Annotated in this window: 53 protein-coding genes (2 of these 53 only partly in view); 29 read left to right on the top strand and 24 right to left on the bottom strand. The window is 70.6% G+C overall.

The features are described 5' to 3' along the window. Positions 1-1,058, bottom strand: partial view of a rhamnogalacturonan lyase gene (locus ABD658_RS06085; protein WP_344744082.1) — the 5' portion only. The gene continues 1,234 nt to the left of window position 1, outside the view; 1,058 of the gene's 2,292 nt are visible here — the first part of the coding sequence; the start codon lies at positions 1,056-1,058; its stop codon lies beyond the left edge, outside the window. Positions 1,059-1,273: 215 nt separating this feature from the next. Between ABD658_RS06085 and ABD658_RS06080 the strand changes: the two genes are divergently transcribed. Then, positions 1,274-2,770 carry an alanine/glycine:cation symporter family protein gene (locus ABD658_RS06080; protein WP_344681989.1) on the top strand — a complete coding sequence of 499 codons (1,497 nt, stop codon included), beginning with the start codon at positions 1,274-1,276 and terminating at the stop codon, positions 2,768-2,770. Here the strand turns inward: ABD658_RS06080 and ABD658_RS06075 are convergent. Continuing rightward, positions 2,718-3,410 carry an alpha/beta fold hydrolase gene (locus ABD658_RS06075; RefSeq protein ID WP_344681991.1) on the bottom strand — a complete coding sequence of 231 codons (693 nt, stop codon included), beginning with the start codon at positions 3,408-3,410 and terminating at the stop codon, positions 2,718-2,720. The genes ABD658_RS06080 and ABD658_RS06075 overlap by 53 nt on opposite strands. A 127-nt stretch (positions 3,411-3,537) precedes the next feature. Here ABD658_RS06075 and ABD658_RS06070 point away from each other — a divergent pair, with 127 nt between their 5' ends. After that, positions 3,538-4,656, top strand: a complete 1,119-nt coding sequence (locus ABD658_RS06070) for a fatty acid desaturase family protein (protein WP_344681993.1) — start codon at positions 3,538-3,540, stop codon at positions 4,654-4,656. A 142-nt stretch (positions 4,657-4,798) separates the two neighbouring features. Here ABD658_RS06070 and ABD658_RS06065 read toward each other — a convergent pair whose 3' ends face one another. After that, entirely contained in the window at positions 4,799-5,752 is a 954-nt protein-coding gene (locus ABD658_RS06065; protein WP_344681995.1) for a hypothetical protein, read from the bottom strand. A 210-nt stretch (positions 5,753-5,962) separates the two neighbouring features. After that, positions 5,963-7,807 carry a sensor histidine kinase gene (locus ABD658_RS06060; protein WP_344681997.1) on the bottom strand — a complete coding sequence of 615 codons (1,845 nt, stop codon included), beginning with the start codon at positions 7,805-7,807 and terminating at the stop codon, positions 5,963-5,965. Between the two features lie 86 nt (positions 7,808-7,893). On the opposite strand from ABD658_RS06060, the gene ABD658_RS06055 reads away from it, so the two are divergent. Next, positions 7,894-8,571 carry a response regulator gene (locus ABD658_RS06055; RefSeq protein ID WP_344681999.1) on the top strand — a complete coding sequence of 226 codons (678 nt, stop codon included), beginning with the start codon at positions 7,894-7,896 and terminating at the stop codon, positions 8,569-8,571. A 102-nt stretch (positions 8,572-8,673) separates the two neighbouring features. Here ABD658_RS06055 and ABD658_RS06050 read toward each other — a convergent pair whose 3' ends face one another. Further along, positions 8,674-9,597: a hypothetical protein gene (locus ABD658_RS06050; protein WP_344682000.1), complete on the bottom strand. Its 924-nt coding sequence runs from the start codon at positions 9,595-9,597 to the stop codon at positions 8,674-8,676. A gap of 177 nt (positions 9,598-9,774) precedes the next feature. Between ABD658_RS06050 and ABD658_RS06045 the strand changes: the two genes are divergently transcribed. The 4 genes from ABD658_RS06045 to ABD658_RS06030 are packed head-to-tail and all read left to right on the top strand — an operon-like array spanning position 9,775 to position 14,867. Then, positions 9,775-11,031, top strand: a complete 1,257-nt coding sequence (locus ABD658_RS06045) for a sensor histidine kinase (RefSeq protein ID WP_344682001.1) — start codon at positions 9,775-9,777, stop codon at positions 11,029-11,031. 50 nt (positions 11,032-11,081) lie between these two features. Beyond that, complete coding sequence (locus ABD658_RS06040; RefSeq protein WP_344682184.1) at positions 11,082-11,750, top strand: response regulator transcription factor; 669 nt, start codon at positions 11,082-11,084, stop codon at positions 11,748-11,750. Between the two features lie 40 nt (positions 11,751-11,790). Beyond that, a complete protein-coding gene (locus tag ABD658_RS06035; RefSeq protein WP_344682002.1) occupies positions 11,791-14,049 on the top strand; it encodes a S9 family peptidase in 2,259 nt (752 codons plus the stop codon). Beyond that, complete coding sequence (locus ABD658_RS06030) at positions 14,049-14,867, top strand: class I SAM-dependent methyltransferase (RefSeq protein ID WP_344682003.1); 819 nt, start codon at positions 14,049-14,051, stop codon at positions 14,865-14,867. Before ABD658_RS06035 ends, ABD658_RS06030 begins: the two co-directional genes overlap by 1 nt. Here ABD658_RS06030 and ABD658_RS06025 read toward each other — a convergent pair. The 4 genes from ABD658_RS06025 to ABD658_RS06010 are packed head-to-tail and all read right to left on the bottom strand — an operon-like array spanning position 14,809 to position 18,573. After that, entirely contained in the window at positions 14,809-16,296 is a 1,488-nt protein-coding gene (locus ABD658_RS06025) for a sensor histidine kinase (RefSeq protein WP_344682004.1), read from the bottom strand. The two genes, ABD658_RS06030 and ABD658_RS06025, sit on opposite strands and share 59 nt — an antisense overlap. Further along, the gene (locus ABD658_RS06020; RefSeq protein ID WP_344682005.1) at positions 16,289-17,017 is read right to left on the bottom strand and encodes a response regulator transcription factor; all 729 of its coding nucleotides are present in this window, start codon (positions 17,015-17,017) and stop codon (positions 16,289-16,291) included. The genes ABD658_RS06025 and ABD658_RS06020 overlap by 8 nt, the downstream gene beginning before the upstream one ends. Positions 17,018-17,026: 9 nt before the next feature. Next, complete coding sequence (locus ABD658_RS06015; protein ID WP_344682006.1) at positions 17,027-17,902, bottom strand: polyphosphate polymerase domain-containing protein; 876 nt, start codon at positions 17,900-17,902, stop codon at positions 17,027-17,029. Further along, the gene (locus ABD658_RS06010) at positions 17,899-18,573 is read right to left on the bottom strand and encodes a DUF4956 domain-containing protein (protein WP_344682007.1); all 675 of its coding nucleotides are present in this window, start codon (positions 18,571-18,573) and stop codon (positions 17,899-17,901) included. The genes ABD658_RS06015 and ABD658_RS06010 overlap by 4 nt, the downstream gene beginning before the upstream one ends. A 135-nt stretch (positions 18,574-18,708) precedes the next feature. Between ABD658_RS06010 and ABD658_RS06005 the strand changes: the two genes are divergently transcribed. After that, positions 18,709-19,095 (top strand): hypothetical protein, encoded by a 387-nt coding sequence (locus tag ABD658_RS06005; RefSeq protein WP_311024592.1) that lies wholly within the window; start codon positions 18,709-18,711, stop codon positions 19,093-19,095. Here ABD658_RS06005 and ABD658_RS06000 read toward each other — a convergent pair. Next, the gene (locus ABD658_RS06000; RefSeq protein ID WP_344682008.1) at positions 19,076-19,264 is read right to left on the bottom strand and encodes a hypothetical protein; all 189 of its coding nucleotides are present in this window, start codon (positions 19,262-19,264) and stop codon (positions 19,076-19,078) included. The genes ABD658_RS06005 and ABD658_RS06000 overlap by 20 nt on opposite strands. Further along, positions 19,261-20,253, bottom strand: a complete 993-nt coding sequence (locus ABD658_RS05995; RefSeq protein ID WP_344682009.1) for a DUF2332 domain-containing protein — start codon at positions 20,251-20,253, stop codon at positions 19,261-19,263. Before ABD658_RS05995 ends, ABD658_RS06000 begins: the two co-directional genes overlap by 4 nt. 58 nt (positions 20,254-20,311) lie before the next feature. Here ABD658_RS05995 and ABD658_RS05990 point away from each other — a divergent pair, with 58 nt between their 5' ends. Further along, positions 20,312-21,079, top strand: coding sequence for a hypothetical protein (locus ABD658_RS05990; RefSeq protein WP_344682010.1), 768 nt, complete (start codon positions 20,312-20,314; stop codon positions 21,077-21,079). Here ABD658_RS05990 and ABD658_RS05985 read toward each other — a convergent pair. Further along, a complete protein-coding gene (locus ABD658_RS05985; RefSeq protein WP_344682011.1) occupies positions 20,986-21,792 on the bottom strand; it encodes a YwaF family protein in 807 nt (268 codons plus the stop codon). The genes ABD658_RS05990 and ABD658_RS05985 overlap by 94 nt on opposite strands. A 257-nt stretch (positions 21,793-22,049) precedes the next feature. Here ABD658_RS05985 and ABD658_RS05980 point away from each other — a divergent pair, with 257 nt between their 5' ends. The 11 genes from ABD658_RS05980 (at position 22,050) to ABD658_RS05930 (ending at position 33,062) form a co-directional block, all read left to right on the top strand. Further along, positions 22,050-22,775: a glycoside hydrolase family 11 protein gene (locus tag ABD658_RS05980; protein WP_070158853.1), complete on the top strand. Its 726-nt coding sequence runs from the start codon at positions 22,050-22,052 to the stop codon at positions 22,773-22,775. Between the two features lie 132 nt (positions 22,776-22,907). Then, the gene (locus ABD658_RS05975) at positions 22,908-23,441 is read left to right on the top strand and encodes a GNAT family N-acetyltransferase (protein ID WP_344682012.1); all 534 of its coding nucleotides are present in this window, start codon (positions 22,908-22,910) and stop codon (positions 23,439-23,441) included. 44 nt (positions 23,442-23,485) lie between these two features. Then, entirely contained in the window at positions 23,486-24,649 is a 1,164-nt protein-coding gene (locus ABD658_RS05970; RefSeq protein WP_344682014.1) for an RsbRD N-terminal domain-containing protein, read from the top strand. A 126-nt stretch (positions 24,650-24,775) separates the two neighbouring features. Continuing rightward, on the top strand, positions 24,776-26,188 hold the full coding sequence (locus tag ABD658_RS05965; protein ID WP_344682016.1) for a GntP family permease: 1,413 nt from the start codon (positions 24,776-24,778) through the stop codon (positions 26,186-26,188). Between the two features lie 80 nt (positions 26,189-26,268). Next, on the top strand, positions 26,269-27,066 hold the full coding sequence (locus ABD658_RS05960; protein WP_344682018.1) for a 3-hydroxybutyrate dehydrogenase: 798 nt from the start codon (positions 26,269-26,271) through the stop codon (positions 27,064-27,066). A gap of 71 nt (positions 27,067-27,137) precedes the next feature. Continuing rightward, entirely contained in the window at positions 27,138-27,920 is a 783-nt protein-coding gene (locus ABD658_RS05955; protein WP_344682020.1) for a CoA transferase subunit A, read from the top strand. Between the two features lie 7 nt (positions 27,921-27,927). Further along, positions 27,928-28,596, top strand: a complete 669-nt coding sequence (locus ABD658_RS05950; protein WP_085437072.1) for a CoA transferase subunit B — start codon at positions 27,928-27,930, stop codon at positions 28,594-28,596. 66 nt (positions 28,597-28,662) lie between these two features. Continuing rightward, positions 28,663-29,649: a 1,4-dihydroxy-2-naphthoyl-CoA synthase gene (locus tag ABD658_RS05945; protein WP_344682023.1), complete on the top strand. Its 987-nt coding sequence runs from the start codon at positions 28,663-28,665 to the stop codon at positions 29,647-29,649. A gap of 110 nt (positions 29,650-29,759) precedes the next feature. Continuing rightward, on the top strand, positions 29,760-30,887 hold the full coding sequence (locus tag ABD658_RS05940) for an aldo/keto reductase (protein ID WP_344682025.1): 1,128 nt from the start codon (positions 29,760-29,762) through the stop codon (positions 30,885-30,887). A 59-nt stretch (positions 30,888-30,946) separates the two neighbouring features. Continuing rightward, positions 30,947-32,128, top strand: a complete 1,182-nt coding sequence (locus tag ABD658_RS05935) for an AMP-binding protein (RefSeq protein WP_344682027.1) — start codon at positions 30,947-30,949, stop codon at positions 32,126-32,128. Positions 32,129-32,186: 58 nt separating this feature from the next. Continuing rightward, a complete protein-coding gene (locus tag ABD658_RS05930) occupies positions 32,187-33,062 on the top strand; it encodes a 1,4-dihydroxy-2-naphthoate polyprenyltransferase (RefSeq protein WP_344682029.1) in 876 nt (291 codons plus the stop codon). A gap of 32 nt (positions 33,063-33,094) precedes the next feature. On the opposite strand, the gene ABD658_RS05925 is transcribed toward ABD658_RS05930, so the two are convergent. After that, positions 33,095-33,616, bottom strand: a complete 522-nt coding sequence (locus ABD658_RS05925; RefSeq protein ID WP_344682031.1) for a PLD nuclease N-terminal domain-containing protein — start codon at positions 33,614-33,616, stop codon at positions 33,095-33,097. 122 nt (positions 33,617-33,738) lie between these two features. On the opposite strand from ABD658_RS05925, the gene ABD658_RS05920 reads away from it, so the two are divergent. Continuing rightward, entirely contained in the window at positions 33,739-34,116 is a 378-nt protein-coding gene (locus tag ABD658_RS05920) for a DUF4229 domain-containing protein (RefSeq protein ID WP_344682033.1), read from the top strand. 103 nt (positions 34,117-34,219) lie between these two features. Here ABD658_RS05920 and ABD658_RS05915 read toward each other — a convergent pair whose 3' ends face one another. The 6 genes from ABD658_RS05915 to ABD658_RS05890 all read right to left on the bottom strand — a co-directional run bounded on the left by ABD658_RS05915 (position 34,220) and on the right by ABD658_RS05890 (position 40,548). Next, positions 34,220-35,179, bottom strand: coding sequence for an endonuclease domain-containing protein (locus ABD658_RS05915; protein ID WP_344682035.1), 960 nt, complete (start codon positions 35,177-35,179; stop codon positions 34,220-34,222). Between the two features lie 221 nt (positions 35,180-35,400). Next, the gene (ccsB, locus tag ABD658_RS05910) at positions 35,401-36,495 is read right to left on the bottom strand and encodes a c-type cytochrome biogenesis protein CcsB (RefSeq protein ID WP_344682037.1); all 1,095 of its coding nucleotides are present in this window, start codon (positions 36,493-36,495) and stop codon (positions 35,401-35,403) included. Next, positions 36,495-38,192, bottom strand: coding sequence for a cytochrome c biogenesis protein ResB (gene resB, locus ABD658_RS05905; RefSeq protein ID WP_344682039.1), 1,698 nt, complete (start codon positions 38,190-38,192; stop codon positions 36,495-36,497). Before resB ends, ccsB begins: the two co-directional genes overlap by 1 nt. Then, positions 38,192-38,998 carry a cytochrome c biogenesis CcdA family protein gene (locus ABD658_RS05900; protein WP_344682041.1) on the bottom strand — a complete coding sequence of 269 codons (807 nt, stop codon included), beginning with the start codon at positions 38,996-38,998 and terminating at the stop codon, positions 38,192-38,194. Before ABD658_RS05900 ends, resB begins: the two co-directional genes overlap by 1 nt. Beyond that, positions 38,995-39,645, bottom strand: coding sequence for a TlpA family protein disulfide reductase (locus ABD658_RS05895; protein WP_083277572.1), 651 nt, complete (start codon positions 39,643-39,645; stop codon positions 38,995-38,997). The genes ABD658_RS05900 and ABD658_RS05895 overlap by 4 nt, the downstream gene beginning before the upstream one ends. A gap of 219 nt (positions 39,646-39,864) precedes the next feature. Further along, a complete protein-coding gene (locus ABD658_RS05890; protein ID WP_311024609.1) occupies positions 39,865-40,548 on the bottom strand; it encodes a histidine phosphatase family protein in 684 nt (227 codons plus the stop codon). A gap of 113 nt (positions 40,549-40,661) precedes the next feature. Between ABD658_RS05890 and ABD658_RS05885 the strand changes: the two genes are divergently transcribed. Together ABD658_RS05885 and ABD658_RS05880 are read left to right on the top strand one after the other, a co-directional pair. Beyond that, entirely contained in the window at positions 40,662-41,672 is a 1,011-nt protein-coding gene (locus ABD658_RS05885; protein WP_344682045.1) for a hypothetical protein, read from the top strand. 215 nt (positions 41,673-41,887) lie between these two features. Further along, positions 41,888-42,421: a hypothetical protein gene (locus ABD658_RS05880; protein ID WP_344682047.1), complete on the top strand. Its 534-nt coding sequence runs from the start codon at positions 41,888-41,890 to the stop codon at positions 42,419-42,421. A gap of 4 nt (positions 42,422-42,425) precedes the next feature. Here ABD658_RS05880 and ABD658_RS05875 read toward each other — a convergent pair whose 3' ends face one another. Beyond that, entirely contained in the window at positions 42,426-42,914 is a 489-nt protein-coding gene (locus tag ABD658_RS05875) for a hypothetical protein (RefSeq protein WP_344682049.1), read from the bottom strand. Positions 42,915-42,967: 53 nt separating this feature from the next. Here ABD658_RS05875 and purN point away from each other — a divergent pair, with 53 nt between their 5' ends. Beyond that, a complete protein-coding gene (gene purN / locus ABD658_RS05870) occupies positions 42,968-43,552 on the top strand; it encodes a phosphoribosylglycinamide formyltransferase (protein WP_344682051.1) in 585 nt (194 codons plus the stop codon). A gap of 10 nt (positions 43,553-43,562) precedes the next feature. After that, positions 43,563-44,462 (top strand): DUF4031 domain-containing protein, encoded by a 900-nt coding sequence (locus ABD658_RS05865; RefSeq protein WP_344682053.1) that lies wholly within the window; start codon positions 43,563-43,565, stop codon positions 44,460-44,462. Positions 44,463-44,562: 100 nt separating this feature from the next. Here ABD658_RS05865 and ABD658_RS05860 read toward each other — a convergent pair whose 3' ends face one another. Both ABD658_RS05860 and ABD658_RS05855 read right to left on the bottom strand, forming a co-directional pair. Next, the gene (locus ABD658_RS05860) at positions 44,563-45,969 is read right to left on the bottom strand and encodes a cell division protein PerM (protein WP_344682055.1); all 1,407 of its coding nucleotides are present in this window, start codon (positions 45,967-45,969) and stop codon (positions 44,563-44,565) included. 64 nt (positions 45,970-46,033) lie between these two features. Continuing rightward, the gene (locus ABD658_RS05855; protein WP_344682057.1) at positions 46,034-46,795 is read right to left on the bottom strand and encodes a sulfite exporter TauE/SafE family protein; all 762 of its coding nucleotides are present in this window, start codon (positions 46,793-46,795) and stop codon (positions 46,034-46,036) included. Between the two features lie 201 nt (positions 46,796-46,996). Between ABD658_RS05855 and ABD658_RS05850 the strand changes: the two genes are divergently transcribed. Next, positions 46,997-48,190: a glycosyltransferase family 4 protein gene (locus ABD658_RS05850; protein WP_311024615.1), complete on the top strand. Its 1,194-nt coding sequence runs from the start codon at positions 46,997-46,999 to the stop codon at positions 48,188-48,190. A 52-nt stretch (positions 48,191-48,242) separates the two neighbouring features. Next, complete coding sequence (locus tag ABD658_RS05845) at positions 48,243-51,578, top strand: S41 family peptidase (protein WP_344682061.1); 3,336 nt, start codon at positions 48,243-48,245, stop codon at positions 51,576-51,578. On the opposite strand, the gene ABD658_RS05840 is transcribed toward ABD658_RS05845, so the two are convergent. Both ABD658_RS05840 and ABD658_RS05835 read right to left on the bottom strand, forming a co-directional pair. Next, a complete protein-coding gene (locus ABD658_RS05840; RefSeq protein ID WP_344682064.1) occupies positions 51,579-52,703 on the bottom strand; it encodes an App1 family protein phosphatidate phosphatase in 1,125 nt (374 codons plus the stop codon). Positions 52,704-52,860: 157 nt separating this feature from the next. Further along, the gene (locus ABD658_RS05835; RefSeq protein WP_237089898.1) at positions 52,861-54,282 is read right to left on the bottom strand and encodes an MFS transporter; all 1,422 of its coding nucleotides are present in this window, start codon (positions 54,280-54,282) and stop codon (positions 52,861-52,863) included. 169 nt (positions 54,283-54,451) lie between these two features. Between ABD658_RS05835 and ABD658_RS05830 the strand changes: the two genes are divergently transcribed. Together ABD658_RS05830 and ABD658_RS05825 are read left to right on the top strand one after the other, a co-directional pair. Further along, the gene (locus ABD658_RS05830) at positions 54,452-55,363 is read left to right on the top strand and encodes an inositol monophosphatase family protein (protein ID WP_344682068.1); all 912 of its coding nucleotides are present in this window, start codon (positions 54,452-54,454) and stop codon (positions 55,361-55,363) included. 53 nt (positions 55,364-55,416) lie between these two features. After that, positions 55,417-55,975 carry the 5' portion of a TetR/AcrR family transcriptional regulator gene (locus tag ABD658_RS05825; protein WP_344682070.1) on the top strand. Its footprint extends 50 nt past the window's final position, so only the first 559 of its 609 coding nucleotides appear in the window; it begins with the start codon at positions 55,417-55,419; its stop codon lies off the right edge, out of view.

Below are 55,975 nucleotides of genomic sequence, written 5' to 3'. Positions count from 1 at the left end.
CCGTGGACGATGAAGCCCTCGAAGGTCCGCAGATCGTTGCGTTCGCTGCGGGAGGGCGCGTACTCGTCGATGAAGAAGTCGGCCAGCTGCCGGGCGTCGGCGTCACCGAGCGGGTAGTCGTAGGAGGGTTCCTCACCGAAGGCCTCCTCCAGGGTCTCCGGCCAGTTCCCGGCGACCACCTCGGGATGCTCGTGCCAGCCGCGGAATACCTCCACCACATGCTCGTAGTAGTCGTCGGCGCTCATCCGGTAGTCGTCGTCAGGGCCGTACCCGGCATCCAGGTCCTCCTGCGGCATGGTGATGTGCTCGCCGTCGCCGGCCACCGTGCCGGGGGCGGTCTTCATCATGATCTCGGCGGTGCCGTCGCCGTCGAAGTCATAGACGAGGAACTGGGTGTAGTGGGCCCCGGCGCGGATGTTGGGACCCAGTTCGATGCGATTCAGCAGCTCACCGTCGAGCGTGTAGGTGTCCACGTAGACCTCGCCGGTGTAGCCCACCTGGGAGACGTCCTTGGAGTTGCTGGGGTCCCACTTCACCACGAACTCGTACTGCCCGTCGCCGGTGACGTCCCCGACGGAGACGTCGTTGGCGTGGTACTCATACTCCTCTCCGGCCGGGGTGATCCCCGGTTCGGGCTTCTGCAGCGGCAGGTCATAGTGGCCCTCCGCCCAGACCTCCGCCTCACCGTCGGGTCCGTTGTGCGGGGCGTTGCCCACCGGGGTGACGGTGTAGGTGGAGTCGGCGTCGCCGTCCGCGTCGTGGAAGTTCGTGGAATCGGTGACCGTGGCGATGCGCTCGCCATCGCGCAGCACGTGGAAGTTCGGCCCCTTCATGCCGTGGCCCGTGGCTCCGGTGGTCTCCTCGCCCAGCAGTCGCCAGCTCAGGTGGACGCCGTCGTCGGTGCCGACGGCGACCAGGCCGCGGTCCAGGGCCTCCAGCTGGTGGCCGAGCTCGGTGGTCTGGGAAGGACCCGCGGACACGGATCCGGCAGTCAGGCTCAGCGCCGCGGCACCGGCCAGGGCAGCGGCGGTACGTGCTGTTCGTCGTCGATAGGGCACAGGCTCAGCTCCTCGTTCATCACTCTCGGACCATCCAGCGTTGTAACGTGGATCACCCTAGAGCGGCGCGGTTGCCCTCGACAACAGTGATGCTAAAAACGTTTCAATGGCGGTGGGCGCAGCGCTGTCGCGACATGACGCACGACGGCGCACACGCCGTCAGCCCGCTCTCCACCTGTTGTCCGCCTCACAGTGCGCGATACAGTCGGCCCATCATGACTATGGATTCACTGCTCCAGATCATCGGAGACATCGAAGAGACCGCCTGGTCCTGGCTCGGCATCTGGGTCGTCATCGGCGTCGGCATCTACATGACCGTCCGCACCGGGGTGGTGCAGCTGCGCCACCTTCCCGCGATGTTCGCGGCCATCGTGGAGAAGGCCCGCCGGGACGAGACCGGTCGCACTCGATCGCTCTCCGCCTTCCAGGCCTTCACGATCACGGCGTCGGCCCGCGTGGGCACCGGAAACATCGCTGGAGTCGCCGGAGCGATCGCCCTGGGCGGCCCGGGCGCGATCTTCTGGATGTGGGTGATGGCCGTCCTGAACTCCGCGGCCTCCTTCGTGGAGTCCACCCTGGCCCAGCTCTACAAGACCCGCCGCTTCGACACCTTCAAGGGCGGCCCGGCCTACTACATCCAGCGGGGGCTGGGCTCCCGCAGCGCCGGCATCGTCTTCGCCGTGATCTTCATCTTCTGCTTCGCCCTGTCCTTCACCTCGCTGCAGGCCAACACCGTCGTCGACGCCGTCACCGGTGCCGCGGACGCCGTCGGGGTGGCCGACACCACCACGCTGAGCTGGATCCTAGCCGTCGTGCTGACCGCGCTGACCGGACTGATCGTCGTCGCCGGCCTGCGCAGCGTCGCCCGGGTGGCCCAGAACGTGGTGCCGCTCATGGCCTCGCTCTACATCATCCTCGGGCTGGTGGTGATCATCATGAACATCGAGGAGCTGCCCCGGGTGGTGGGCCAGATCCTCGGCGACGCCTTCGACTTCCGCGCAGCCGCCGGCGGCGCCTTCGGCGCAATGATCATGGCGGGCGTGCAGCGCGGCATGTTCTCCAACGAGGCCGGCATGGGTTCGGTGCCGAACGTCGCAGCCACCGCCGACGTCTCCCACCCCGCCAAGCAGGGCCTGGTGCAGACCCTGGGCGTCTACCTGGACACGATCATCATCTGCTCGGTGACCGCGTTCATCATCCTGTTCACCTTCGAGGACCCGGTAGGGGCGGACGCCAACCTGGGCGTGGAGCTCACCCAGGGCGCCCTCGAGGCGAACCTCGGCATGTTCGGCGCCATCGCCCTGGCCGTGATCATCACGCTGGTGGCCTTCACCTCCATCCTGGGGAACTACTCCTACGGCGAGGCGAACATCCTGTTCATCTCCTCGAAGGAGAACGTCCGCAAGGCCTTCGCCGTAGTGCTCACCGGCGTGGTGTTCCTCGGCTCCATCATCAGCGTCGACCTCGCCTGGGCCATCGCCGGTGTCACCATGGTGATCATCGCCCTGTTCAACCTCGTGGTGATCTGTCTGCTCGGCAGCAAGGCGTTCCGCCTGCTCAAGCACTTCGACGCCCAGCGCAAGCAGGGCCTGGACCCCGTGTTCGTCGACGAGGACATGCCCGACCTGGAGAACGTCGAATGCTGGAGCCGCGAGGACGTCAGCGACTACCTGCAGCAGCGAGAATCGCCGACAGCTCCGCGGGCCGAGTGACCTGAGGCCAGTGGCCGGAGTCGATGTCGACCAGCTCGACGTCGTCCCCGGCGGCCAGCTCCGGCATGAACCCGGCGGCCATCCACTGCCGAGCATCCTCCACGGTGAACTCCGGGCACACCAGCGTGACCCGCACCTGATGGCGGCGCGCATCCCGGTAGGTCACCGGGGTTTCGAGCACGCCCGCCGGGCTGGGACGCATGATCGCTTCCAGTCTCGCGCGCGCCTCGTCGTCGAGGTCCCGGACGTCCTCGGGCTCGAAGGCCGGCCACCCGGGGAAGGGGACGTCGTCTCCGTCGGCGGCGAAGCCCTCCAGGAAAGGGCTGCCTTCCGCAGCCGGCATCCCGCCGATCATCACCGTGCGGGCCACGGAGTCCGGCCAGGCGTCCGCGGCCAGATGCGCCAACGTGGCCGCGGCCGAGTGCCCCACGACGACGGCGGGCTCCGGGTCCTCCTCCACGGCGGCGAGCACCGCGCCCAGGTGGTCGTCCAGGCCGAGGCCGGCGCGGCCGGCGTCGCGGGATTCCAGGCCGGGAAGGGTCAGCGCGTGAGCCTCATGGCCGGCCTTCCGCAGCAGGTCAGGGACGCCTCCCCACGAATCGGCGGCCAGCCAGAGGCCGGGGATCAGGATGAATCGCATGGCGTGAACACTCGCCGTCGAGCCGCGGCGAGTCAAGGGCTGATGACCGACCCCCTACCCCGGTAGGGGGCGGAGTTGGCTCCCCTGGGTGATGCCTCCGTACTGACCGGCTCCATACGGTAGCCGCATGAGCGTCATCAGCACTGAGAAGAGCACCGCCACCGTGGAGCAGACGGCACCGTCGGCCCCGCGTGAGCGCATGCCGCGCAATGCGCAGACCAATGACTTCGCCGAGCTCGCCGCGGAGGTGAAGGCCGCTGGACTGATGGACCGCCGCGCCGACCGCTACATCCTGCGCCTGGTGGTCCTCGGCCTGGCCGCCGTCGTCTCGGTGGCCCTGATGTTCGTGCTCGGAGACAGCCTCTGGCAGCTGGGGCTCGCCGCCGTCTTCGGCGTCCTGTTCACCCAGCTGGCCTTCCTCTCCCATGACAGCGCCCACCAGCAGGTGTTCGCCACCGGGCGTACCAACGAGTGGTTCTCCCGGATCGTGGGAAACCTGGGCGTCGGCCTCAGCTACGCCTGGTGGTCCCGGAAGCACGGGCGCCACCACGCCAGCCCCAACACCATCGGCCGCGACGGCGACATCGCCACCGGCGCCCTGGTGTTCGTCCCCGGAGAGAACGAGGGACGCACCGGCTTCATGGGGTGGATCACCCGCCGACAGGGCTGGCTCTTCTTCCCGCTGCTCACCCTCTTCGCCTTCGCCCTGCACTACAACGCGGTGCGCACCATCATCCTGGAGCCCAAGGTCAAGCACCGCGCCGTGGAGGCCGTGCTGGTGACCATCCGGCTGGTCGGCTTCCCCGCGCTGGTGCTGCTCACCCTCGGACTGCCGCTGGGCCTGGCGTTCCTGACAGTGCAGCTGGTGGTCTTCGGCGTCTACATGGGCGGCAGCTTCGCCCCCAACCACAAGGGCATGCCGCTGATCCCCAAGAACGAGCGCATCGACTTCCTGCGCCGCCAGGTCCTGACCTCCCGCAACATCCGCGGCGGGCTGCTCACGGACTGGGCGATGGGCGGGCTCAACCTGCAGATCGAGCACCACCTGTTCCCCCGCATGCCCAGCATGAACCTGCGCAAGGTCCGGCCGATCGTGGTGCGGTTCTGCGAGGAGAAGCAGATCCCCTACACCGAGACCGGACTCGTGGAGTCCTACGGCATCGTCATCCGCTACCTCAACCGCGTGGGCCTGGGGTACGCCGACCCCATGGACTGCCCGCTGGTCACCCAGTACCGGGGACGGTGAGCATCTGAGCAGGGCGGGCCGCCGGGATGTTGCTCCCGGCTGCCCGTTTCTGTCTCGAGGGGTCATTTCTCCGTGCATCTCCTCCAGTCTGACGCGCGTCAGCGGGTGCAGATGCAGGGAAGAGTGACTCCTCGACGAGCTCTCACGGCCTCCACCCGCGGTCGAACAGCGCGGCTGTCACCTTGTCCACGGCGGGAGCCCATGCTCTGACCTGGAGCCGGCGGGTGTTGCGCACCTCGATCCACCCCAACGCAGCGGCGAGCTCCGCGCGGCCGACGTCGCGCTCCACCTGCTGGGGGTGGGAGTGATGCGGCCCCTCGTACTGCACGGCGACCCTCCACTCACGGAACATCAGGTCCGGCTGGAACGCCGGGCGCCCGACGTCGTCGAGCACCCACCCGTTGACCTCCGGCTCGGGAAGGCCCGCGCGGTGCAGCGCGAGCCGCAGCCGCGTCTCCTGCGGCGAGTCCACCTGCTCCCGGGCCAGCTCGGCCGCCTGACGCAGCACCCTCACTCCTGCCCGTCGGCCGAGAGATTCGACGGCGGCGTGGAGATCCTGCCGCGTCGCAGCGGCCTCACCGGGCCCCTCGAACTCCACCCGCGGGGCGCGCAGGACGATGTCCGCCGCGATCAGCGCCTCCTCCAGCGACGCTCCGGCGAACATCTCCGCCCAGGTGCGCGCAACCGTGCTGGCCCGGACGCCGGCGATCCGTGTGATCTGGTCCGGCGGGACGTCGGCACGGTGCCCGACGACGTCGTGTCGGCGGATGCGCGTCCTGCCGCGAGGCACGGTCAGATGGAACGGCTCGCGCAGCTCCGCACCCCACAGACCCAGGAGGGCGGCGGCGGTGTCATGGGTGGCAACGACGTCGGCGTCGGCGGTGAGCACCTGCAGCGTGGCGAGCATCGGCGAAAGCTGATGCCCGCCGGCGTCGTAGATCCCGTGCCCCAGACGTGCGAGGGTCCCGTGCCGAAGGGCGCGCTCCAGATCGGCCGCGGGGAGGTCGGACAGGTCTCGGCGACGCGCGGGGCCCGCCGGCACCGAGGGCGGAGGGCGGCGTCGCCCGTCGTCGGCGCCGCGGTGGAACGGATTCATGGACTCCATCCCAGCGGATCTCCGGGCTGCGCGTCGCCGTTCTCCACAGGGCTGTGGAGAACGGCGACGCGGTCGGGGCCCGCTCTGCACGTCCCCTCCGCGTCTCGGAGTCACTTGTGCGCACATCTCCCTGCTGGTGACGCGCGTCAGCAAGGTGAGATGCATGGAGAAATGACTCCTCGACGGCAGGGAGGGGAATCCACCGCACCCTCACCCCAGCGGCAGCCGCGCCTCCACCCGGAAACCGCCCTCCGGGGTCGGACCCGAGTCCACGACGCCGCCGACCGCGCTCACCCGTTCCTCGATGCCTTCCAGCCCCAGGCCAGCGCCCGGCGCGGGCACGGCGTCGCTCTCCGGCGGGGCCGTGTTGGTCACCGCCAGGACCAGCTCCCGCCCCTGGACGGAGGCGGTGACTTCCACAGCCGAGCCGGGTGCATGGCGCAGGGCGTTGCTCAGCGCCTCCTGCACCAGCCGGTAGGCGGCCAGCCCAGCGGCGGAGGGAACGGCCGGCAGCTCGGCGAAACCGTCGATGCGGATCGTCACTCCCGATACGCGGGTGTCCTCCACCAGCTGCTCGACGTCCCCCAGCCCGGGGGTCGGCGCGGTGGGGACGTCGTCCTCGCCCCGCAGAATGCCCAGCAGCATCCGCATCTCCCCCAGCGCCTGTCGGGAGGAACGCGCGATCTCCTCGAACTCGCGCTGCGCCTCCGCCCCGATGCCAGGGACGCGATACGCCGCCGTGGCGGACTGCACGCTGATCACCGACATACTGTGCGCCACCACGTCATGCAGCTCCCGGGCGATCCTGTTGCGCTCCTCCAGCTCCCGGCGGCGCCGGGTCTGCTGGGCGCTGGCCTGTTCGGAGGCCTGCAGGCGCCCGGCGTTGAGGATCCACTGACGGGTCAGTGCTCCGAGCAGCACCACTCCCGCACTGACCGAGGCGAAGACGATCGCCGTGGACAGCACCCCACCCGGCACCTCCGGGGCTGCGACGACGACGGCGGCACCGGTCAGCAACGCGCTGGCCGCCCAGCCGCTGGCCGCCACGTACCACCGCTGCCGCAGTGCTGCGACCAGCAGCACCCCGCACTGGGCGAGCATTGCAGTCACCGGCCAAGGCCAGACGTTCACCTCAGACTCGGCGGTGGCCCCCATCATGGCCGCCGAAGCCACGACGGAGACACCGATGCCTGACCAGGAATGCCGCAGCGTGAGCACCAGGGCACCGCTGTGCGTCGCCGTCAGAATCATCGCGATCACCACATGGACCTGATAGACCGCGGCGGTCACCGGCCAGCCCACGGCCAGCAGCACCACCGCGGCGAACACCGCACCCATCCAGGACCACGCCTGGGCGCTGAAGGACGCCCCGCTGTGCGCCACGGCGGCAGGCTCCGGGGCATCGTCGGTGGCGACACGGCCGCCGTCGGGAAGCCTGCCCCGACCGCCGGAGCCCAGAAGGCTGGTGGCCAGCAGCGCGTCCAGCCAGGCGAGTCCGTGCATCACGGCCGGCAGGGTGACCAGCACGATGACGCCCACGGTGAAGAACACGGCCGAGTCCAGCAGGTACCGGCCGGCGTCGGTTCCAGGCACCAAGGCGGGGGCGATCAGGTCCAGCAGCTGGATCAGGCCGCGCTCCCCCGGAATGAACCGGGACCAGAAGAAGTAGGTGATGGCGGCCGGCCCCAGGACGATCCACAGCACCGCGATCACGAAGGTGACCAGTCGGACCGGCAGAGCGATGATGGCCTCGAAGATGAGGTCCAGCCAGCGGCGCGGGTCGCCCAGCAGACGCATCACACCGGCGACCCCGGAGCCCCGCCGTCTGTACACCACAGGCTCCGGGACCGCTCCCCACAGGCGCAGCCGCCGACGGGAGAGCTCCGCGAAGCCGGAGGCGACGATCAGGGTGGCCGGCAGCAGCAGCGCTCCGATCCACAGCGGGGCGGTGACGATGGAGGCGGCGGTCAGCGTGATCAGCAGGCTGAACCCGAAGACGGCGATGGGCAGTCCGGGCAACACGTAGGCGCAGTCGCGCAGCAGGCGGCGGATCATGACATCGATCCTTGACGAGGAGCTGTGATGGTCACATCACACCACAGAGCGATGTGTGGGGCATACCGGAGGGGTACCGTGGGGCCATGCCTGAGATCTCCTCCGACGTGGTGCGCGTGCTGATCGTGGACGACCAGTCGATGATCCGCGCCGGCTTCGCCGCGCTGCTCGACGCCCAGGAGGACCTGGCCGTCGTCGGGACCGCGGAGGATGGGGAGGGGATCGTCGACGTCGTGCGCCGCACCCGGCCGGACGTGGTGCTGATGGACATCCGCATGCCTGTCGTCAACGGACTGGAGGCCACGAAGCAGATCGCTCAGATGCAGAGCTCCCCACCACGGATCCTGATGCTGACCACCTTCGACGCCGATGAGTACGTCTTCGACGCGCTGCGCGCAGGGGCCAGCGGGTTCCTGCTCAAGGACGCGACCCCGGAGGAGCTGGTGCACGCGGTCCGTGTGGTGGCCGAAGGCGAGGCGCTGCTCTCCCCCAAGGTCACCCGGACCCTGATCGCGGACTACGCCTCCCGGCCCACGTCGCGGCCCCGGACCCACCTGCTGGCTGAGCTCACCGACCGGGAGCGGGAGGTGATGACGCAGGTGGCCCGAGGCCTGGCGAACGCGGAGATCGCCGCTGTGCTGCATCTCGCCGAACAGACCGTGAAGACCCATGTCTCGCGGATCCTGACCAAGCTGGGTCTGCGCGACCGGGCGCAGATCGTGGTCACGGCCTATGAATCCGGATTGGTGCGGGCGGGAGGATGAGAGGCGCGGGTCAGTGCCCCAAGAGCCCCAGCGGGACGACGGCGGGCAGGTGACCTCTCTCGGTCACCTGCCCGCCGTCGTCGTGCGTGCCCTCCGGAACGCTCAGTCCACGGCGACGAAGACGTCGTCGGCGAACATCCCCGGCGACACCTTCAGCACTCCGTCGGCCACGTCGTCGGCCGGCACGTGGATCGCGACGTTGCCGGTGGTGGTCGCAACTTCGTACAGGGTGCTCATGGAGTCGAAGCTGTCCGGTGTCACGGTGACCCTGTCGGAGGAGCGGAACGTGTTGCCCTCGGCGGATACGTAGTCGACGCTGACCCACGGGGTGTCGCCCTCGGGGTCGTCACCGGTGTACTGGACGCTGAAGTCCACCAGGATGTAGGTGTGCCCCTCCTCCGGGTCCTCGTTGTACGGGTTCTCCGCCAGCACGGCGTCGGTGGCGTCCAGGTCCACCCCGTTGACGGTCACCGCCCAGTCGGAGGTGGAGATCTCCGAACCCAGCGGATACGGGTTCGCGCGGGTGCCCGGCTCGGCGTCATCGGCGGAGGCCTCGTCGTCCTCATCCTCCGAGGTCGCCGCGGCGTCGGCCTCCTCCTGGTCGGCCTCTTCCTCGGCAGCGGCGGCCGCGTCGTCAGAGCCGCCGACCTCAGAGCCGCCCGCTTCGGCGTCACCGGACTCCGCGTCGTCGCCCTCCTCCGCGGCGGTGGAGACGGTGGTCTCGTCGCTGAAGGCCTCATCGAAGGCGTCGGCCACCACGGCGAAGAACACGATGATCCCGACGACAGTGCCCACCACGGAGACGATCAGCCCGGCGATCCCGGCACCGCGCTTCTTCCCCTTCAGGAACAGGGACACCAGGGCCAGGACGAACGCGATGGGCAGCAGCACCCAGCCCAGGATCAGGGCGCCCGGCACACAGGCGAAGATCGCCCCGAGGATCGCCGTGATCAGCGCGATGATCCCAAGGATGTTCCGGCTCGGCCCGGCCTCGACGGCGGCGGGATCCGGATAGGTGGTCGACATGGTTCAACCTGCTTTCTTCATCGGTCTGCGGGTGATGCACTCTGTGCTGATTCGAGCTTCTCGGACTGCGCGCATCACCGGCACCGCTGATCGGGCAGACAAGGATGCCTGATCGGGCATACTGAGCCGCCCGATCCGCCGTGTCCGCATGTCAGAGCACCTCAGTACACTGACGGCATGTTCCCCCGATCGTGGCCCCGGGCCGTGCGCGTCATCCTCTCCGGCATCGTCGTGCTGGTGATGATGAGCACCGGGCTCTTGGTGACGGTGTCGACGGCGATGACGAACCCGGAGTACATCGACTCGGCGACGGACGAACCGACCACTCTCGGCGCCATCATGATCGGGGTGGCGATGCTGGCCCTGCTCACACTGCCCTTCTACCGGCGCGCTCCGCTGGTGCCGATGATCGCCGGCACCGTAGTCGCACTGCTGCTGCGCCTGGACCCCTTCGTCCTGGCCGTGGGGCTGGCCGTGTGGGTGGTCCGGGCCAAGCGTCGCTGGCACTGGGCGGTCGCCGCCGCCGGATTCGCCGTCATCCTGATCTGCGCGGGCCTGCATCTGTACGCCCTCACCGGCTGGCCGGATCCGGACTACCAGCGCACCGGGCAGATCCTGGTCGCGGTCGTCACGGTCCTGTGCCTGGGGCTGGTGCTGGGGATCTCCCTGGGCGTGCGGCAGCGCCGGTCCGCCCGCACCGCCGAGGCCCACGCCCGGGCCGCCGAACACAGCAACGAGGCGCTCACCGAGCAGCTCACCCGTCAGCAGGAACGGCAGATCCTGGCCCGGGAGGTCCACGACACGTTGGCCTCCGACCTCTCCGGACTCTCCCTGCACGTGGGCGGGCTGGAGAAGGCCGCCCAGAGCACCGGGGACCCTCGTCTCGGCCACGAGCTGCGCACCACCCGCCACTATGCGGACCGGGCACTGACCAATCTGCGCACCCTGCTGACCTCCCTGCGTGAAGGCGACGCCAGCGACGCCGCCCCGGCCCCCTCCCCACGGGGCGTGGCCGACCTGCAGACCCTGTTCGCCGAGGCCGCCGCCACCGGCGTCGATGTGCGCCCCTTCGTGCTGGTGGACGGCTTCTCCACCGCACCGGATGCCCTGCAGCACGCGGTCCGGCGCATCACCGGCGAGGCGCTGACCAACGTGCTGCGCCACAGCAGCGACCGGACCGCCGAGGTGAGCCTCACCGGCGCGGAGGGCCAGGGGATCGAGCTGCGAGTCACGAACCGGGTGGCCCAAGGCTCGGGGTTCACCGGCGGGTCCGGCACGGGTCTGGTCGGCGTCGAGGAACGGGCCCGCGCGTTGGGCGGCTCCGCCGAGCCCCGCCAGGACGGGGACCGGTTCACCCTCACCGTGAGGCTGCCGTGGCCTGCGCCCGATGCCTCCGAGCCGCCCGGCGGAGTCTCGACGACGCCTGCCCGCTGACCTGGGGCTCCCCCGTCGCGTCAACCCCCAGTTGGTAGACTTCCCGCGTGATGCTCTCTGTGGTGATGGTCGACGACGACGCCCTGGTCCTGGGCTCGTTGCAGAACATCCTGAGCGGCGAAGAGGACATCGCCGTCGTCGCCACCGCCCCGTCGGGTGCCGAGGCGATCGACGCCGTCCGCACCCACCGTCCCGACGTCGTGGTGATGGACCTGCACCTGGGCGCAGGCATGGACGGCGTCGAGGCCATCCGCCGGATCCGCGAACAGCTGGCCCCTCCCGCCGTCCTGGCGGTGACCGCCTTCGATACGGACACCCACCTGCACGGCGCCCTCGACGCCGGGGCCACCGGCTTCCTGCTGAAAGAGGACGCCACCGAGTTCCTCGCCACCGCCCTGCGCATGGCCCACGACGGCGACCCGATGATCTCCCCGGCGATGACCTCCCGGCTGATCGCCAGCTACGTCGGCCAGCGGACGGAGCCGGTCTGCGAGTCGGCCCGTCGACGCGTGAGCCGACTCGCTGAGCGGGAGATCGCCGTGGCCCGGCTGATCGGTGACGGCAACACCTATGAAGACATTGCAGGCGAGCTGTTCATCTCGCCGAGCACCGTCAAGAGCACTCTGGCGAGCGCGCGGGCCAAGATCGGGGCGGACACCAGCGCCCAGCTGGCCGTCATCGTCGCCCAGGCCCGGCTGGATCTGAACGGACAGGCATGACGAGACAGCCGTGACACCGCCCTCTGGTTGAATGGTGCCCATGTCAGAGACCACCAGGATTCCCGCTCCCCCGCAGGCGAAGAAGGTTCCCACCAGCCGAGTCCACCACGGAGACACCGTGGCCGACCCCTATGAGTGGCTGCGGGACAAGGAGTCCCAGGAGGTCCTGGAGCACCTGCACGCAGAGAACCGCTACACCGACGCCGTCACCGCGGACCAGGAGCCGCTGCGAGAGGCGATCTTCTCCGAGATCAAGCACCGCACCGTGGAGACCGACCTCACGGTACCCTCCCGGCGCGGCGGGTTCTGGTACTTCACCCGCACCATCGAGGGCGAGCAGCACCCGATCTACTGCCGTGTGCCGGTGAGCGCCCCGGAGTCAGAAGCTCCCGAGTCCCGATCCCTGGACGCCTGGACCCCACCCGAGGTGCAGCCCGGGGAGCCGCTCGACGGTGAGGTCACCTATTTCGACACCAACGCCGAGGCGAAGCCCCACGCCTTCTATCAGCTCGGCGGGATGAGCATCGACGAGTCCGGCCGGCTGCTCGCCTACTGCGAGGACACCACCGGGGACGAACGGCACACCCTGCGCTTCCGGGACCTCACCACCGGGGAGAACCTGCCAGAGACCGTCGAGGACGTCCACGGCGCCGCCGTCCTGGACCCCACCGGGTCGCGCGCCTACTACATGGTGGCCGACGAGTCCTGGAGGCCCTGGCGTCTCTACGTCCATACTCTGGGCACCGACGCCTCCGAGGATCGGCTGCTGCTGGAGATCACCGACGAGCAGCTCTGGAGCGGCTTCGGGGTCTCCTCGGACAAGCGCGAGCTGATCATCCTCTCCGGCAATTCCGAGTATGACGAGTCCCGCCTGCTGGACCTCACCGACCCCGACGCCGAGCCGGTGCTGCTGATCTCCGCGGACCGCCGGCTGTTGCACAGTGTGGACCCGATCGAGCTCGACGGCGAGCGGAAGCTGCTGGTCACCCACAATGCCGGGGGCCCGAACAATGCGCTGAGCCTGACCACCGCAGAGGCGCTGGCCGCCCAGCGGTCCGAAGACCCCCTGGACCTGGGCACCACCGTGCTCCCGCACGAGGACACCGTCAAACTCGAAGGCGTCACCGTCACGGCCGCCCAGGTGCTGGTCAGCGCCCGGCGCGACACCGTGGAGTCCGTGCAGCTGCTCTCCCTGGACGCACTGCGCAACGTCCGCGACGGCGGCGCGGCGGTGCCGACGTCGTCGCTTCCCGGGCCGGGGTTCGAGGAGGAGCTGTTCACCTGCGCGGTGACCTCCGCCGAGCATGAGGCCCCCGTGTTCCGGGTGCTGTACACCTCCTGGTTCACGCCGCCGCGCATCTATGACATCCCTCATGCCGCCCCCTCCGACGACGGCGGGGACGCCGCTGCGCCCACCCCGATCCTGCGCCGCGAGACCCCGGTCCACGACGTCGACCTCTCTGCCTACCGCGCCACCCGGATCTGGGCACCCGGGGACGGCACCGCGCCGGACGGCTCCCCGGTGCAGGTCCCGGTCACCGTGATGCACCACCGCGACGTCGCCCCGGACGGCACCAACCCGACTCTGGTCTACGGCTACGGCTCCTATGAGATGAGCATGGACCCGTCCTTCGGGATCCCCCGCCTGTCCCTGCTGGACCGTGGGATCGTGTTCGCCATCGCCCATGTGCGCGGCGGCGGGGAGCTGGGACGCTGGTGGTACGAGGACGGCAAGAAGCTGACCAAGACCCACACGTTCACCGACTTCCTCTCCGCCACCGACCAGCTGGTGGAGGCCGGCTGGGCGGACCCGGCGCGCATCGCGGCCCTCGGCGGATCCGCCGGCGGACTGCTGATGGGCGCGATCGCGAACATGGCCCCGGAGAAGTACACCGCGATCGTCGCGCAGGTGCCGTTCGTGGACAACCTGACCTCCATCCTGGACCCGGACCTGCCGCTGTCCGCCCTGGAGTGGGAGGAATGGGGCAACCCGATCCAGGACGCCGAGGTCTACGCCTACATGAAGTCCTACTCCCCCTATGAGAACGTCCGGGACACCCGCTACCCGGCCATCGCCGCCGTCACCAGTCTGCATGACACCCGGGTGCTGTACGTGGAGCCCGCCAAATGGGTGCAGCGGCTGCGCGAGCATCAGCAGGGCGAGGCGCCGGTGGTGCTGAAGATCGAGATGGACGGCGGCCACGGCGGCGCCTCCGGCCGCTACGAGTCCTGGAAGGAGCGCGCCTGGGACTACGCCTTCCTGGCGCACCACCTGGGCGCGGCCGAGCGGCGGTTCTGATGGGCGAGACCGTCACCGTCGAGGGCCCGTGGACGGAACACCCGGAGATGGTACGCGTCTACGACGTCGAGAACTCCGGCGGCTGGGACCACGAGTTCTACACCGCGCTGATCGAGCAGAAGGACGCTCGGCGGGTCACCGACATCGGCTGCGGCACCGGGGTGCTCGGAGTGGAGCTGGCTCGTCGAGGGTTGCAGGTCACCGGAGTGGACCCCTCGGAGGCGATGATCGAGGTCGCCCGCACCCGTCCGGGCGGCGATGCCGTCACCTGGATCCATGGCACCGCGGAGCAGCTGCCGACGGCGGCGGCCGACGTCGCCGTCATGGAGGGCCACGTAGCCCAGTACTTCCTGCCCCGCGCGGCCTGGGACGAGGTGCTGGCCCACGCCCACCGGAACCTGGCCGACGGTGGCTGGCTGGCCTTCGAGTCCCGGAACCCGGAGGCCCTGGAGCTGGACGCCTGGGACGCCGAGCACACCCGGGAGACCCAGCCGCATCCCGACGGCGGCGAGTTCACCTCCTGGGTGGAGCTCGCCGGGGTGGATGCGACCTCGGCTGACGCCGCCGACGACGGCCCGCTGATCACCCACCGCGGCCACACGGTGCTGCCCGACGGACGACACCTGGTGGTCCACGAGACCCTGCGCTACCGGAGCCTGGCCACGCTGGTGGAGTCCCTGGGGCAGGCCGGTTTCGTGGTCGCCGAGGTCTGGGGAGACTGGGACCGGGAGGAACTCGCCGAGGACTCCCCCGAGATCATCATCCTCGCGCAGAAGCTGCCGGACCCGCCGAGTGAGGAGCCGCAGGCAGCCGAATGACGAACCGGGTGCGGCCCGGCCGGGACTCACAGCGGATAGTCCCCCGGTGGGCGTGGACGATCGCCGCGCAGATCGCCATCCCCAGGCCGGTGTTGCCCTGACCGGCCTCGGCATCGCCGCGGCTGCGAGCGCCGTCGCCGCGCACGAACCGGTCGAAGATGCGGGGCTGCAGCTCCTCCGGGATGCCGGGGCCGTCGTCCTCGACGGTCACCTCCACGGCATCTGCACGGTCCGCACGCAGGCGCAGGATCACCGAGGTGCCCTCCGGGGTGTGGTCCTTCGCATTGTTGACCAGGTTGGACACCACCTGGTGCAGCCGGGCGGCGTCCCCGCGGACCGTCAGATCCGCAGCGCCCTCGGGCAGGTCGATGTGCCACTGATGCCCCGGAGCGGTCAGCTGGGCGTCCGCGGAGACGTCCACCAGGATGCGGGCCAGTTCCACGGGTTCCTCGGCCAGCGGCACCCCGGAGTCCAGGCGGGCCAGCAGCAGCAGGTCCTCCACCAGCAGCCCCATCCGCTGCGATTCGGAGCGGATCCGCTGGGAGGAATGCCCCAGCTCCTCCGGCATCTCCGTCCGGCGGCGCTCCATCAGCTGGGCGTGGGCGCTGATCGCCGCCAGCGGGGTGCGCAGCTCGTGGCCGGCGTCGGCGATGAACCGGCGCAGCTGGTCCTCGCTGCTCTGCCGCCGGCCGATGGCATCTTCCACATGGTCCAGCATGCGATTCAGCGCCGCACCCACCTGCCCCACCTCGGTGCCCGGTGAGGTGTCCTGGTCCTGCACCCGGCTGGGCATGGAGACGGTGCCCTCGGCCAGCGGGGTCTGCGACACCTGGGAGGCCGTGCGGGCCAGCCGTTCCAGCGGGCGCAGCCCCAGCCGGATGATCCAGCGCCCGCCCAGGGCCGCCAGGGTGACCCCCAGCAGCCCCACCACGGTGAAGGACAGGGTCATGTCCCGGATGGTCTGGTCCACCTCGGACAGGGACTGCCCCACCACCACCTGTCCGCCGCCGCCGAGGGCGGCCGAGGTGACCCGGTAGGAGCCGTGATCGCTCAGCTGGACCGTCTCGGCGTAGGGCTCCCGGCCCGCACCGTCGAGCAGCTGATGCCGTTCCGCGTCCGAGAGCGGCGACACCACCCCGGACTCATCGGTGAGTTCGGCGACCTCTTCGACGCCGTCGGCCTCGATGACCACCACGGAGCGGGCCCGCATCCGGGGGATCTCCTGGGCCTCGTCCTCCACAGCGGAGCGCTGCGCCTCCAGCACGGTCTCGAGCTGGTCGTCCACTCGGTCCAGCACGGTGTGCCGCTGCACCGCCACCGTCACCACCCCGATCACGGCGGTGGCCACCACCAGCAGCATCACGATCCCGGCCACCAGCTGGCGCCGCAGCGGCCAGCGGCTCAGCCGGGCCAGGGTCCGCTCACTCATCGGCGGCCCTGATCGAATAGCCGACCCCGCGCAGCGTGTGGATCATCGGCGGGCCGAGCGCGTCGATCTTGCGCCGCAGGTAGGATATGTAGAGCTCCACCACCGAGGAGCGGCCGCCGACGTCGTACTGCCACACCGCGTCCAGGATCTGAGCCTTGGACAGCACCTTGCGCTGGTTCTCCATCAGGTACCGCAGCAGGGAGAACTCGGTGGCGGTGAGCTCCACCGGCGCCCCGGCCCGGGTGACCTCATAGGTGTCCTCGTCCAGGACGAGGTCTCCGACCACCAGCACCGAGGACTCCTCCGCCACATGCCGCACATGCCGGCGCACCATGCCGCGCAGCCGCACCACCACTTCCTCCACGGAGAAGGGCTTGGTCACGTAGTCGTCCCCGCCGGAGGTCAGTCCGGCGATCCGATCGGCGACGTCGTCCTTGGCGGTGAGGAACAGCACCGGCACATCCTCTCCGGAGGCCCGCAGCCGGCGGACCACCTCGAAGCCGTCGATGCCGGGCATCATCACGTCCAGCACGACGACGTCGGGGCGGAGATCCCGCACCGCGGCCAGTGCGGCCTGGCCGTCGCCCACCCGGTGAGGCTCCCAGCCCTCGGCACTGAGCGCCATGGCCAGGACTTCGCTGAGCATCGGGTCGTCGTCCACCACCAGCGCCCGGATCGGACTGCCGTCCAGGCGGGTCAACGTATGCTCCTGACTCCCCATGGGAGCACCCTACCGGCTGGGCAGGCTCTCACCATGGTGGATCCCCGAGGCGAAGTGCCGGCGCAGCGTGCGCTTCCAGGGGGTCGCCGGAAGCTCCGGGCACAGCGCCGCCAGGCCGGTGCAGTACTTGGACAGCCGGGTCGGCCGCACGCCCAGCTGCCACAGGATCCGGTCCGCCTGGCCCGCGCCCGAGGCCGACTTCGTCTCGACGACGGCGAGGCCCGGGGTGGTCAGGGACTCGCTGCGTGCGGGTGTGGAGCCGGCCTCGGCGGTGCTGACATGCCGGGTCCACTGGAGGTCGGTGTCGATCGTCATCCGCGACGGCGGCTCCCCCGGCTCCGCGGGAGGAAGCAGCACCGTGGTGCGCCGGTAGGCGGTGCCCAGCGACGGCACCAGCTCCTCGATCCGCGCCGGGTCCACTCCGGTGGAGGACAGGGCGGCGGCGACGTCGTCGTCGGCGGTCCCGCGGAAGCGGTCCAGCTGGACATAGGGGTGGCTGGTGCGTTCCTTGACCGTCTCCCCGCGGGACCCTGAGCGTTTGATCTCCAAGTAGGCCTGGCCGGTGTCCACATACTGGCGGGTGCGCAGCTTGAAGCGACGCCGCCTGCGCAGCGTGGACTGCAGGTAGGAGACCCGGTCCGGGGTGTCGAAGTACAGGGACCGGTACCGCATGGCCCGTGCCCCGGAGATCTCCAGGACCCGGGCTGGGTCCTCCTGGAGGTGACGCAGCAGCGCCTCCACCTGGGGACCATGGACCACGTATTTGCGGTCCACGCGGGTCTGCAGCGCAGCCTGCGCGTTCAGCTGGTCCAGCGTGATGGGGGCGAATCCGGCCGCGAGGGCGTCGATGAGCCGTCCGGGGTCGGCGCCGCGGGCGAGGCTCATGCCCGGCGCTCCATCTGCGCGGCCACGGACCGCTCAGGCACGGTCTGCTCAGGCACGGTCTGCGCAGGCACGGTCTGCGCAGGCACGGTCTGCGATGCCCCGGCCTGGGTTGTCCGGAGGTCGCGCGGGCGTGGGTCGGCCCAGCGGACGTTGACGGTCATGGTGTCGTCCACGAGGTCCACTCGGGTGATGCTCACGGAGCGCACCGGCGCGCCGATGATGGGCTCGAGCCGGGCGCGCACAGTGTCCAGGTCGAGGTCCGCGCCGTCGAGGCGCAGGGTCTGCTGACGGGACCGGACCAGCACCTTCCGGGAGTCCACCAGGGCCACGGCCAGCAGGATCAGGGCGATCAGGGCGACGCCCAGGACGGGGTCGATCCCGTCGAAGCCGGCGATCAGGCCGATAGCCAGCGAGGCGAAGTAGTAGGCCACCTCATGCTGGGAGATCTCGGAGGAGCGCAGCCGGATGATGGACAGCACGCCGAAGAGGCCGAGGCCCACCCCGATGCCGATCTCCAGGGAGGACAGCACCGCGGCGACGGCGAAGACGCCGATGTTGACCACCACGAACGCGGTGACCAGGTCCCGGCGGTGGTGACGGCGGAAGTACAGGCCGAAGGTCAGCAGCAGAATCGCTGCGGCGTCGACCATGACCATCCAGAGGTGTTCCATGGGGTTCTCCTGGGGTTCTCGATGACGTGTCGAGTCCCCATGGAAGGGCACGATCTTATGAACGCCCTATGAATCGGCGATGTCTCGGTCAAGAATTCGTAGGGCGCTCGACTGACCCCCTGCTACCGTGAGGCCATGCCGTGGTTCGCCTGGATCGTCCTCACCGCCATCATCGTCGGCGGGATCGTCGCCGTGGTCACGGCGCGGACAGAGCGCGGGATCGGGGCACCGGGCGACCGTGAGGAGCTCGAGCAGCTCAAGAGGCGCCTCTCCGAGCTGGAGAGGCGTCCTGCCGCTCCGGAGCTGGAGGAGCCGCACATCCCGACCCGTGCGGAGGAGAACCTCACCGCCGAGGACCGGTGGCGCCTGGACATGCTGGAGGCCCGGCTCGAGAGCCTCGAGGGAAGCACAGGACGGACGGCGGCCGACGCCGACGAGCGGAACAGCGGCGAGCCGGACAGCGACGAACCGGATGACGGCGACTCTGGCCACCCGGACGGCTTCAGCGGCACCACGCGCTGACGACGTCGTCGTCCAGAAGGGCCACATCCAGATCGGAGTCCTCGATGTCGACGCCGATGGGCAGCGTCCCGGCCAGCGCCCAGCCCTCGACGCCGGAGATGTCGTCAAGTCCGAGCCCGTCCAGCAGCCGCTGCGCCTCCGCCAGCCGCCTGCGGCTCCCCTGCGTCACAGCGCCTGGGCGTACTGCCCGTGGGGACCGGTGCGGGCGATCGGTTCGCCGTCGAGGGCCAGCACGAAGTCCGGGGTGTCGCCGCCCTGGGGCAGCTTCTCGGTGATCTCCGGCAGCACCCGGGAGCCCTCGTTGGAGATCCACCGGGCGTGGGAGGCCCGCACCTGACGGGCGAAGGACTCCCGGTCCTCCAACGGCAGGTAGGCGAGCACCGCTGAGTGGAACACCACCGGGGTGACCCCGTACGGCACCTGGTCCAGCAGCTGGGGCAGCATCCCGTTCAGGTCCCCGCGCACGATCGACGGCGGCTGGGCGGCGACCAGCTGGGCGCCGGCGTGGATGCGGTCCAGCCGATACTCCATGCCCGGCCACACCAGATGCTCCAGCCACTCCCGGTCCTCCTCCCGGCGGAGGTCCAACGGGTTCAGGTCCACGCCGGCGCGCCAGGCGATCTCCGGCAGCGACGACGGCGGCTCGATGCCTTCCAGCCCGCAGTCCAGCTCCACCTCGGCGCGCACCGGGCCTGTCGGTTCCAGGGCGACGGGTCCCGCAGCCGTGCCGTAGCGGATCTCCCAGCAGTCGGGGTAGAGCAGCAGGCCGGCGGAGGCTCCCACTTCGATGAGGGCGACCGGGCCCTCGATCCGGGACAGGGCGAGGTTCAGCACCGCGCTGCGCCCGGGCTCATTGGTCTGGGTGCGCCGTTCCCGCATCGTGGTGGTGATGTCCTCCCAGTGGGCGAGGATCTGCGGGCGGGCGTCCGCCCAGGCCTTGAGCGGAGTGCCGTGCAGCCGCGCGGCGGCGAAGAGCAGGTTCGGCTGGCGCTTCTCCGGAGGCAGGGCCAGCAGGCGGTCGAGCACCTCGGTGTCCTCAGCGACCCCCAGGGCCCAGTCCTCGTAGAGCACCGACACCGGGGCCGCCTCGACGTGCCCGAAATGCCGGTAGAACTCGCGCAGGTGGTCCAGGTCGCCGTCGTGTGTGATCTCCCGCATACCCACACCCTACGGCCAGCTCAGCATCCGCGGAAGGACCCTCCGGTACGGTGAACCCATGGAGCGCATCCCGGAGTCCCCCGCCTCGGCGGACCTCGGCCGCCTCACGGGTTTCGATCCCCGGCGCCATGCCTTCCGGTTCCCGAACCGCTTCGTGGACGTGCTCTTCTCCGGCCGACTGCCCCCGGTGGTGGGGCGGAAGGTCACCTGGACCGGACGCGGGCGATGCGGCGGGATGGCGTTCTCGGCGCTCGACCACCTCCACGCCGAGGCGGAGGTGCCGCCGTCGACGTCTGAGGACTTCCGCACCGCAGACGGGACGTCTCCGGGCGTCCCGCCGGACGGGCATCCGCTGGCCGATCACATCCGCGCCCGTCAACGCCGCAGCATGGTCACCGGTTGGTGCGGGGCCCTCAACGGGATCCGGTATCTGACGTGGAGCGCGATGCCCACCGGGTGGCTGATCCGACTCACCCGGCGGGAGGTTCGGCGCGCCCTGGCCTCGCTGGACGACGGCGTCCCCGTGGTCCTCGGGCTGGTGAGCGTCCACTCGTTGCGCCCCTCGGCGCTGGGCCGCAATCACCAGGCGGTCTGCCACGGGTACCGGCGCTCCCCGGCGGGCGAGCTGGAACTGCTGCTCTACGACCCCAACCACCCCTACGATCCGTGCGCCCCGGCTCGCAGCGCGGTGGTGCTCCGGCGGCGCGAGGGGGACGCGCCGTCGTCGCCGTATCAGTCCGGGGCTCCGGGCTCGGTGCCCCGGCCCTGGCGCGGCTTCTTCGTGGCGCGGTACCGGCCCCGTCCGCTGCCGCCCACGCTGCGCTGACGGGCTGGCGTCCGGGCTCGCCGTCTGGCCCAGGGCCAGGTCATCAGGCCCCACACCGCAGCGACGAGCACGATCTCCCAGAGGATGTAGATCGGCCACGGGCCCAGCAGATCCAGGATCGAGTCGCCTGGGGGAAGCTCGTTGAGGAAGCCGTAGTTGGTGCCCAGCCAGGAGTTGAGGACCATGACGATCGCCGCCCACCCCAGCACGGCCACGTAGGCGATGCGGAAGTGTCGCCATCCCGGCCGGTGGCCCAGTCCCCAGACGACCAGCAGCGCCACCAGCAGCACCGCGATGTGCAGCCCCCAGTAGAAGGGGAACTCCACCGGTGAGAACCGCAGCTGACTGGGGTGCGGAGTCAGCAGCGCCTGGGTGTTGAGCGTCAGGCCCCAGTACCAGGTGATGGCCACCGCCCAGCGGGAGCGCCGGATCAGCGCGACGGCCGCGATGATGCGCAGCACGTCCGAGTAATGCAGCGGCAATGAGCGCCCGATGTCCCAGTTCTCCGGGAGCATCCACCACCCCATCCAGGCCAACGACGCCGCCAGCAGCAGCCAGCCCGCCAGGCAGGTCACGCGGCGCTCTGCCGGATGGCCTCGCAGCCGTCGGGCGCCCCAGACGACCACCACGCCCAGCACGGCCGCCAGTCCCAGCAGAGCCAGATGGCGCCCGCCGAAGACCTCAGGTGCGGCGGCAGCGATCACAGGGCTCACATCTCCACTGTACGTGTGAAGCGGTCTCGGCCCCACAGTCCGTCACGAGGACTCACTCCGAGACAGATGAACACTTGCCAGGAGATGTGACGTGCACTACATTTCCGTTCATCGGGAGAACAAAATGCGCTCACCCGCCGATCTCCCGCCGCACCCTCGGTGCCGCAACCCGGTACACAGCTCCGAACCGGCCACGGAAGCCTGATCACCTTCCTCGCCGGAACATGAACATTCCCACGAAAGGTGATGACATTCCCATGACCACCGCTCAGACGCCGCCCGCCCGGACGGCGACACGACCCCCGTCCACCGGCCGCATCCGCCGACTTCTGCACCGCCGCGCCGTCGCCGTCGCTGCTGCGCTGGCCATGCTGTGCGGGGCCGTTCTGGCCACCCCAGCCTCGGCCCAGCCCGTCTACGAGGACACCCAGGGATACCACGACGGCTACTTCTACACGTTCTGGACCGACGCCCCCGGGACCATCACCATGAACCTGGAGCCGGGCGGCAGCTACTCCACGCAGTGGGGCGACACCGGGAACTTCGTCGTCGGCAAGGGCTGGTCCACCGGTACGTCCCGGACCGTGGACTACTCCGCGACGTTCAACCCGTCGGGCAACGGCTACCTGGCCCTCTACGGGTGGACCCGTGGCCCGCTCGTGGAGTACTACATCATCGAGGACTACGGCACCTACCGTCCCACCGGTGACTACAAGGGCACCTTCTGGTCGGACGGCAGCTACTACGACATCTACGAGACAACTCGGGTCGAGGAGCCGTCGATCGACGGCACCCAGACGTTCCAGCAGTACTGGAGCGTCCGGCATGACACGCGCACCAGCGGGTCGATCACCACAGCGAACCACTTCCACGCGTGGGAGCAGGCCGGCATGCCGCTGGGCAGCCACGACTACCAGGTCATGGCCACCGAGGGCTACCAGTCCTCCGGCAGCTCGTCCGTGACGGTCCACACCGCCCCGTGATGCGCAGGCCCTGACCCCAGGCCGAGACTCTGCACCCCGGAATCACGATCGCACCGCCATATCTGGTGAGGCAGACGTGATTCCGGGGTGCAGAACGGCCGGACCCGCGACGGCGGCGGTATCGTGAGCCGCATGACCAGTCACGCGGCCCGAGCGTCCGGGTGGCGCACACGCCCCGAATCGCCGACGGATCCCGCCGATGCGGCCGCCGTGCGCCGCATCACGCGCGCCGCCTTCGAGACCAGCGCCGAGGCAGATCTGGTGGACGCTCTCCGGCAGGACCCTGCCTGGATCCCCGGGCTCTCCATGCTGGCGCTGACACCGGAGGGTGAGCCGGTGGGCCACGCCTTGCTGACCCGCTGCCACATCGGTGAGATGCCGGCCCTGGCCCTGGCTCCCTGCTCGGTCGCCCCGGTTCACCAACGCACCGGAGCGGGATCGGCCGCCACCCGCGCCGGCCTCGGCGCCGCCCGGGACTTGGGCGAGGACGCCGTCGTCGTGCTGGGCCACCCTGAGTACTACCCCCGGTTCGGCTTCGAACGAGCCTCCTCCCACGGGATCAGGGTCGGCTTCGACGTCCCTGACGAGGCTCTGATGGCACTCAGCCTCACCGGTTGCCCACTGCCGACGGGGACGATCCGGTACCCCGCACCGTTCGGCGTCTGAGACTGGTCCTCTGCCCCCGCGACGGCGGCGGTATCGTGACACCCATGACAGCGGATGAGCACTGGGAGCGGCTCCTCACCGCCCTGGAGCAGGACGACACGATCCTGGAGCAGACGATCCGTGACATCCGCGCCACCGTACCGGGCTACGACGACGTCCCCGACTCCGCCCTGGAGTCCTCCGTGCGGCGCAACATCGCCCTGAGCATCCGGACAGTGCGTGCCGGGTTCGAGCCCTCCCCGCAGGACGTCAGCGAGGCCGACGCGCTGGCCTCGGAGCGCTATGCCCAAGGCGTGCCCGTGGGCAGCGTGCTGGCGGGCTTCCGAGTGTGCATGTCCGTGATCCTGCACCGGCTGCTGGAGCACGCCCCGGCCCACCGCATCCCCGCCGACCAGGTGCTGGCCTCCTCCACCATCCTCTGGGCATTGGGAGACGCCTTCTCCTCCCGGGCGGTGCTCGTCTACCAGGACAAGGACCTCGCCCGAGCTCTGGCCGACTCCACACGCCGGGCGGCATGGATCGGCGACGCCGTCGCCACGTGGATGGAGCCCGCGGAGCTGGCCCGGGGCGCAGCCCTCTACGACGTCCCCACCTCCGCGCCGCTGCGCGCCCTGGCCGCCGACTCCCACCCGGAGGCCGACGTCGACCGCCAGCGCGCCCTCGACGACTGGGCAGAGCGGGCCGGAGTGAGGATCCTGACCGCAGTCCGCGCCTCCTCGCTGGTGGGGATCGTCATCGGAGACCCCACTCCCGGAGTCCACCCGGCCCGGCCCACCGCGGCGCTGGGCCCCGCCGTCGCGCTGGACGAGCTGCCACGCTCCTTCGAATCTGCCTCTGCGGCCCTGCGCGCCGCCGAGGCGGTGGGCCGCACCGGGCTGGTGGATCTGGAGAGCCTGTCCTGGCGGGCCGGGGTGCACGCCTCCCCGGAGGTCACCGCTCTGCTGAGGGAGCGCTACCTGGCGCCGCTGGAGGACACCGGCAGCTTCGGCGAGCATGTGCTCGAGGCCCTGGAGGCGTACCTGACCCACCGGCTGAGCATCCCCCTGGCGGCCCGCAGCATCCCCGTGCACGTCAACACGCTGCGCTACCGGCTCCAGCGCTTCGGCGAGATCGCCGGGGCAGATCTGGGCGACCTGGACACCCTGATCGAGATCTCATGGGCGCTGGCGTCCCGGCGGTCCGGCCCACCCCGTGGCGGTGCTTCGTAGCTGGACACAAGATCCGCGCCCCAGCGTTGAACATGTCGATGTAGCCCAGATCACAGTCCGCGGAGCATGCTGGTCCACGGCGACGAGATCCCGTCGCCCGACCACCACCTCCGAAGAGGAGACCTCATGATCCTGGGCATCATCGGCATCATCGTGTCCCTGCTGCTGCTGATCACGCTCGCCTACCGGGGCGTGCCGGTCATCCTGGCCGCCCCCATCTCCGCCGTCGTCTGCCTGGTGTTCTCCGGGGCCCCGATCCTGGCCTCCTACACCGAGGTGTTCATGCCCGCGATGGCCGGGTTCGTGGGCAGCTGGTTCCCGATCTTCCTGGTCGGGGCCATCTTCGGGATCCTGATGACCGTCACCGGATACGCGGAGTCCATCGCCCGCACGGTGACCGGATGGATCGGCAGCCGCAGCGCCATCGCCGCCACGGTGATCACCTCCGCCCTGATGACCTACGGCGGCATCAGCCTGTTCGTGGTCGCCTTCGTGATGTACCCGCTGGCCCGTGAGCTGTTCCGTGTGGCGGACATCCCCCGTCGGCTCATCCCGGGCACCATCGCGCTGGGCATCTTCACCTTCACCATGACGGCCCTGCCGGGCTCCCCGCAGGTGCAGAACATCATCCCCGGGCAGTTCTTCGACACTGGAGCCTATGCAGGCCCCGGCGTCGGCATCCTCGGCGGTGTGCTGATCTTCGGCCTCGGCCTGCTGTGGCTGGAGCACCGGCGTCGCAGCCTCATCACCAAGGGCGAGCATTTCGAGTCCCCGGAGTCCAAGAAGGTCATCGGAGGCTCCGCCGACGACGGCTCGCAGGTCGCCATCACCCTGGCCCCGCCGAACCGGATCGTGCCGTTCCTGCCGCTGCTGATGGTCTTCGCCGTGAACTTCGCCTGCACCCTGGTCATCTTCCCCGCCCTGGACTGGTCCTACCTGCAGGAGGAGACCTTCGGGTCCATCGCCTACGACTCCCGGGCCGGCCTGTGGGCCGTGCTGGTCGCCATCGTGGCCGCGGTGCTGCTGATCGTGGCCATGAACTTCGGCCAGTGGAGCACTCTGAAGGTCGGGTTCAGCGACGGCGTCAAGCGCTCCATGCTGCCGATCTTCTCCACCGCCTCCGAGGTGGGCTACGGGGCCGTCGTCGCCTCCGTGGCCGCCTTCGCCGTGGTCCGCGACTCGGTGTTCGGCATGGGCGCCAACGCGCTGGTGACCTCGGTGGTCACCACCTCCATCACCGCCGGTCTCACCGGCTCTTCCTCGGGCGGCATGACGATCGCGCTCAACGCCCTCGGCGGGGACCTGCGCGCCATGGCTGAGGCGGAGGGGATGAGCCTGGAGATGATGCACCGTCTGACGGCCATGGCCGCCGGCGGACTCGACACCCTGCCGCACTCCGGCGCGGTGGTCACCCTGCTGATCGTGTGCGGGCTCACCCATCGCCAGTCGTACAAGGACATCGGTATGGTGACGCTTGTCATCCCGGTGCTGGTCGTGGCCGCGCTGATCGCCCTGGTCTCCGCCGTCGGCGGCTTCTGATCCGCACCTGCCAGTCCCGAGACCTGCCCGCCCCGACAGCTGACCGCCCCAACCTCACCCCCGTTCCCAGGAGGAGATCCATGGACCCCCAGCCCACCCGGACCCCGCCGATCCCTGCCGACGCGCTGGCCGGTCGACGCGCCGTCGTCACCGGAGGGGCCTCCGGCATCGGGGCGGCCTGCGTGCGGGCCTTCGCCGCCGCCGGCGCGGAGGTCACGGTCTGCGACCGCGACGGCGACGCCGCCACGGCCCTGGCCTCCGAGGTGGGCGGCCGGGCATGGACCGTGGATCTGGCCGAGACCTCCGCGCTGGAGGAGCTGAGTGAGGAGACCGGCGTACCGGACGCCGACATCCTGGTCAACAACGCCGGCGTCCAGCGGGTGTCCCCGCTGCATGAGTTCGACCCCGAGGCCTGGCGCTTCATGCACCGCCTCATGGTGGAGTCCCCGTTCCTGCTCATCCGCGCCGCCCTTCCCGGGATGTACCAGCGCGGCTTCGGCCGGATCCTCAACATCTCCTCGGTCCATGGGCTGCGCGCCAGCGCCTACAAATCCGCCTATGTGGCCGCCAAGCACGCGCTGGAGGGCCTGTCCAAGGTCACAGCCCTGGAGGGCGCCGACCACGGCGTGACCTCCAACTGCCTCAACCCGGCCTATGTGCGCACCCCGCTGGTGGAGAAGCAGATCGCCGACCAGGCCCGCCTCCACGGCATCGGTGAGGACGAGGTGGTGGAGCGCATCATGCTCACCGAGTCCGCGGTGAAGCGACTGGTGGAGCCCGAGGAGGTCGCCTCCCTGGCCACCTGGCTGGCCTCCGACGCCGCCGGCATGGTCACCGGCACGTCCTACGCCATCGACGGAGGGTGGACCGCGAGCTGAGCCCGGACCGCCCGACGGCAGACCACAGAAACGTGCACGAGTCCCAGTCCACGAGTCCCTGAGGAGGACCCATGACCATCGACAAGACCGTGGCGACCGCCGCCCAGGCCGTCGCCGACATCCCCGACGGGGCCTCATTGGCCGTCGGCGGCTTCGGCCTCTCCGGCAATCCGATCCGACTCATCGAGGCGCTGCTGGAGCAGGGCGCCTCCGGGCTCTCGGTGGCCTCCAACAACTGCGGCGTGGACGACTGGGGACTGGGCATCCTCCTGTCCGCCGGGCGCATCGCGAAGATGACGTCCTCGTACGTGGGCGAGAACAAGGAGTTCGCCCGCCAGTACCTGGAGGGCGAGCTGGAGCTGGAGCTGGTCCCGCAGGGGACCCTGGCGGAGAAGATGCGCGCCGGCGGTGCCGGGATCCCGGCGTTCTACACCCGCTCCGGCGTCGGCACCCAGGTGGCCGAGGGCGGCATCCCGATGAAGTACGACGGCGTCGGCGGAGTCGCACAGGAATCTCCCCCGAAGGAGGTGCGTCCCTTCACCGTCCATGACGGACGCGAGCTGGAGTTCGTACTGGAGGAGTCGATCGTCACCGACTTCTCCCTGGTGCACGCCGCGAAGGGCGACCGGCACGGCAACCTGGTGTTCAACAAGGCGGCCCGCCAGTTCAGCCCGGACGCGGCCATGGCCGGCCGCATCTGCATCGCCCAGGTGGAGGAGCTGGTGGAGCCGGGCGAGATCGACCCCGACACCGTCCACCTCCCCGGGGTCTTCGTGCACCGCGTCGTGGAGGTCGGCACGGAGATCGAGAAGCCCATCGAGAAGCGCACCGTCCGCAGCGACGAGAAGGAGTGACCCTGCCATGAGCAGCGACTTCAGCACCGAGACCCGCGCGGGCTGGACCCGTGACCAGATGGCCGCACGCGCCGCCGACGAGCTGCCCGACGGCTCCTACGTGAACCTGGGCATCGGCATGCCCACCCTGATCCCGAACCACATCCCCGCAGAGCGCACCGTGGTGCTGCAGTCGGAGAACGGGATCCTCGGGGTGGGCCCCTACCCCACCGAGGATGCGGTGGACCCCGATCTGATCAACGCCGGCAAGGAGACCGTCACCGTTCTGCCCGGCGCGGCGTTCTTCGACTCCTCCACCAGCTTCGGGATGATCCGCGGCGGCAAGATCGACGTCGCCGTGCTGGGCGGGATGCAGGTGGCCGCCAACGGGGACCTCGCCAACTGGATGGTGCCGGGCAAGATGGTCAAGGGCATGGGCGGCGCCATGGACCTGGTGCACGGGGCCGAGCGGGTCATCTGCCTGATGGACCACGTGGCCAAGGACGGCTCCCCGAAGATCCTGCCCGCCTGCACCCTGCCGCTGACCGGCAAGGGCGTGGTGGACCGGATCATCACGGACCTGGCGGTGATCGACGTCGTCGGCACCGAGGCCGAGCCGCGCCTGCAGCTGGTGGAGACCGCACCGGGGGTGAGCGAGGAGCAGGTGCGCGAGGCCACCGGTGTGGAGCTGCACTGAGAGCTGCGCCGCGAACTGGACTGATCGGCGCCGCGCGGGCCTCCCGCCTGTCGGTAGACTCTGGGCGTGACCGACGCACTGAACTCTGACGCACCCCTCGCTGACGCACCGCAGCTTCCCGAGAAGGTCTCCGACGTCTTCGACCCCTGGCAGTGGCGCCCGGTGGAGGGCTTCGAGCTGACCGACATCACCTACCACCGGCGCGTGGAGCGGGACGCGGACGGGCGGATCCTGCGTGATCTGCCCGCGGTGCGCATCGCCTTCGACCGGCCGGAGGTCCGCAACGCTTTCCGCCCCGGCACGGTGGACGAGCTCTACCGCACCCTGGACCATGCGCGCATGACGCCCGACGTCGGCGCGGTGATCCTCACCGGAAACGGCCCCTCCCCGAAGGACGGCGGGCACAGCTTCTGCTCCGGCGGGGACCAGCGCATCCGCGGTCGGGACGGCTACCGCTATGCCTCGGGCGAGACCGCCGAGACGGTGGACCCCGCCCAGGCCGGCCGGCTGCACATCCTGGAGGTGCAGCGGCTGATCCGCACCATGCCGAAGGTCGTCATCGCCGTGGTCAACGGCTGGGCCGCCGGCGGCGGGCACTCTCTGCACGTGGTCGCCGACCTCACCCTCGCGTCGAAGCAGCACGGGAGGTTCAAGCAGACCGATGCCACGGTGGGCTCCTTCGACGCCGGCTACGGCTCCGCCCTGCTGGCCCGTCAGGTGGGCCAGAAGAAGGCCCGAGAGGTCTTCTTCCTGGCCCGTGAGCACTCGGCCGACGACATGGTCGCCGCCGGGGCCGTCAACGAGGCGGTGGACCATGAGCAGCTGGAGCAGGTGGCGCTCGAATGGTGCGCCGACATCGCCGCCCAGTCCCCGCAGGCGGTGCGGATGCTGAAGTTCGCCTTCAACGCGGTGGACGACGGCATGGCCGGTCAGCAGGTCTTCGCCGGGGAGGCGACCCGCATGGGGTACATGACCGACGAGGCGGTCGAAGGCCGAGACGCGTTCCTGCAGAAGCGGGACCCGGACTGGTCCAGCTACCCGTACTACTTCTGAGACCCTGACGTTGACTCCGGAGATATGGTCGCTCTGAGCGCACTGACGCGACGTTTAGCGACCACGCGTCCGGAGGCAACGTCTGCCGTCCCGTCTAAGGAGGACACACTGTGAGCACCCCAGACGCCCCCACTGGTTCCACGCCGTTCTACCGCCAGCTTTCCCCCACCTGCGGCCTCCGGGTCTCCCCCGTCGCCCTGGGCACGCTGACCTTCGGCCGTGGTGAGGAGCTGACGCACATGGGCGACCTCGACGCCGACCGTGCCGCAGAGATGCTGTCCCGCGCGCACGAGGCCGGGATCAACCTGATCGACACCGCCAACCTCTACGGCCGCGGAGTGGCCGAGGAGGTCGTCGCGGCGGCGCTGAAGAAGCTCGACCATGCCGAGGACTTCCTGATCACCACCAAGGCCCGCATGGTCATCGGTGACGGTCCCAATGACGGCGGCGCCTCCCGCTGGCACCTGCTGCGTGAGGTCGACCGTTCCCTGGCCCGGCTGGACCGGGACCACATCGACCTGTTCTACCTGCACCAGTGGGACGGCCAGACTCCGCTGGAAGAGACACTGGAGACCATGGACACCCTGGTCCGGTCGGGCAAGATCCGCTACTACGGGGTCTCCAACTACATGGGCTGGCAGCTGCAGAAGGCCCTGCGGGTCTGCGAGGCCCACGGCTTCGTCAAGCCGGTCGCCCAGCAGATCCTCTACTCCGCCTACACCCGCACCGCGGAGTACGAACAGATCCCCGCCGCCCTGGACGCGGGGATCTCCACTCAGCCGTGGAGTCCGCTGAACATGGGCCTGCTCACCGGAAAGTGGCGCCGGGGGCAGCAGCCCGACGGCCCTGCCCGCCTCAAGGACGGCACCGGTCAGGAGATGCGCGTGCCGGACTGGGACCGCCTCTACGACGTCGTCGACGCCCTGGCGGAGGTGGCGGGCAGGCACGGCGCCACGATCCCGCAGGTGGCGCTGGCGTGGACGCTGACCCGTCCCGGAGTGCACAACACCGCCGTCGCTGCCCGGAACCTCGACCAGCTGGAGGACCTGCTGGGCTATGCCGCGCTGGAGCTCACCGAGGAGGACCGGACCACGATCGACCGCGTCGGCCGGCCGGAGATCATGTACCCGCACTGGCACCAGGCGGATATGGCCGCAGAACGACTGGGCGCGGCCGATCGGGACATCATCGGCACCATCGGCGAGCAGGTGGCGGAACAGTTCGGGGCCCGAGGCTGAGCGGGTCAGCGGATCATGCCCACAGTCGTCACAGCGACCCCCGACCCATCCACCGCCCGATGAGCCGCACCGGTCACTCCTGGATCGAGCCTGCCCTGGAGGCGCTCGACGCCGCCCTCCGCGGCGCGACGCCCCCGCTCGAATTCCTTCCGGCCGACGACGACGCCCCCCGCTGGGTGCACCGCCCCGACGCGACGGACCATGGCCGCGACGGTGAGGCCCCCGCCGTCGTCGTGCGCACCTCCGGCTCCACCGGGACGGCGAAGCAGACCCTGCTCTCCGCCGCCGCGCTGCGGGCCTCCGCCGACGCGACGGCGGCGGCACTCGGCGGACACGGGCACTGGCTGCTGACCCTGCAGCCCAGCTATGTGGCGGGCCTGGCCGTGCTCTCCCGCAGCCTGGTGGCCGGCACCGTCCCGGTGCCGCTGCTGACAGGGACCACCGATCCCGCGGCGTTCGCGGGCGCCGCCGAGCAGCTGACCGCTGAGCCTCGCTTCGTCTCCCTGGTGCCCACCCAGCTGGGCAGGCTCCTGGAGTCCGGAGATCCCCGGACGCTGTCCGCGCTGCGCGACTTCGATGCCGTCCTGCTCGGAGGCGGCGCCTCCCCGGCGCCGCTGCTGCGCCGAGCCGATCAGGCCGGCCTGCATGTGGTCCGCACCTATGGCATGAGCGAGACCTGCGGGGGGTGCGTCTATGACGGCCATCCCCTTCCCGGCGTCACCGTGGACACCGACGACGCCGGCCGGGTCCGACTGGCCGGTCCGATGGTCGCCCTGGGCTATCTTGACGACCCGGAGCTCACGACCGAGCATTTCGACGTGGAGCCGCTCATGGGGCACCGCCGCTACCTCACCGACGATCTCGGGGAGCTGACGCCTGCCGAGACCCGAGGCGCCACGCCTGAGCTGAGCATCTCCGGCCGCGCCGACGACGTCATCAACACCGGCGGGGTCAAGGTCTCCGCGGAGCGGGTGCGCGCGGTGCTGCTGGACTATCCCGGAGTGCGCGACGCGTTCGTCGGCGCCGCCCCGGACCCGGACTGGGGGCAGCGAGTCTGCGCCGCCGTCGTGCTCTCCGCCGTCACCCGCACCGACGACACCCTGGGCGACCTGCGGGAGGCGGTGCGGGAGACGCTGGGCCCCGCGGCGGTGCCGAAGGACCTGCACGTGCTGGCCGCCCTGCCCCTGCTGACATCCGGGAAGCCGGATCGGCGAGAATTGCTCCAGATGTTCTCCGGTTGACCTGCTGACCGGACGCGCACCCGACCCAGCCCCATCCGTCCCCCATCGAAGGAGTCCCGTGGCCACCACCGCAGAATGGATCGCAGGTTCCCGCCCCCGCACGCTCCCGATGGCGGTGGCCCCGGTGGTGATCGGCGCCGCCGCGGCCGCCGGGCTGGGCTCCTTCGACCTGTTGATCGGCGCGCTGGCGATGATCGTGGCGCTGGCCCTGCAGGTGGGCGTCAACTACGCCAACGACTACTCCGACGGTGTGCGCGGCACCGATGACTCCCGGGTGGGGCCCATGCGGCTGACCGCCTCGGGGGCTGCGTCCCCGGGTGCGGTGAAGGCCGCCGCGTTCATCTCCTTCGGCATCGCCGGTGCCTCCGGTGTAGTGATCGTGGCCCTGTCAGGGATGTGGTGGTTCCTCGCCGTCGGCGCGGTGTGCGTGCTGGCCGCCTGGTGGTACACCGGCGGCTCGCGCCCCTATGGGTACCTGGGGCTCGGTGAGGTGATGGTGTTCATCTTCTTCGGGCTGGTCGCCACCCTGGGGACCACCTGGGTCATGGCCGCCCAGCTGAGCCCCGCCGCCTGGGTGGGTGCGGTGGGCGCCGGGCTGATCGCCTCGGGGCTGCTGATGGCCAACAACGTGCGGGACATCCCCACGGACCGCGAGTCCGGGAAGATGACGCTGGCAGTGCGGCTCGGGGAGCGGAAGGCGCGGATCAGCTACGTGCTGATGATCGGGGTGGCGGTGCTGCTGCCGCTGGCGCTGGTGGCGCAGAACCTGTGGTTCCTGCTGGTGCTGTTGGTGTGGCCGCTGTGCGCCGGCCCCGTGCGGATCATGCTCTCGCGCCGGCACACCGGGCGTGCACTGATCACGGTGCTGCAGCTGACGGGCCAGGTGAGCCTGGCGTTCGCGGCCACGATGGCCGCGGCGATGCTGCTGGGCTGATCAGGTGCTGTGCTGATCCGGTACTGGGCTGATCAGGTGCTGCGCGGGTCGTCGACGTCGGTGTCTTCGGCGGCGTCGCCGGCCGAGTCCTCGGGGCGCCGAGGCGGACGGCCGTTGCCGTTGCGGCTGCCGTCGCCGTCCTTGTCCGCGCCAGGGGCGCCGGAACCGTCGGACGGTGTGTCCGTCGCGGCGCCGTCGTCGGGCTTCTTCTGCGGGGTCTGACCCTTCTGCCGGGCCTCGAGCTCGGCCTCCTTGCGACGGAGCTCCTCCTCGCGCTGCTTCTGCATGCGCTGGATCTCCAGGTTCCGCAGGAAGTTGGGGTCATCATCGGGGGCGGACGGGCGCTTGGGCGCGGCTCCGGGAGCCGCCATCCGGCCGCGGCCGAACGCCAGCCACAGCCCGGCGCCGATGATCGGCACCAGCACGATCACCGCGAGCCAGGCACTCTTGCCGAGCACCCGCACGCGGTGGCGCGGGGTCTGGATGCATTCGATCAGGCTGTAGATCATCAGCCCGGCACCCACAATTCCCAGCGGGATGATCACCTTCAACATATCTTCCAGGGTAGTTCATAGGGCGCCGCGGGATCACGCCGAGACCTCCTGGTCAGCTCCGGGCGGACACCGCGCCGACACCGGGCCGGCACTGCCGCCTCTACAGGACGTAGAATCGAGTGATGGCCGTTCTCAAGTACTCCCTGATCCGCCTGGCGACCTTCTTCATCCTCTTCGCCGCATGCCTGCTGCTGGAGCTGGGCATGATCTTCGCGCTCATCGTGGGACTGCTGGGGTCCTGGGCGGTCGGCTACCTGTTCTTCAACAGCCTCCGCGTCGAGGCCGGCGAGGCACTGGCCCGCCGATTCGGGGGCGCCCGGCGGCTTGGCACCGGAGAGCGCGAGGACAACGACGCCGAGGACGCGCTGGCCGAGGACTTCCACCGGCAGCAGGACGAACGGCGCCGGGACTCCTCGCCGGGCGAGGCTGAGCATGACGGAGACTCGGGGACTGACCAGGACGGAGACCCCGGGACTGACCGGGGAGACACACCTCGCTGATCCCCGCCTCATATCCAGTGGCCACGAATCCCGGCATCTCCCCGATGACGCGCCGCGACACGGCCTGAGAACCCGGGATTCGTGACCAGTCGATGCACGGAGCTCAGCTGTCCACCCATCCACGCGCTCGCAGAGCACGGCGGATCTTGAGCAGACCCGGCCGCCACTGCTCCCGGCTGTGGTCCTTGGTGATCCTCAACTCCCACCATCCCATCGCCTCGGCCCGATCCGCGCGCCGGACGTCTCGGAGCACCTGGCCCGGCTCGGAATGCACCTCGACGCCGTCGTACTCGATCGCGATCCGATACTCGTCGATCGCCAGGTCCGGCTCGAGCACCACACGCCCCGCCTCATCCAGGATCTGGGGATTCACCCGAGGCTCGGGCAACCCATCCCTCCACATGGCGAGCCGCAGTCGCGTCTCCTGCGGTGAGTCGGCCCCCACCCGAGCCAGGTCGGCGGCCAGGCGCACCCTCCGGATGCCCCGACTCCCCCGGCGTCGCGCGACGGCGGCGCGCATCTCCTCCCACCGCATCACCGCGTCCCCGTGCTCGCCGAACTCGTGCCGCGGCGGACGCAGCATCCGGTCAGCTAGGATGACCGCGTCGGTCAGGGTGCGTCCGAGCGCCAGGTCCACCCAGGTTCGGCCGGGCCGGGTGAGCCGGACCCCGCCCAGCACGGTGATGTCCTCTTCAGGGACGTCGGAACGGTGCGCCCGCACCTGCCGGCGCCGGATCCGCCCGCCGGCAACGGGGCTGGTGATGTGCAGCGGCGGGATCAGTCGGAACCCCGGGACGCCGAGCAGTGCGGCGGCGGTGGTGTGGCTGGCCACCTGGTCGCCCGAGGCCGAGAGCGCCTGCAGCAGGGTGAGGGATCGTGCCTCCACCTCCGTCGTCAGGGGGCCATAGATCCCGTGGTCCACCCGTTGCAGGGTGCTGTAGTCGAGGGACCGGCGGACATCCGCCTCCTCCCACCCCAGATCCAGCAGCTCATGCATGCGGTGGGCACCGGCAGGCGCGGGCCGGGGAATCCTCCGGCGGCGGTCGTGCTGAGGGAACTCCATGCGCCCATCCCAGCGGGACCGCGGACGAGTCCGCTGCGGCACCGGGTCACTTGGGGAGGGATGCGCGTGTCGGAGCCAGACGGCGTCGGGCTGTGGAGGAGTGCCCTCCTGGAACCACTGGCCACGAATCCCGGCATCTCAGCCCGTGTCGCGGCGTGTCTTCAGGAAGATGCCGGGATTCGTGGCCACTCGAGGCAGTGGGGGTCAGCTGCGGCGGAGCCTCACTCCGGCAGGCCGGCGTAGGAGTGCAGGCCCGGGAAGTACACGTTGACCACCGAATAGTTGAAGATGATGCAGGCGAAGCCGATGATCGACAGCCAGGCGGCCCGGTTGCCGGTCCAGCCGCGGGTGGCCCGGGCGTGCAGGTAGCCGGCGTAGACCACCCAGATCACGAAGCTCCAGACCTCCTTGACGTCCCAGCCCCAGTACCGGCCCCAGGCCTCCTCGGCCCAGATCGCACCGGTGATCAGCGGGCCCAGCGTCCACAGGACGAAGCCGACCGCGTTCATCCGGTAGGCCCAGTTCTCCAGCGACGTCGACGACGGCACCATCCGCATGAACTGCCAGCCGCCGGTGCCCCGCAGGTCCCCCGCGGCGACCTTCAGCTCCCGGCGGTGCTGCACCAGCTGCAGGATGTTCATGGCGAAGGTCAGGGTGAACAGGCCCATCGCCAGCACCGCGAGGGTCACATGCACGGCCAGCCACGGGGACTGCAGCGCCGGCTGCACATGCGCCACCGGCGTCGGGAAGCCCATGGTGGCCGCCGTCATCATGACCACCACCAGGCCGATGGCGAAGGTGCCCAGGAACCGCAGGTCCTTCCGAATGAGGGTCAGAAGGTAGACCACCGCGACGATCAGCGCGCCGGTGGTGAGGAACTCGTACATGTTGGCCCACGGCACCCGGCCGGCGGCCACCCCGCGGGCGACGACGGCGAACGCGTGCGACCCTGCGGCCAGGATGGTCAGCGCCACCGCCACGTTCGCGAACGGTCGGCGGGTGCCCAGATAGGCCATGTCCTCGTCGACGAGGTCCTCTGCCTCGGCGGCCACCGGAGCGTCCGCCTCGGTGTCGCCGGCGCCCTCCGGGGCGGTGTCCTCCTCCGGACCGCCTCCGGCGCCGACCAGCGACCCGCGCCGGGCCCGGGCCAGCTCCTCCTGCGCCTCCTCAGCGAGTTCGGCCTCCAGTCGGCGGATGGTCGCCGAGCTGCGGACCATGTCCACCGCGAAGACGATGAACGCCGCCGTGTAGATCAGCGCGGCGATGAGCATGAACAGATCGCTGTACTGGGCCAGCTCCTGATTGACGGGATCCATCAGTCCTCCTCCTCGGGGGCCCGCACCGGCCACCGCTTCTCCAGCTGGCCGCGCAGGGCGATGTTCTCGTCCCGCAGGCGGAAGTCCTCGCCCCGGGACAGCAGGCCGTAGCGCACCAGCGTGCGCCCGGCCTCGGTGGTCTCCACCGTCACCCAGGCCCGACGGCGGCGCAGGAACAGGGACAGGATCAGCCCGCCCAACGCGGTGAGCGCGAAGACCAGCACCCCGCCCTGCGCGGGATTGTAGTGGATGTCGATCGCGATGTAGTCCTGGACGTCCTCGAAGGTGATGGACCCCATCCCCTCGGGGAGCTCCTGGGTCTCCCCCGGGTCCAGGACGATGCCGCCGGCGTCGACCTCCCGGGAGTTCAGGACCTCGAGACTGTCGGTGTCCAGGACATAGACGTTCTGCGGGATGCCCTCGTCCAGGCCGAGGTCCCCGTAATAGGAGTTGAGCTGCAGCTGCGGGTTGTACAGCTCCGGATCCACGGAGATCGCCGGGCCGCCGTCCTCCGCCTCATGGGCGGTGGGCAGGAAGAGCCCCACGAAGCCGAGCTGCTCGGGCTGCGCGTCCGGGGCCTTGATGACCGCCATGGAGGTGTAGACCTGGTCGTCCGGCCGGGAGATCACCGGCCCGGAGAAGGCCACCTCACCGTCGCCGTCGCGGATGGTCACCACCGGCGCGTAGCCGTTGCCCACCAGGAACACCCGGGCGCCGCCCAGGGTCAGCGGGTGGTTGACCTTCAGCTCCTCGGTCTCCGGCTCGGCGTCGGCGCCCTCCTGGGTGGTGACGGTGGCGGTGAAGTCCAGGGCTTGTCCGTAGTGAGTCGCGGAGTCGCGGTCGAAGACCCGCTCGAAGTCGTCCAGCCGCAGCGAGAACGGGTGCAGCCGGGATTCGTCGAACCAGGTGCCCGGGTAGAAGTTGTCATAGGCGACCAGCGCGTTGACGAAGCCCTCGTCCTCGATGATCACCTTCTGCCCGCGGTAGCTGAGCATCGACCCCAGGGCCACACAGATCAGCACGCCGACCAGCGCCACGTGGAAGAGCAGGTTCCCGATCTCCTTCAGGTACCCCTTCTCCGCACCGATCGACGCCGGTTGGGGGCGGCCTCGGGCGTCCTGGCCCGCGGCGCGCACGTCCACCCGGTAGCGGCGCTTCCGCAGGACGTCAGCGGCGTCCTCGAGCGCCTGCTCGGGGGTGGGGCCGGCGTCGTCGAGCTCCAGGGCTCCGTACTCGGGCAGCCGCTCCAGTCGGGCGGGGGTGCGCGGAGGGGCGGAGCGCATCTGCTGGATGTGCTTGCGGGCCCGCGGAATGATGCAGCCGATCAGGGAGATGAACAGCAGCAGGTAGATCGCCGAGAACCACACCGAGGAGTAGACGTCGAAGACCTGCAGGGTGTCCAGGATCGGACCCGCTGTGGGGTTGTCGTCGATCCAGGTCTGCACGGCGAAGGCGTCCTGGACGCGCTGCGGGAACAGCGAGCCGGGCACGGCGGCCACGGCCAGCAGGAGCAGCAGCATCAGGGCGGTGCGCATGCTGGTCAACTGGGTCCAGGCCCACCGGAGCATGCCGACCAGCCCGAGGGCCGGCGGGGAGACCTCCTGGCGGGGTGAGTCCCCCGTGGCCTCGTGGAGAGCGTCCTCCCGGGCATTGTCCCGGTGCGCGGACGGCTGAGACGGCTGAGATGGCTGGGTCATCAGATCGGCATCCTCACCTCATTGGCGAACCAGTCCTGCAACGCGTAGACCCACATGTTCCACACGCCGGAGAGCATCAGCAGTCCGACGACGATCAGCACGCCGCCGCCGATGCGCATGACGGCCACCCGGTGCTTCCGGAAGAAGGACACCGCCTTCATGCCCCGTTGAATGCCGAAGCTGATGAGGATGAAGGGGATACCCAGGCCGAGGCAGTAGACCAGCATCAGCAGGGCACCGCGGGCGGGGTCCCCGCCCACCGGGGTGGAGAGGGCGAGCACCGCGGCCAAGGTGGGACCGATGCAGGGAGCCCAGCCGATGCCGAAGGTCGCGCCCAGCAGCGGGGCGCCGAGCAGACCGTCGGGCGGGCGGCGCTCGATCTTCCGCTCCCGCTGGAAGATGCTGAACGCGCCCATGAAGACCAGGCCCATGAGCACGACGACGGCGCCGAGCAGCTGGGTCAGCCAGCCTCCCTCCACCCGCAGCCACACGGTGGCCTGGGTGAACAGGACGCCGATGAGCACGAAGATCACGGAGAAGCCGAGCACGAACAGGATCGCGCCCAACACCATGCGGGACCGACGCCGGGCGGCCAGGTCCACCCCGGAGAGCCCGGTGACGTAGCCCAGATAGCCGGGCACCAGGGGCAGCACGCAGGGCGAGAGGAAGGAGACCAGCCCGGCGAGCAGCGCCACCGGGGCGGAGATGAGCAGGGAACCGTCGAAGACGATCTCCGCGAACCGGTTGTTGACCGCACCCAGAGGGTTGGCCGCGCTGAGGGTCGCGAGCCCGACGTCGGCGATCATGCCTCCGCGGACTCCTCCAGCGCGGTGGTGATCAGGGCGCGCAGGGTGCCCGGCTCGGCGATGCCGAGGATGCGTGCGGAGACCCGACCCTCGCGGTCCAGCACGAGGGTGGTGGGCACCGCCGACGGCGGGACATAGTCGGTCATGGCCAGCATGACCTGCCCGTCCCGGTCCTCCATGGACGGGTAGCCGATGCCGAAGCGTCGCTCGAAGGCCTCCGCGGTGGGCTGGGTGTCGCGGGTGTTGACGCCGTAGAACTGGACGCCGTCGTCGGCGAACTCCTCGTGGATCTCGGCGAGGTCGGGGGCCTCCACGCGGCAGGGTGCGCAGGCGGCGTACCAGAAGTTGATGACGGCCACCTCACCTTCCCAGCGGGAGGGCTCCACCGTGGAGCCGTCGAAGAGGGTGGACTCGAAGTGCACGGGTTCGCCGCGTTCCTCGGGGGCGAACTCCTGGACGGATCCGTCGCCGGCCACGTAGTTGCTGCCGTCGTTGGCGGCCTGCTCGGCGAGCCGGTCGTTCTCGGAGCTGCAGGCGGTCAACGCGAGCAGCCCCGCCATCAGCCCGGAGGCACCGATCAGGGCACGGCGTCCCATCACCGGCCGGAGACGGTCCGGCTGATGCGCGGCGGAGTCAGGTGAACTCATGGGGCGGTCCTTGCGGGGTGACGCGTGGTGGTGTCGCTTGTTCGGCGGCGCGCAGGGGCGCTGACGCGGACGTCGGCATAATTCTACAGCGTGTAGTAATCCTGGTCGCTGGCGGCGTCGTCATATGACCACGCCACCCGCCCCGACCCTGCGGGCCGACGCCGGGAACGGTCCGGCGCCGTCGGGAAAGGTATCAGCCGAACCTGGGCGTCCGCCTGATCAGGCGCCGGGCAGAGCGATGGCGTCCTTGAGGAGCTCCTTGTTGGGCTCCGCGTAGCTGACCGACTCCACCCCGTCGGGACCGATGTGCAGGCTGGTGATGGAGGTCAGGGAGCATTCGCGGCGTCGCGGATCGTGCCACAGCGGGCGATCCTCAGCCCACAGACGGGTGACCCAGATGGGCAGCTGGTGGGAGATCACGACGACCTCAGCGCCGTCGCCATGCTCGGCGACGGCCAGCTCGGAGAGGTCCTTGGCCGCGGCGAGCATCCTGCTGACCTGCTGGGCGTACGGCTCGCCCCAGGAGGGGCGCAGGGGGTTGACCAGCAGGGGCCACCAGCGGGGACTGCGCAGCTGCTGCTTGACGCGGGAGAGTCCTTCGAAGGCGTTCTCGGCCTCCAGGACCCGCTCCTCGGTGAGCACCGGCATGTCCAGCCGTTCGGCCAGCGGGGCGACGGTCTCCTGCGCGCGCTGCAGCGGCGAGGCCGCGAGCAGGTGGACCGGATGCCCGGCCTCCGCCCGCGCGGCGAAATGGTCCGCGATGCCCGCGGCCATGCGATGGCCGAGCTCGGAGAGCCCGAACCCCGGCAGGCGGCCGTAGAGGACCTTCTCAGGATTGTGGACCTCCCCGTGACGGACGAGGTGGACGGTGGCCGTGGTCTGCGCGGTGGTGCTGGATGCCATGGGCACCAGTGTCGCAGAGTCACGGAGCCGCACCCTGCCTTTCCCCCGCTCAGAGCGATAGGGTTCTGTCAACGAGCGCTGAACGACCCCGACGGCGAGAGGTATCGACGACGATGAGCACCACCGGTGACGAGAACCAGGGCGGGCCGCAGGATCCTGACGGGGCGCAGCAGCCGCAGGGCCAGCCACCGCAGGAGCCCCAGTACGGGCAGCAGTACGGACAGCAGTACGGACAGCAGCAGGGCCAGCACGGCTCGGCGCCCTCCGCCGGGTCTGCCCCGGGCACCCCGGGCTACGACGCCGGCTATGGACAGCTGCCCCAGTACGGCCAGCAGAACCAGTACGGCCAGCAGAACCAGTACGGCCAGCAGAACCCCTATGAGCCGGCAGGGCAGAGCCCCTACGGGGCGCCCGGCCAGCCGCCTGCCGGGCCGGGCCCGACCGGTCAGCCGACGGTCACGGCAGAGAAGCCGACCCGTCCACTGACGATGACGCTGTCCATGATCTTCCAGCTGCTGGCGGGCCTCCTGCTGGCTGTCGCCGGGGTGATCTCCGGTGTGAGGATCATGGGGGCCCACCCGACCCAGCTGCTGCCCGAGCAGGAGTGGCAGGAGATTGCGGACGTCTCCATCGCTGAGGCGCAGGACTACATGGCGATCTTCGGCGTCGCCCTCATCATCGGCGCCGTGGTCCTGGCCCTGCCGTACTTCGCCCTGGCTTTCCTGAGCACCCGGGGCTCCCAGGTGGGCCGCATCCTGGCCACGATCTACCTGGCGCTGAGCATCTTCTCCGTGTTCTTCGGCCTGCTGAACCTGCTGCTGGTGTTCCTGCCCAGCCTGGTGGCCCTGGTGCTGCTGTGGCTGCCGCCCAGCAACACCTATGTGCAGCAGGTCCGTGCGGCCAAGCAGGGCTCCGGTACGCCGGGCCAGGGTCCGGGGACCTACGGCTCCGGCGGATATGGAACCGGCGGCTACGGCACCGGCGGGCATGTCCGGCCCGGGCAGCAGCCGGGTCAGCCAGGTCAGCAGCCCAATCCCTACGGGCAGAACCCCTACGGTCAGCCTTCCCAGGGCGGTTACGGCCAGCAGCCGGGCCAGCAGCCGGGTGGACCCTACTCCTCCTGAGCCGGGAGAACCGTCTCTCACGATGGCCGGCCCGGCACCCCGAGGGGCGTCGGGCCGGCCATCGTCATCCCCGCACCCGCACCTGCGCCCGCCGGAGCCGTGTCCCGATCGTTGCTGAACCGCTCTTGTTCCGGCCGCGGAACCCACATAGGCTGGCCGCACGAGACCTGTGGCATGCGCCACAGGCCCCCACGTCAGCCGATCCAGGAGGGTCCATGACCACCCGAGACCAGCGCCCCCGCACTCTGCAGGCCAGCAGGACCCTCCTGACCATCACCTCCGGAGTCATCCTGGGCGGCGGCGTCGCGCTCGGCGTGGCGGTCCGCAGCGCCGATGCCGCCACAATGCTCCCCACTGCCCTGCTGCGCACGGCGGGGAACGCCCGCGGCCAGGCTGAGGCTCTGGCCACGATGTCCACCACGCTCATGGTGATGGCTGTCCTCGGCGGGACGCTGTGCCTGCTGCTCGCGTGGCGCGGCACCTCGGGCTCCCCGCTGGGTCGCGGTGCGGCCACCGCCGTGCTGCCGCTCTCACTCATCGCCCTGGCGGCCTCGTCGTGGGCGGCGCTGCTGGTCACCGTGCCCTGCCTGGTGGCAGTGGCCCTGCTGTGGACGCGCTCGGCGTCGGCCTATGTGCGGTCGCATCGCGCCGCGGCACGTGGCGACCGGAGCCCGGCCCACGCGATGTTCAATCCCCGGGTGCCGTCCAGCAACCTGGGTCAGACCATCCAGCAGCCTCCCGGCCCCTGAACGGTCAGCGGCTTCCCGGGAGTCCGGGGATGGTGGTCAGCATGTCGTCCTCGTAATCGAGGTAGCACTGCGTCATGGAGCGCTCCGTGAGCGCGTGGCTGCGGCACTGGTCGAACTCGACGGTGGCACCCCAGAACAGCGCCTGGGCGGTGGCTGTGGCCGCGAAGAGACCGCAGCACACGATCGCCGCCGCCGCACTGACATGCATGAGCGCCGGCAGCTTCTTCCGGATGGCCTGCACCAGAAGGATCACCCCGCCCGCCGTCCCGACAAGTCCAGCCACCACGGCCAGCAGCCGATAGGGCAGCGGCGTCTGCAGTCCGATGTAGGACACGATCAGCGCGAGCACCAGCCACCCGGTGAAGCGGGCGTACCGACGGAAGGTCTCCGGCTCCAGATCCACGGCACGACGGCGGCCCGGCTTGCCGCCGTCGGGCCCGCCGCCCGCGGACCCGTTCTGCGGGGGCTGCTGCTGAGGTGGAGTGACGCTCATAGCCCACCAGCCTACGCGGCGCGGGCCCCGCCCGGGGAAGTAGGGTGGAGTCCATGCGCATCGTGGTTCTGGTCTCCGGCTCGGGGACGAATCTCCAAGCCGTCATCGACGCCGTCTCCGCCGGCTCCCTGCCCGTGGAGATCGCCGCCGTGGGCTCCGACGTCCCCGGCTGCGGCGGCTTGGAACGGGCCGAGCAGGCCGGGATCTCCACCTTCGCGGTGCCGCTGGCGCGCGGGGGCGATCGTGCCGCATGGAACTCCCGGCTGCGGGACGAGGTCCGAGCCTTCAGCCCGGACCTGGTGGTCTCCAGCGGTTTCATGCGGATCCTCGGCGCGGAGTTCCTCGACGGAGTCGGGGTCCCGATCATCAACACCCACCCGGCACTGCTGCCCAGCTTCCCCGGGGCCCACGCGGTCCGTGACGCCGTCGAGCACGGGGTGAAGATCACCGGCTGCACTGTGCACCAGGTGGACGCCGGGGTGGACACCGGTCCGATCCTCGCGCAGGAGGCGGTGCGGGTGCTGCCGGACGACGACGTCGACACGCTGCACGAGCGGATCAAGGTCGAGGAGCGCCGGCTGCTGGTGGAGACCATCGCCGGGATCGCCGACGGCCGGATCGGACTGCCGAGCTCGTGAACGCCGCCTCGTGACCATCTACATCGACCCACCCGTGTGGCCCGCCCATGGGACGGTGTTCGCGCACCTGATCTCCGACTCCTCCTTGGACGAGCTCCACACCTTCGCCGCGCGGACCGGCATCCGGCGCCAGGCCTTCGACGAGGACCACTACGACGTCCCGGAGCACCGGCACCGTGACCTCATCGCCGCCGGCGCCACACCAGTCAGCGGCACCGAGCTGGCCAGGATCCTGGCCTCCTGCGGGCTGAGGGTGCGCAGCGTCGAGCGCCCGACGAAGGTCCGTGCCCGGCTGCTGCGCGCCTGGGAGCGACTGCTGGACACATCCGACGCCGCCGTGCTGGGCGAGGAGCTGTTGGGTCGCTGGGCGGAGCCGCACCGCCACTACCACTCGCCCGCCCATCTGGCCGCGGTGCTCAACGCCGTGGGCGTGCTGGAACGCGCCGGAGAGCTGCCGGCCGAGCGGCGCCGCCCGGTCCGCTTGGCCGCCTGGTTCCATGACGCCGTCTACGCCGGGGCCGCGGGCCAGGACGAGGAGGACAGCGCCCGACTGGCGGAGGAGCGACTGGCTGGCCTGCTCCCCGCCGAGGAGGTCACCGAGGTGGCCCGCCTGGTGCGCCTGACCGCCACCCATGCCCCAGAGCCCGGGGATGCCGCAGGCGCCGTCCTGGTGGACGCCGATCTGGAAGTGCTGGGGCGTGCCCCGGCGGCCTACCGGCGCTATACCGCCCAGGTGCGCAGAGACTTCGACCACGTGCCCGAGCCCCTGTTTCGCGAGGGCCGGGCCCGCGTACTGGCCACCCTCTTGGAACGGCCCCGCCTGTTCCACACCCCCACGGGGCAGCAGCTCTGGGAGAACGCCGCCCGGGCGAACCTCACCGCCGAGCTGGCGGAGCTGCAGTCCGCCTGAGCGGCTGCCCCAGGCGTCGGCACCCGCTCCCTGGAACCCCGCGTCGAGAAGTGCTGAACGGCACCCCGGGGCGCGGAGAGCGGAAGTCCCGCCACGGCCCTCACTCCTCGGTACCGTCCGGGCTCTCCCCCGGCTCCGCAGGGTCCTCCGCGGACCGTCGGCGGCGAGCCGAATGCGCCGCCGGGGCGATCAGATAGCCGAGGATCGTCCCGACGCACACCCACGCGCCCAGCAGCCCGGCCGCCAGCAGCGCATGCGGGCCGATGTCGGTGAGCCGGCCGATGCCCAGGGAGATGTGCGAGAGCCACAGCGGCAGCACGGCGACGCCGGCAGCCACCACTCCGGTGAGCAGCCCGAGGACCAGGGTGGAGAGCGTCAGGGAGATCGGACGCCACGAGATGCGCAGCGCGAACCAGTCGTCCAGGTGGTTCTCCCCCTCCCGCATGAGCCACCAGCCGGCGATGATCCCGGCCAGCAGCGGCACGGCCAGCACCGCGAGGAAGCCCTCCCCGGCGCCGCTCGGCAGCGCGCCGAGCACTGGCAGGGCCGGGACCGGTCCGAGCTCCACCGCCTGCGGGGCCACCGTGGTGCCGGTGCCCAGCGCGAACCCGGCCCCTGTGGTGTAGGACAGCGTCCACAGCACCATGTTGGGCAGCAGCCCCAGGTGCAGCAGCGTCAGGCCGATCACTCCCCACACTCCGGGGTCCAGCTGCTGGTAGGTGTTGGCGATCTCCATCCAGGAGGACCCCAGCTGCACGGCCAGCAGCACGGCAGAGAGCCCGACGGCGGCGACGACGGCGATCAGCCCGCCGCGCAGCACGCCCCACAGGTAGCTGCCCGCCCATTTCAGCCGCTGGGAGAGCCGCTCCACCCGGTCCTCCAGATCCACTCCGATGAGCCGGGCCCACGAGCGGGCCTCCGCGTAGCTGCCGGCCAGCGCCCCGACCGCCATGACCCCGGCGGCGCACAGCGCCGCCCAGTGCAACTGTGCGGTGAAGCCCTCCGCCTGCCCCAGGTGCGCGATCCCGACGCCGACGCCCGCGTAGACCACCACGAGGGCGAGCAGGCCCTGCCAGAGCTGATCGGACCAGGCGCCGCGGGCCAGCCGCCCTCCGGCCCGCCACCCTAAGGCCAGGGGCACCAGAGTCAGTCCCATGGGCAGCAGGTGGAGCCAGCCCTCCGCCAGCGTCACGCCCTCGCCGAGCACATCCCCGGGCACCGGCACCGCGAGCTCCGCTGGGGTTCCATGCAGGATGAGCCACACCTGGGCGGAGAACCTCGCCACGAACTCCAGGTCGATCCGGGTGAATCCTCCGGCCAGCCCCACGGCGAGCACCGGCAGCGCCACCAGCAGCGCGGTGGCCAGCAGCGCCTGCACGGCTTCCAGCAGGCCCAGCAGCCACAGGGGCGGAGCGGGCAGGCGGAACCTGCGGCGGGGGCGGTCGCCGCCGTCGTCGGCGCTTCCGGGGTCACCGGGAGTGCGGGTGTCAGTCTCGGAGGGCGTCATCGGGTCCATCGTGCCAGCCGGGGGCACGGATCAGCGCCGCAACAGACCGGCGTCCACGGAACTCTCAGGTTCCGACCAGCAGCCGGATGCCGGTGCCCAGCGCCAGCAGGGATCCCAGGATAGCCAGCGCGATCACGAACTTCCGGACGGTGGCGTCGTCCACCCGGCGCTGGATCCACTCGCCGACCCAGATGCCCAGCACGATGGAGACAACGCACCCGGCCCAGGCCCACCAGGGCATGTCCGGCATCTGACCGTCGTCGAAGGCCCATTTGATGCCGAAGGAGAAGGCGGAGATGAGGATCCACAGCGGCTGCAGGGTGGCGACCATGCGCATCACGGGCCACCGGGAGACCACCGCGTAGATGGTCATCGCCGGTCCCCCGACCCCGCCGAGCACAGTGCCCACTCCGGAGCCGAGGCCGGTGAGGATCTGGGCTGTGCGGCCGTCGCCGTCGACGGCGGAGCTGATCCGGCTCAGCAGCATGGAGGTGATCAGCCCGAAGAGCACCAGGGCGGCCACCACCACGTACAGCGGGCCCGCCGGGGAGACGACGGACACCCAGGCGGCGGCCGGCATCACCAGCACCGCAGGGATGCCCAGCCACAGGACCTTGCGCCATTCGATGTCGTCCCAGATGCGCGGCAGCACCAGCACCGGGGCGATGATGGAGAGGAAGTTGACCAGCATGACGCCCTCGTGGGCACCGATGAGCACCACGAGGAACGGCGCCAGGATCATGCCGAACCCGAGCCCGGCGATCCGCTGGATGGTGGCGGCCAGCAGCACGAACGCCACCACGCCGACGGCCATCGCGATGCCCATGCTGTTCCTCCCCTCCGCTCAGCCGCGCGCGCGGCTGCCAGGACCACCAGCAGACTCTACGCCGCGGTCCACAGTCCTGCAGAATGCAGTGACTGCCGTCTCACCCCGCGGATGACCCGCTCCGGCAGGGTTCTTCGGGGGTTCACCTGGCCTCCATGACCACGACGGCGCCAGGGCACCTTCAGCCGCCACGCTGGTGCCGTGAAGGTCGTGGTGGTCGCAGAATCATTCCTCCCGCACATGAACGGGGTGACGAACTCCGTGCTGCATGTGCTCGCCCACCTGCGCCGGCGCGGAGACGAGGTGACGGTGATCGCCCCGTCCTCCTCCCTGCTGGACGCCGGGCAGGACGCCGAGCTGTGCGAGGGCTTCCCGGTGGTGCGGGTGCCCTCCCTGCCATTCCCGGACTACCCGAAGGTGCGGGTGGCGGCAGGCTTCGTGCCGCGCATCCGGCACCTGCTGGCGGAGCTCCGGCCCGACGTCGTCCACGTGGCCTCTCCGTTCGTGCTGGGCTGGCGGGCCATCCAGGCGGCCCGGTCGCTGGGCCTGCCGACCGTCTCCGTCTACCAGACCGAGGTGCCCACCTATGCGTCCCGCTACCGCCTGCCCTGGGCGGAGGAGCTGCTGTGGCAGCACGTGGACCGCATGCACACCTCCTCCACCCTGACCCTGGTGCCGTCCCGCTTCTGCAAGGACCAGCTGAGCCGCCGGGGCATCCGGCGGCTGAAGACCTGGCGGCGCGGCGTCGACCTCCGGCGCTTCTCCCCTGCGCGCCGGGACGAGACGCTGCGCCATGAGCTGGCCCCGGGCGGGCAGAGGCTGATCGGTTTCGTCGGCCGGCTGGCCGCGGAGAAGCAGGTGGAGGACCTGGCCGCGCTGAACAGCCTGCCGGACAGTCGGCTGGTGATCATCGGCTCCGGGCCGGCGGAGGAGCAGCTGCGCCGCCGCCTGCCGGGCGCCCACTTCGCCGGGTTCCGCAGCGGCGACGACCTCGGCCGGCACGTGGCCAGCCTGGACGTCTTCGTCCACCCGGGTGAGGCGGAGACCTTCTGCCAGACCATCCAGGAGGCGATGGCCGCCGCCGTGCCGGTGGTCGCCGTCGGGCGGGGCGGCCCGTTGGACCTGGTGGACGAGGGCCGCACCGGGTGGCTTTACCGCCCCGGGGATCTGGCCCGTATGCGTTCGGCGGTCGCGCACCTGGTGTCCGACGACGACGCCCGCGCCCGGTTCGCCCGGGACGCGGCCGCCTCGGTGCAGGGCCGCACGTGGGAGGCGATCTGCAATCAGCTGATCGGCCACTATGCCCGAGCGATCGACGTCACCGAGCGCCTCCAGCGCCAGCAGGCCAAGGATTTCATCCGGCAGCAGGCGTGGCTCGCGGGAGGATTACGCTGACAGCCGATCCGGAGCTGATGCTTGCCTGAGGCAACCTCCCTAGGGTGGAGTCATGACCTCCATCACTCCATATCTGCGGCACCCCCACCTGCAGGGTGACCTCATCACGTTCACGGCCGCCGACGACGTCTGGCTCGCCCCCGCGGACGGCGGCCGGGCCTGGCGGCTCACCCGCGACGGCACACCGGTGCGCACCCCGCGCCTCTCCCCCGACGGCACTCAGGTGGCGTTCATCTCCACCCGCGACGGGCACCCCGAGGTGTACGCCGCCACGATCGACTCCGGTGAGGTCCGGCGGCTCACCTGGTGGGGCGCCTCCAAGGCGACCGTCCTCGGCTGGGCCCCGGACGGCCGACTGCTGGTGGCCACGCACGCCGTGGAGGCGAGCATCCGCGAGCAGGTGGTCCACGCGGTCTCCCTCGACGGCGGCACCGAACGGCTGAGCTACGGCTCCGCCGGCGGGCTGGCGATCAGCTCCACCGGTGCGGTGGCGCTGGCGACTCCACCCACCCGCCCGGCCGGGCACTGGAAGCGGTACCGCGGAGGAGTCGCCGGGATGCTGTGGCTCGGCACCGAGGGCGCCGACGGCCCGGGGACCGCCGGCGACTGGCAGCGCCTCCTGCCCGCCGATGACGCGGGCCTGCTGGACCCGATGTGGGTGGACGGGAAGCTCGTGTTCTCCTCGGACCGGGCGGCGTCGTTCCCGGACCGCACCCGGGAGCAGGCCAACCTGTGGATCTACGACGACGCCCCCACCGGCGAGGCTGATCCCCGGCAACTGACCTTCCAGGGCGAGGGCGCCGGCTTCGTCCGCGACGCGACGACCGACGGCACCCGCATCACCTGGCACTCGCGTGGGGAGATCCATGTGCTCGACGCCCTCGACGCCGAGCCGCGCCGCCTGGAGGTCACCCTGCCGGGTGCCTCCGCTGCGCCGCTGACCGTGTCACCGACGCAGAATCTCGACACCGTCGTCCCGGACCACACCGGCGACGCCTCGGTGGTCTCCTGGCGGGGCGCGACGTTCTGGCTCACCCACCGGGAGGGCCCGGCCCGCGCGCTGGCCGCCGTCTCCGGTGTGCGCACGCGGGAGCCGGTGCTGCTGGGCCGCACCGGGCGGGTGGCTGTGGCCACCGATGCCGAGGGCGAGGATGCACTGGAGATCATCCCGATCGACGGCGACGGCGAGCCCCGGCGGGTGCTGGGCGGGCAGTTGGGGCGAGTGCTCCACCTGGCCTCGGACCCGGCCGGCGAGCGCCTGGCCGTGATCTCCCATGACGGTTCGCTGCGGCTGGTCACCTGGGGCGGGGACGGCGCGGCAGGCGACGCCTCGCCGCAGGTGCGGCAGATCCACCGCTCCGAGCACGGGGAGATGCTTTCGCCGTCATTCTCCCCGGACGGCCGCTACCTGCTGTGGACGTCCCCGACGGTGGTGGAGTCGCAGGTCCATCAGCTGATGGTGCTTGACACGTCCCGAGAGTCCGAGCCGGTGGCCCTGACCGGAGGGGTCTTCCATGACTCCTCCCCGGCGTTCACCGCGGACGGGAAGCACATCGCGTTCCTGTCCACCCGGACGCTGGATCCGCACTATGACGACCACGAGTTCAACCTGTCCTTCGCCGGGTCGGTGCGGCCCTGGCTGCTGCCGCTCTCGGCCGCGGAGCCGGCGCCGTTCGGCCCCAGCGCTGAGGGCTGGCCGGTCTCCGGAGGACGCACCGGCGACGCCGCAGACTCAGCCACGGCGGGCACCGGCGGCACGGACGCCCCGGCCAGCCCGGATCTGGACGCCGAGCACGCCGAACAGCGCATCGTGCCGTTCCCCGTGCCGTCAGCCTCATACCGCGACCTGCGGACAGCCCAAGGCGGCGTGCTGTGGATCAGATCAGCCCAGGAGACCGGCGAGCTGGGCACCCGGCGGGCCGGGGTCTCCGGGGAGGCCGCCGGGGACGAGCTGATCCGGTGGGACGTCGCCGCCCGGAAGGCCACCACCCTGGTGGACAAGGTGGACTCCTATGCGGTCTCCGGCGACGGATCCCGGCTGGTGGTCCGCGCCGGGGAGAAGGTGACCGCGGTGCCGTCCACCCGGAAGGTGGAGAAGGACGACGACGCCGAGAGCGTCACCGTCGACCTGGAGCGACTGCGGCTCACCGTGGACCGCTCCGCCGAATGGGCCCAGATGTTCGAGGAGACCTGCCGGCTGATGAGTCAGCAGTTCTGGCGCGAGGACATGGACGGCGTCGACTGGGATGCCGTGGTGGACCGCTGGCGCCCCGTGGTGGCGAAGGTCCGCACGGACGACGACCTGCACGACGTCCTCTGGGAGACCGTGGGAGAGCTGAACACCTCCCACGCCTATGTGATGCCGGCCGAGGGCGACGCCCCCGGCTCCGCACGGAAGCTGGGACTGCTGGGGGCGGACCTCGAGCCCGCCGGAGCGCAGGGCTGGCGAATCACCCGCATCCTGCCCTCGGAGTCCAGCGAGCCCGAGGCGCGCTGCCCGCTGCGCGCCCCCGGCGTGGACGCCCGCGAAGGGGACCTGATCACCGCGGTGGACGGCCGCCCGGTGGACCCGGTGGCCGGGCCGAACGCGCAGCTGGCCGGGGCCGCGGGCAAGCCGGTGCTGCTGGACCTGCGACGCGGCTCGGGCGAGGACGGTGCGGCCGGAGCCGCCGACGGGGAGACCCGCCGCGTCGTCGTCGTGCCGCTGGCCAGCGAGGAGGAGCTGCGCTACCAGGACTGGGTGCGCTCCCGCCGGGAGTATGTGGCGCAGGCGTCCCAGGGGCGGCTGGGCTATGTGCATGTGCCGGACATGTCCTCCCCCGGGTGGGCGCAGCTGCACCGGGACCTGCGTCTGGCCGCGGAGCATGAGGGCATCGTGGTGGATGTGCGCTACAACCGCGGCGGCCACACCTCGCAGATGGTCCTGCAGCGGCTCTCCAAACAGCTGGTGGCCTGGGCCACCGCCCGCTGGGAGACCGGCGTGGAGCCCTACCCGTCCTCGGCGCCGCGCGGCCCCGTGGTGTTCGTGGCCAACCGATGGTCGGGCTCCGACGGAGACATCGTCAACGCCGCCGCCCAGGCCATGGACCTCGGTCCGGTGATCGGCGAGCGCACCTGGGGCGGGGTGATCGGGATCGACGGCCGGTTCACCCTGGTGGACGGCACCACGGTCACCCAGCCGAAGTACTCGTTCTGGATCGACGGCTACGGCTGGGGCGTGGAGAACCACGGCGTGGACCCGGACATCGAAGTCGTCCACGACCCGAGCGTCTGGTTCTCCGAGGACGATCCGCAGCTGGACCGTGCGGTGGCCGAGGCGTTGGAGCGGCTGCGGCAGACCCCGGCCGCGACCCCGCCGTCGCTGGGAGCACCGAAGAACCGGGGCTGATCAGTCCATCAGCCCGTGGGCCTGCAGCTTGGCGACGATGTCCTTGCCGTCAGGGCCGTAGATCCACGGGATGCTGCGCCCCTCCACCTCCTGGTAGCCGGTCGGCGGGTGGGTTCCGCCGGCCCCGAGCAGCGTCTCACTGTCCGGGTCGTTGGCGCGTCCACCGGCCAGCAGAGCCTCCGAGTAGGTGAGCTGCCGGATGATCACCGCGGTGACCGCCTGCGGGTGGCGACGGGCGAAGTCGGCGTAGATGGTGGGGTCGTGCTGGCCGTCGTCGCCGATCAGGACCCAGGAGACGTCGGGGAAGTCCTGGGCGAGGCGCTCGAGCTGCTCCTCCTTGTGCTGCTTGCCGGACCGGAACCAGCGGTCCTCGGTGGGGCCCCAGTCGGTGAGCAGCAGCGGCCCGTGCGGGTACAGATTGCGGGTGAGGAACCGGGTGAGCGTCTGGGCGACGTTCCAGGCACCGGTGGAGATGTAGATGACCGGCGCCCCCGGGTGCCGGTGGAGCAGCCGCTCCATCATCACCGCCATGCCGGGGGTCGGGGTGCGTGCGTGCTCATCGAGCACGAAGGAGTTCCAGGCGGCGAGCACCGGACGGGGCAGTTTGGTGACCACTACGGTGTCGTCGATGTCGCACACCACCCCGGTGCGGGCGGTCTCGGCGATGATCTGCACCTCGGCGCGGGTGGGCTGGGCGCCATTGGCCCGCAGCGTGACAGGCTGCCAGCCGGGCTCGAGGTCGACGTCGATGACGGCGTCGACGATCCCGCCCCGGTCGGCGACGACGTCGACCGTCTGACCTCCCACGGTGATGCTGACCTCGGCGAAGGGCACCGGGGCGGAGATGAAGTTCCGCCAGCCGCGCACGCCGTCGGCGATCACCTTGGCCACGCGGCGGCCGTTCTCGAAGTGCGAGTCCGGGGCCATCACGACGCGCGAGAAGACCCGCACCCAGCGCTGGGTGCCGTACCCGGTCAGGGAGAGGACCGTGACGTGCTGCCGACGGCGCTGGGCCATCCGGAGGCGGAACCGATGCCACCGGTCCTCGGCCTTCATGGCCGGGTTCCGGTGCGGGTCGGAGTATTGACGGCGCACGGCATCGTCGTTCTGGGCCACCTCGGTCACACTCCCATCCTGCCATGGTCGGCGCGGGCCCCCGAACCAACGCGCACCAGTGCCGCAGGAGGCCCACCCCTCCCCGGCACAGCGCTCCGTCCACCACGCCCCGGGCGCTGCAGGCAGCCCTGCCCGACCAGCGCGGTGCACTGGCGGCCCCTCCTCCTCAGATGGTGGTCCGCAGCGGCGTCTCGCGGATCAGCAGGTTCGCGACCACGGCCGGCAGGGTCATACAGGCGGCCACGAGGAACATCGTCCCGGACCCGTCGGCGAACTCAGGGGTGGCGGTGCCCGCCGCCCCGTTGACCTGCCCCACCGAGATGCCGGCCACCTGCAGTGCCATCACCGAGCCCAGGATGGCGGTCCCGGCGGCGCCGCCGAAGACTCGGAAGAACGCCACCAGGGCGCTGGCCTGACCGACACGGGTGACCGCCACGGTGTTCTGCACCGCCAGCATGAGGTTCTGCATCTGCGCCCCGAAGCCCAGCCCGACGATGAAGATGATCCCCATGACGAGGCGCAGGTCGGTGTGCGAGTCCACCGTGGAGAGCCCGAACATGGCCGAGGAGAGCAGCAGCGAGCCGATGACGAGGTAGATCTTCCAGCGCCCGTAGCGAGTGATGAGTCGCCCGGAGGTCAGCGAGCCGATGAGGTTGCCGACCACCAGGGGCAGGATCATCATCCCGGAGGCGGTGGGGCTCAGCCCGCGGCCGATCTGGAAGTACTGCCCCAGGAAGGCCGGCATGCCGAACAGGCACACCGCAATGGAGGCCGAGGAGATCACCGCCAGCAGCGTGGTGCGGCTGATGAGCATGCGCAGGGCCACCACGGGTTCGCCGCTGCGCCGCTCCACCAGGACGAAGGCCGTGAGAATGACCGCGACGCCGGCCAGCAGCAGCCCGGACTCCCAGGACACCCAGTCGAAGAACTCCGGGGTCCCGGCGAAGGAGAGCCACATCAGCAGCAGCGAGGACGCAGTGACCAGAAGCAGCGCCCCGACGTAGTCCATGCGCACCTTCCGGCGCACATGGGGCAGCTTCAGCGTCCGGTGCACCAGCACCAGGGCCACCAGGGAGAGCGGGACGCCGACGAAGAAGCACCAGCGCCAGCCGATGGTGTCCACGGTCAGGCCGCCGATGAGCGGCCCTGCCGCCGTGGCGGTGGTGAGCACCGCACCGATGTATCCGGCGTAGCGGCCCCGCTCCCGCGGCGAGACGATCGAGGCCATGATGGCCATGGCGAGCGCTCCGAGGCCGCCGAGACCGATGCCCTGGACGAAGCGTGCCGCGATGAGCATCTCCATAGAGACGGCGAACCCTGCGGCCAGCGAGCTGAGCACGAAGATGATGTTGCTCAGCTGGAAGAGCCGCTTCTTGGAGACCATGTCGGCGAGCTTCCCCCACACCGGGGTGGAGGAGGCGTTGGCCAGCAGGGTCGCGGCGACCACCCAGCTGTACTGGATCTGGGTGCCGTCGAGGTCCCCGACGATCACCGGCAGCGCCGTGACCACGATGTTCATCGCCAGCATCGCGGCGAAGAACACGATCAGGATCCCCGCGATCGCCCAGCCGACATCGCGCCGCGACATGCCCTCTGGCGTGGTCTGCGGCGGGCGCCGTCGGGGACGGGAACTCGCTGACTTTAGTTGCATCCGTCAACGAGCTTAGTCGCCGCGGGGCGGAAGCGCCAATGGGAGCGCACGCGCGAGCACGGGGATCAGCCCCGCCGCCGAGCCGACACCCCGCTACGCTGGTCCCGTGACAGACACTCGCGCCCCGCAGGCGCCGTCCACCGAACCCCCCTCCCCCGCACTGCTGCGCCATGCGGCGATGCGCGCCGCCGACGACGTCGGCCCGGCCCTGGCCGCGGCCTTCCGCACGGCCGTGGAGACCCAGGAGAAGACCAGCGCCCACGACCTCGTCACCCACTACGACTCCGCCACGGAGGTCCGGCTGGTGGAGCTGCTGACAGCAGCCGTGCCGGATTCGCGGATCACCGGCGAGGAGGGCGGCTCCCAGGGCTCCGGCGCGGTGGAGTGGATCGTGGACCCGATCGACGGCACCTCGAACTTCGCCCATGGATTCGCGATGTTCTCCGTGTCCATCGCAGCGGCCGTCGACGGCGTCGTGGTCGCCGGAGTGGTCCATGATCCGGTCAATCAGCTGACCTTCTCCGCCGACGACGACAGCACCTGGCTGCGTGAGGGCGGCCCGGCCGGCGTCGAACGCGCCCTCACCGGCCGGCAGAGCACCCAGGGCGCTCTCGGCCCCGACGACCGTCGGCTGAACCTGGTGACCAGCTACCCCTCCGCCGAGGCGCTGCAGCGTGACGGCCAGGCGGCCCTGGTGACCTTCGCCGAAGCGGTGACGACCTTCGCGACGGTGCGCCGGCTGGTGTCCGGGGCATTGGAGCTCTGCCATGCGGCCGCCGGCTGGGCCGACGTCGTCCTCGGCGTGGACACCTGCCCCTGGGACGTGGCGGCGGGGATGCACATCCTCCGCCGCGCCGGCGGCACCTACGTGGGACTGCCCGACGGGGCCGACGACGCCTCCGGCGACGGCGGCACCTCAGATCACCTGGCGCCGCACTATCTGGGCCTCGCCCCCGGCGTGGACTCCCCCACCGCCCGGCGCCTCCTGGCGGGCGTGGCGGCCCGCCGCGGGGACTGAGCACGCCGCGCTGTCCGGCAAGTTCGGCGGGAGCCCTGTGGCACGATGTCACCATGCCGAAGAAGGTCGACCACCACCAGCGCCGGGAGCTGCTGGCACACGCCGTGAGACGAGTGGTGGCCGACCACGGCCTCGGAGCGGTGAGCCTCCGCAGCGTCGCCGCGGAAGCGGGAGTCACCGGCGGCATGGTCCAGCACTACTTCCCCACCAAGGAGGCCATGCTGGACTTCGCCATGCGCTCCGCCAGCGCTCAGTACGGGGAGCGGATGCAGAAGGCGCTCTCCACCCTCGGCGAGGCCCCGGAGCCCGCCGCCGCCCTGGAAGCCGTCCTCACCGCGCTTCTCCCCCGGTCAGAGCAGGAACGGGCGGACGGCCGGGTGGCGCTGGCCTTCATGTCTCATGCCTCGCTCGACTCCTCCGCCGCTGAGTATCTGCGAGAGGGCAACGACGGCATGCGCATGCTCCTGGCCGACTGGATTCGGAGCGCTCGGGATGCGTCCGGCCCTGCGGCGACCGCAGAGTCCGAGAGCGATGCCCACTCCGCCGCAGCCGCTCTGTTGGCCCTCACCGACGGCCTGGCGATCCAGGTGCTCAGCTCCGGCCTCGACGTTG

Origin of the sequence: Nesterenkonia aethiopica (assembly GCF_039534665.1) — a bacterium.
GTDB lineage: Bacteria > Actinomycetota > Actinomycetes > Actinomycetales > Micrococcaceae > Nesterenkonia > Nesterenkonia aethiopica.
This window is presented reverse-complemented; position numbering and strand designations above follow the sequence as displayed.

What these genes read in the sequence shown, in the direction of transcription:
- ABD658_RS05915 (WP_344682035.1), bottom strand. Translation starts at nt 35,179, where the DNA reads ATGGAGTTCCCTCAGCACGACCGCCGCCGGAGGATTCCCCGGCCCGCG.
- ABD658_RS06020 (WP_344682005.1), bottom strand. Translation starts at nt 17,017, where the DNA reads ATGGGGAGTCAGGAGCATACGTTGACCCGCCTGGACGGCAGTCCGATC.
- ABD658_RS05885 (WP_344682045.1), top strand. Translation starts at nt 40,662, where the DNA reads ATGAGCACCACCGGTGACGAGAACCAGGGCGGGCCGCAGGATCCTGAC.
- ABD658_RS05880 (WP_344682047.1), top strand. Translation starts at nt 41,888, where the DNA reads ATGACCACCCGAGACCAGCGCCCCCGCACTCTGCAGGCCAGCAGGACC.
- ABD658_RS06015 (WP_344682006.1), bottom strand. Translation starts at nt 17,902, where the DNA reads ATGAGCCTCGCCCGCGGCGCCGACCCCGGACGGCTCATCGACGCCCTC.
- ABD658_RS05980 (WP_070158853.1), top strand. Translation starts at nt 22,050, where the DNA reads ATGACCACCGCTCAGACGCCGCCCGCCCGGACGGCGACACGACCCCCG.
- ABD658_RS06025 (WP_344682004.1), bottom strand. Translation starts at nt 16,296, where the DNA reads ATGAGTGAGCGGACCCTGGCCCGGCTGAGCCGCTGGCCGCTGCGGCGC.
- ABD658_RS05835 (WP_237089898.1), bottom strand. Translation starts at nt 54,282, where the DNA reads ATGTCGCGGCGCGATGTCGGCTGGGCGATCGCGGGGATCCTGATCGTG.
- ABD658_RS05855 (WP_344682057.1), bottom strand. Translation starts at nt 46,795, where the DNA reads ATGGGCATCGCGATGGCCGTCGGCGTGGTGGCGTTCGTGCTGCTGGCC.
- ABD658_RS05895 (WP_083277572.1), bottom strand. Translation starts at nt 39,645, where the DNA reads ATGAGTTCACCTGACTCCGCCGCGCATCAGCCGGACCGTCTCCGGCCG.
- ABD658_RS05860 (WP_344682055.1), bottom strand. Translation starts at nt 45,969, where the DNA reads ATGACGCCCTCCGAGACTGACACCCGCACTCCCGGTGACCCCGGAAGC.
- ABD658_RS06030 (WP_344682003.1), top strand. Translation starts at nt 14,049, where the DNA reads ATGGGCGAGACCGTCACCGTCGAGGGCCCGTGGACGGAACACCCGGAG.
- ABD658_RS06040 (WP_344682184.1), top strand. Translation starts at nt 11,082, where the DNA reads ATGCTCTCTGTGGTGATGGTCGACGACGACGCCCTGGTCCTGGGCTCG.
- ABD658_RS06050 (WP_344682000.1), bottom strand. Translation starts at nt 9,597, where the DNA reads ATGTCGACCACCTATCCGGATCCCGCCGCCGTCGAGGCCGGGCCGAGC.
- ccsB (WP_344682037.1), bottom strand. Translation starts at nt 36,495, where the DNA reads ATGGATCCCGTCAATCAGGAGCTGGCCCAGTACAGCGATCTGTTCATG.
- ABD658_RS05920 (WP_344682033.1), top strand. Translation starts at nt 33,739, where the DNA reads ATGGCCGTTCTCAAGTACTCCCTGATCCGCCTGGCGACCTTCTTCATC.
- ABD658_RS05900 (WP_344682041.1), bottom strand. Translation starts at nt 38,998, where the DNA reads ATGATCGCCGACGTCGGGCTCGCGACCCTCAGCGCGGCCAACCCTCTG.
- ABD658_RS05970 (WP_344682014.1), top strand. Translation starts at nt 23,486, where the DNA reads ATGACAGCGGATGAGCACTGGGAGCGGCTCCTCACCGCCCTGGAGCAG.
- ABD658_RS05890 (WP_311024609.1), bottom strand. Translation starts at nt 40,548, where the DNA reads ATGGCATCCAGCACCACCGCGCAGACCACGGCCACCGTCCACCTCGTC.
- ABD658_RS06075 (WP_344681991.1), bottom strand. Translation starts at nt 3,410, where the DNA reads ATGCGATTCATCCTGATCCCCGGCCTCTGGCTGGCCGCCGATTCGTGG.
- ABD658_RS05925 (WP_344682031.1), bottom strand. Translation starts at nt 33,616, where the DNA reads ATGTTGAAGGTGATCATCCCGCTGGGAATTGTGGGTGCCGGGCTGATG.
- ABD658_RS05845 (WP_344682061.1), top strand. Translation starts at nt 48,243, where the DNA reads ATGACCTCCATCACTCCATATCTGCGGCACCCCCACCTGCAGGGTGAC.
- ABD658_RS05990 (WP_344682010.1), top strand. Translation starts at nt 20,312, where the DNA reads ATGGAGCGCATCCCGGAGTCCCCCGCCTCGGCGGACCTCGGCCGCCTC.
- ABD658_RS05950 (WP_085437072.1), top strand. Translation starts at nt 27,928, where the DNA reads ATGAGCAGCGACTTCAGCACCGAGACCCGCGCGGGCTGGACCCGTGAC.
- ABD658_RS06060 (WP_344681997.1), bottom strand. Translation starts at nt 7,807, where the DNA reads ATGATCCGCCGCCTGCTGCGCGACTGCGCCTACGTGTTGCCCGGACTG.
- ABD658_RS06065 (WP_344681995.1), bottom strand. Translation starts at nt 5,752, where the DNA reads ATGAATCCGTTCCACCGCGGCGCCGACGACGGGCGACGCCGCCCTCCG.
- ABD658_RS05955 (WP_344682020.1), top strand. Translation starts at nt 27,138, where the DNA reads ATGACCATCGACAAGACCGTGGCGACCGCCGCCCAGGCCGTCGCCGAC.
- resB (WP_344682039.1), bottom strand. Translation starts at nt 38,192, where the DNA reads ATGACCCAGCCATCTCAGCCGTCTCAGCCGTCCGCGCACCGGGACAAT.
- ABD658_RS05960 (WP_344682018.1), top strand. Translation starts at nt 26,269, where the DNA reads ATGGACCCCCAGCCCACCCGGACCCCGCCGATCCCTGCCGACGCGCTG.
- purN (WP_344682051.1), top strand. Translation starts at nt 42,968, where the DNA reads ATGCGCATCGTGGTTCTGGTCTCCGGCTCGGGGACGAATCTCCAAGCC.
- ABD658_RS06010 (WP_344682007.1), bottom strand. Translation starts at nt 18,573, where the DNA reads ATGGAACACCTCTGGATGGTCATGGTCGACGCCGCAGCGATTCTGCTG.
- ABD658_RS05965 (WP_344682016.1), top strand. Translation starts at nt 24,776, where the DNA reads ATGATCCTGGGCATCATCGGCATCATCGTGTCCCTGCTGCTGCTGATC.
- ABD658_RS05875 (WP_344682049.1), bottom strand. Translation starts at nt 42,914, where the DNA reads ATGAGCGTCACTCCACCTCAGCAGCAGCCCCCGCAGAACGGGTCCGCG.
- ABD658_RS05935 (WP_344682027.1), top strand. Translation starts at nt 30,947, where the DNA reads ATGAGCCGCACCGGTCACTCCTGGATCGAGCCTGCCCTGGAGGCGCTC.
- ABD658_RS06045 (WP_344682001.1), top strand. Translation starts at nt 9,775, where the DNA reads ATGTTCCCCCGATCGTGGCCCCGGGCCGTGCGCGTCATCCTCTCCGGC.
- ABD658_RS05995 (WP_344682009.1), bottom strand. Translation starts at nt 20,253, where the DNA reads ATGCGGGAGATCACACACGACGGCGACCTGGACCACCTGCGCGAGTTC.
- ABD658_RS06005 (WP_311024592.1), top strand. Translation starts at nt 18,709, where the DNA reads ATGCCGTGGTTCGCCTGGATCGTCCTCACCGCCATCATCGTCGGCGGG.
- ABD658_RS05975 (WP_344682012.1), top strand. Translation starts at nt 22,908, where the DNA reads ATGACCAGTCACGCGGCCCGAGCGTCCGGGTGGCGCACACGCCCCGAA.
- ABD658_RS06055 (WP_344681999.1), top strand. Translation starts at nt 7,894, where the DNA reads ATGCCTGAGATCTCCTCCGACGTGGTGCGCGTGCTGATCGTGGACGAC.
- ABD658_RS06035 (WP_344682002.1), top strand. Translation starts at nt 11,791, where the DNA reads ATGTCAGAGACCACCAGGATTCCCGCTCCCCCGCAGGCGAAGAAGGTT.
- ABD658_RS06070 (WP_344681993.1), top strand. Translation starts at nt 3,538, where the DNA reads ATGAGCGTCATCAGCACTGAGAAGAGCACCGCCACCGTGGAGCAGACG.
- ABD658_RS06080 (WP_344681989.1), top strand. Translation starts at nt 1,274, where the DNA reads ATGACTATGGATTCACTGCTCCAGATCATCGGAGACATCGAAGAGACC.